The sequence below is a fragment of the Embleya sp. NPDC127516 genome, assembly GCF_044765325.1.
Classification (GTDB): domain Bacteria; phylum Actinomycetota; class Actinomycetes; order Streptomycetales; family Streptomycetaceae; genus Embleya.
Genome location: NZ_JBIWJT010000012.1, coordinates 285,308 through 341,607 on the forward strand (window position 1 = coordinate 285,308; position 56,300 = coordinate 341,607).

52 protein-coding genes and 1 pseudogene (2 of these 53 running past the window's edge) are annotated in these 56,300 nt (G+C 69.8%); 25 read left to right on the plus strand and 28 right to left on the minus strand.

All coding sequences use genetic code 11. The features are described 5' to 3' along the window. On the minus strand, window positions 1-11 hold the 5' end (the start) of the coding sequence (locus ACIRL2_RS24755) for a Rieske (2Fe-2S) protein (RefSeq protein WP_402234567.1). 382 nt of this gene lie to the left of the window's left edge; 11 of the gene's 393 nt are visible here — the first part of the coding sequence; the start codon lies at window positions 9-11; its stop codon lies beyond the left edge, outside the window. A 221-nt stretch (window positions 12-232) separates the two neighbouring features. Here ACIRL2_RS24755 and ACIRL2_RS24760 point away from each other — a divergent pair, with 221 nt between their 5' ends. After that, window positions 233-1,795, plus strand: a complete 1,563-nt coding sequence (locus ACIRL2_RS24760; RefSeq protein ID WP_402234569.1) for a class I adenylate-forming enzyme family protein — start codon at window positions 233-235, stop codon at window positions 1,793-1,795. A gap of 224 nt (window positions 1,796-2,019) precedes the next feature. Here the strand turns inward: ACIRL2_RS24760 and ACIRL2_RS24765 are convergent, their stop codons facing one another. After that, window positions 2,020-2,634, minus strand: coding sequence for a cysteine hydrolase (locus tag ACIRL2_RS24765; protein ID WP_395866922.1), 615 nt, complete (start codon window positions 2,632-2,634; stop codon window positions 2,020-2,022). A gap of 99 nt (window positions 2,635-2,733) precedes the next feature. On the opposite strand from ACIRL2_RS24765, the gene ACIRL2_RS24770 reads away from it, so the two are divergent. From ACIRL2_RS24770 to ACIRL2_RS24785, 4 genes are all read left to right on the plus strand, one after another. Further along, the gene (locus ACIRL2_RS24770) at window positions 2,734-3,999 is read left to right on the plus strand and encodes an amidohydrolase family protein (RefSeq protein WP_402234571.1); all 1,266 of its coding nucleotides are present in this window, start codon (window positions 2,734-2,736) and stop codon (window positions 3,997-3,999) included. Window positions 4,000-4,191: 192 nt separating this feature from the next. Continuing rightward, window positions 4,192-5,100, plus strand: a complete 909-nt coding sequence (locus ACIRL2_RS24775; RefSeq protein ID WP_395866925.1) for an SDR family oxidoreductase — start codon at window positions 4,192-4,194, stop codon at window positions 5,098-5,100. Window positions 5,101-5,351: 251 nt separating this feature from the next. Further along, window positions 5,352-6,539: an acyl-CoA dehydrogenase gene (locus ACIRL2_RS24780; protein ID WP_395866927.1), complete on the plus strand. Its 1,188-nt coding sequence runs from the start codon at window positions 5,352-5,354 to the stop codon at window positions 6,537-6,539. A gap of 171 nt (window positions 6,540-6,710) precedes the next feature. Beyond that, window positions 6,711-7,697 carry an acyl-CoA dehydrogenase family protein gene (locus ACIRL2_RS24785; protein ID WP_395866929.1) on the plus strand — a complete coding sequence of 329 codons (987 nt, stop codon included), beginning with the start codon at window positions 6,711-6,713 and terminating at the stop codon, window positions 7,695-7,697. Between the two features lie 390 nt (window positions 7,698-8,087). On the opposite strand, the gene ACIRL2_RS24790 is transcribed toward ACIRL2_RS24785, so the two are convergent. Further along, window positions 8,088-8,354 (minus strand): hypothetical protein, encoded by a 267-nt coding sequence (locus ACIRL2_RS24790; protein ID WP_395866931.1) that lies wholly within the window; start codon window positions 8,352-8,354, stop codon window positions 8,088-8,090. 831 nt (window positions 8,355-9,185) lie between these two features. On the opposite strand from ACIRL2_RS24790, the gene ACIRL2_RS24795 reads away from it, so the two are divergent. Further along, the gene (locus ACIRL2_RS24795) at window positions 9,186-9,965 is read left to right on the plus strand and encodes an SDR family NAD(P)-dependent oxidoreductase (RefSeq protein ID WP_395866933.1); all 780 of its coding nucleotides are present in this window, start codon (window positions 9,186-9,188) and stop codon (window positions 9,963-9,965) included. Between the two features lie 61 nt (window positions 9,966-10,026). Here ACIRL2_RS24795 and ACIRL2_RS24800 read toward each other — a convergent pair whose 3' ends face one another. Further along, entirely contained in the window at window positions 10,027-10,893 is an 867-nt protein-coding gene (locus ACIRL2_RS24800) for a GyrI-like domain-containing protein (protein ID WP_402234574.1), read from the minus strand. 143 nt (window positions 10,894-11,036) lie between these two features. Between ACIRL2_RS24800 and ACIRL2_RS24805 the strand changes: the two genes are divergently transcribed. After that, entirely contained in the window at window positions 11,037-11,849 is an 813-nt protein-coding gene (locus ACIRL2_RS24805; RefSeq protein ID WP_402234576.1) for a TIGR02452 family protein, read from the plus strand. 52 nt (window positions 11,850-11,901) lie between these two features. On the opposite strand, the gene ACIRL2_RS24810 is transcribed toward ACIRL2_RS24805, so the two are convergent. The 10 genes from ACIRL2_RS24810 to ACIRL2_RS24855 form a co-directional block, all read right to left on the minus strand. Further along, window positions 11,902-12,648, minus strand: coding sequence for a hypothetical protein (locus tag ACIRL2_RS24810; RefSeq protein WP_395866939.1), 747 nt, complete (start codon window positions 12,646-12,648; stop codon window positions 11,902-11,904). Further along, window positions 12,645-13,319, minus strand: a complete 675-nt coding sequence (locus tag ACIRL2_RS24815; RefSeq protein WP_402234577.1) for a hypothetical protein — start codon at window positions 13,317-13,319, stop codon at window positions 12,645-12,647. Before ACIRL2_RS24815 ends, ACIRL2_RS24810 begins: the two co-directional genes overlap by 4 nt. A gap of 246 nt (window positions 13,320-13,565) precedes the next feature. Next, window positions 13,566-14,705, minus strand: a complete 1,140-nt coding sequence (locus ACIRL2_RS24820; RefSeq protein WP_395866943.1) for an acyl-CoA dehydrogenase family protein — start codon at window positions 14,703-14,705, stop codon at window positions 13,566-13,568. A 12-nt stretch (window positions 14,706-14,717) separates the two neighbouring features. Continuing rightward, window positions 14,718-15,191: a hypothetical protein gene (locus tag ACIRL2_RS24825; protein ID WP_402234578.1), complete on the minus strand. Its 474-nt coding sequence runs from the start codon at window positions 15,189-15,191 to the stop codon at window positions 14,718-14,720. Then, complete coding sequence (locus ACIRL2_RS24830; protein ID WP_395866947.1) at window positions 15,188-15,715, minus strand: MaoC family dehydratase N-terminal domain-containing protein; 528 nt, start codon at window positions 15,713-15,715, stop codon at window positions 15,188-15,190. Before ACIRL2_RS24830 ends, ACIRL2_RS24825 begins: the two co-directional genes overlap by 4 nt. Further along, entirely contained in the window at window positions 15,712-16,878 is a 1,167-nt protein-coding gene (locus ACIRL2_RS24835) for a CaiB/BaiF CoA transferase family protein (RefSeq protein WP_402234580.1), read from the minus strand. Before ACIRL2_RS24835 ends, ACIRL2_RS24830 begins: the two co-directional genes overlap by 4 nt. Before the next feature lie 13 nt (window positions 16,879-16,891). Further along, window positions 16,892-18,073 (minus strand): acyl-CoA dehydrogenase family protein, encoded by a 1,182-nt coding sequence (locus ACIRL2_RS24840; protein ID WP_395866951.1) that lies wholly within the window; start codon window positions 18,071-18,073, stop codon window positions 16,892-16,894. A gap of 649 nt (window positions 18,074-18,722) precedes the next feature. Beyond that, entirely contained in the window at window positions 18,723-19,508 is a 786-nt protein-coding gene (locus tag ACIRL2_RS24845) for an SDR family oxidoreductase (protein WP_402234582.1), read from the minus strand. Continuing rightward, window positions 19,505-20,689, minus strand: a complete 1,185-nt coding sequence (locus tag ACIRL2_RS24850) for an acyl-CoA dehydrogenase family protein (RefSeq protein ID WP_402234584.1) — start codon at window positions 20,687-20,689, stop codon at window positions 19,505-19,507. Before ACIRL2_RS24850 ends, ACIRL2_RS24845 begins: the two co-directional genes overlap by 4 nt. A 97-nt stretch (window positions 20,690-20,786) precedes the next feature. Beyond that, window positions 20,787-21,713, minus strand: a complete 927-nt coding sequence (locus ACIRL2_RS24855) for an SDR family oxidoreductase (RefSeq protein WP_402234585.1) — start codon at window positions 21,711-21,713, stop codon at window positions 20,787-20,789. A gap of 346 nt (window positions 21,714-22,059) precedes the next feature. Between ACIRL2_RS24855 and ACIRL2_RS24860 the strand changes: the two genes are divergently transcribed. From ACIRL2_RS24860 to ACIRL2_RS24875, 4 genes are all read left to right on the plus strand, one after another. Further along, window positions 22,060-22,986, plus strand: a complete 927-nt coding sequence (locus ACIRL2_RS24860; protein ID WP_395866958.1) for a cyclase family protein — start codon at window positions 22,060-22,062, stop codon at window positions 22,984-22,986. Between the two features lie 530 nt (window positions 22,987-23,516). Beyond that, on the plus strand, window positions 23,517-23,849 hold the full coding sequence (locus ACIRL2_RS24865; RefSeq protein ID WP_402234587.1) for a helix-turn-helix transcriptional regulator: 333 nt from the start codon (window positions 23,517-23,519) through the stop codon (window positions 23,847-23,849). A 136-nt stretch (window positions 23,850-23,985) separates the two neighbouring features. Beyond that, complete coding sequence (locus tag ACIRL2_RS24870) at window positions 23,986-24,384, plus strand: hypothetical protein (protein ID WP_395866962.1); 399 nt, start codon at window positions 23,986-23,988, stop codon at window positions 24,382-24,384. A 242-nt stretch (window positions 24,385-24,626) separates the two neighbouring features. Continuing rightward, on the plus strand, window positions 24,627-25,694 hold the full coding sequence (locus ACIRL2_RS24875) for a Zn-dependent alcohol dehydrogenase (protein WP_402234589.1): 1,068 nt from the start codon (window positions 24,627-24,629) through the stop codon (window positions 25,692-25,694). Window positions 25,695-25,730: 36 nt separating this feature from the next. Here the strand turns inward: ACIRL2_RS24875 and ACIRL2_RS24880 are convergent, their stop codons facing one another. From ACIRL2_RS24880 to ACIRL2_RS24900, 5 genes and pseudogenes are all read right to left on the minus strand, one after another. Then, window positions 25,731-26,921, minus strand: a complete 1,191-nt coding sequence (locus tag ACIRL2_RS24880; protein ID WP_395866966.1) for a methyltransferase domain-containing protein — start codon at window positions 26,919-26,921, stop codon at window positions 25,731-25,733. Between the two features lie 281 nt (window positions 26,922-27,202). Then, window positions 27,203-27,391: pseudogene (locus tag ACIRL2_RS24885) on the minus strand (hypothetical protein); the annotation flags it as partial. A 92-nt stretch (window positions 27,392-27,483) separates the two neighbouring features. Further along, window positions 27,484-27,675: a hypothetical protein gene (locus ACIRL2_RS24890; protein ID WP_395866968.1), complete on the minus strand. Its 192-nt coding sequence runs from the start codon at window positions 27,673-27,675 to the stop codon at window positions 27,484-27,486. A gap of 70 nt (window positions 27,676-27,745) precedes the next feature. Beyond that, entirely contained in the window at window positions 27,746-27,937 is a 192-nt protein-coding gene (locus ACIRL2_RS24895; RefSeq protein WP_395866970.1) for a hypothetical protein, read from the minus strand. 11 nt (window positions 27,938-27,948) lie between these two features. After that, entirely contained in the window at window positions 27,949-28,800 is an 852-nt protein-coding gene (locus ACIRL2_RS24900; protein WP_395866972.1) for a helix-turn-helix domain-containing protein, read from the minus strand. 284 nt (window positions 28,801-29,084) lie between these two features. Here ACIRL2_RS24900 and ACIRL2_RS24905 point away from each other — a divergent pair, with 284 nt between their 5' ends. From ACIRL2_RS24905 to ACIRL2_RS24915, 3 genes are all read left to right on the plus strand, one after another. After that, entirely contained in the window at window positions 29,085-29,543 is a 459-nt protein-coding gene (locus ACIRL2_RS24905) for an ATP-binding protein (protein WP_402234591.1), read from the plus strand. Window positions 29,544-29,970: 427 nt separating this feature from the next. Beyond that, complete coding sequence (locus tag ACIRL2_RS24910) at window positions 29,971-30,396, plus strand: DUF485 domain-containing protein (RefSeq protein ID WP_395866976.1); 426 nt, start codon at window positions 29,971-29,973, stop codon at window positions 30,394-30,396. Window positions 30,397-30,449: 53 nt separating this feature from the next. Beyond that, complete coding sequence (locus ACIRL2_RS24915) at window positions 30,450-32,111, plus strand: cation acetate symporter (protein WP_395867038.1); 1,662 nt, start codon at window positions 30,450-30,452, stop codon at window positions 32,109-32,111. Window positions 32,112-32,168: 57 nt separating this feature from the next. Here the strand turns inward: ACIRL2_RS24915 and ACIRL2_RS24920 are convergent, their stop codons facing one another. The 4 genes from ACIRL2_RS24920 to ACIRL2_RS24935 all read right to left on the minus strand — a co-directional run bounded on the left by ACIRL2_RS24920 (window position 32,169) and on the right by ACIRL2_RS24935 (window position 37,981). Next, complete coding sequence (locus ACIRL2_RS24920) at window positions 32,169-32,723, minus strand: flavin reductase family protein (RefSeq protein ID WP_395866978.1); 555 nt, start codon at window positions 32,721-32,723, stop codon at window positions 32,169-32,171. A gap of 224 nt (window positions 32,724-32,947) precedes the next feature. Further along, entirely contained in the window at window positions 32,948-33,817 is an 870-nt protein-coding gene (locus ACIRL2_RS24925; RefSeq protein WP_402234593.1) for an enoyl-CoA hydratase/isomerase family protein, read from the minus strand. 240 nt (window positions 33,818-34,057) lie between these two features. Then, window positions 34,058-36,253 carry an acetate--CoA ligase family protein gene (locus ACIRL2_RS24930; RefSeq protein ID WP_402234619.1) on the minus strand — a complete coding sequence of 732 codons (2,196 nt, stop codon included), beginning with the start codon at window positions 36,251-36,253 and terminating at the stop codon, window positions 34,058-34,060. 210 nt (window positions 36,254-36,463) lie between these two features. Continuing rightward, complete coding sequence (locus ACIRL2_RS24935; protein ID WP_395866982.1) at window positions 36,464-37,981, minus strand: class I adenylate-forming enzyme family protein; 1,518 nt, start codon at window positions 37,979-37,981, stop codon at window positions 36,464-36,466. A gap of 216 nt (window positions 37,982-38,197) precedes the next feature. On the opposite strand from ACIRL2_RS24935, the gene ACIRL2_RS24940 reads away from it, so the two are divergent. After that, the gene (locus ACIRL2_RS24940) at window positions 38,198-39,376 is read left to right on the plus strand and encodes an acyl-CoA dehydrogenase family protein (RefSeq protein ID WP_402234595.1); all 1,179 of its coding nucleotides are present in this window, start codon (window positions 38,198-38,200) and stop codon (window positions 39,374-39,376) included. 155 nt (window positions 39,377-39,531) lie between these two features. Here the strand turns inward: ACIRL2_RS24940 and ACIRL2_RS24945 are convergent, their stop codons facing one another. Then, window positions 39,532-40,182, minus strand: a complete 651-nt coding sequence (locus tag ACIRL2_RS24945; protein ID WP_395866986.1) for a TetR/AcrR family transcriptional regulator — start codon at window positions 40,180-40,182, stop codon at window positions 39,532-39,534. A 4-nt stretch (window positions 40,183-40,186) separates the two neighbouring features. After that, on the minus strand, window positions 40,187-40,990 hold the full coding sequence (locus ACIRL2_RS24950) for an SDR family oxidoreductase (protein WP_395866987.1): 804 nt from the start codon (window positions 40,988-40,990) through the stop codon (window positions 40,187-40,189). Window positions 40,991-41,206: 216 nt separating this feature from the next. Here ACIRL2_RS24950 and ACIRL2_RS24955 point away from each other — a divergent pair, with 216 nt between their 5' ends. The 5 genes from ACIRL2_RS24955 (at window position 41,207) to ACIRL2_RS24975 (ending at window position 47,278) form a co-directional block, all read left to right on the plus strand. Next, window positions 41,207-41,965 (plus strand): enoyl-CoA hydratase family protein, encoded by a 759-nt coding sequence (locus ACIRL2_RS24955; protein ID WP_355533169.1) that lies wholly within the window; start codon window positions 41,207-41,209, stop codon window positions 41,963-41,965. Between the two features lie 190 nt (window positions 41,966-42,155). Beyond that, a complete protein-coding gene (locus ACIRL2_RS24960; RefSeq protein ID WP_402234597.1) occupies window positions 42,156-43,025 on the plus strand; it encodes a CoA transferase subunit A in 870 nt (289 codons plus the stop codon). Continuing rightward, window positions 43,022-43,795: a CoA-transferase subunit beta gene (locus ACIRL2_RS24965; protein ID WP_395866991.1), complete on the plus strand. Its 774-nt coding sequence runs from the start codon at window positions 43,022-43,024 to the stop codon at window positions 43,793-43,795. The genes ACIRL2_RS24960 and ACIRL2_RS24965 overlap by 4 nt, the downstream gene beginning before the upstream one ends. Continuing rightward, window positions 43,792-44,883 (plus strand): NAD(P)H-dependent flavin oxidoreductase, encoded by a 1,092-nt coding sequence (locus ACIRL2_RS24970; RefSeq protein ID WP_395866993.1) that lies wholly within the window; start codon window positions 43,792-43,794, stop codon window positions 44,881-44,883. The genes ACIRL2_RS24965 and ACIRL2_RS24970 overlap by 4 nt, the downstream gene beginning before the upstream one ends. A gap of 193 nt (window positions 44,884-45,076) precedes the next feature. Beyond that, entirely contained in the window at window positions 45,077-47,278 is a 2,202-nt protein-coding gene (locus tag ACIRL2_RS24975) for an MMPL family transporter (protein ID WP_402234598.1), read from the plus strand. 101 nt (window positions 47,279-47,379) lie between these two features. Here the strand turns inward: ACIRL2_RS24975 and ACIRL2_RS24980 are convergent, their stop codons facing one another. Further along, window positions 47,380-48,546 carry an acetyl-CoA C-acetyltransferase gene (locus ACIRL2_RS24980; protein ID WP_395866997.1) on the minus strand — a complete coding sequence of 389 codons (1,167 nt, stop codon included), beginning with the start codon at window positions 48,544-48,546 and terminating at the stop codon, window positions 47,380-47,382. A gap of 215 nt (window positions 48,547-48,761) precedes the next feature. Here ACIRL2_RS24980 and ACIRL2_RS24985 point away from each other — a divergent pair, with 215 nt between their 5' ends. After that, window positions 48,762-49,904: an acyl-CoA dehydrogenase family protein gene (locus tag ACIRL2_RS24985; RefSeq protein ID WP_395866999.1), complete on the plus strand. Its 1,143-nt coding sequence runs from the start codon at window positions 48,762-48,764 to the stop codon at window positions 49,902-49,904. A 13-nt stretch (window positions 49,905-49,917) separates the two neighbouring features. Then, window positions 49,918-50,946: an acyl-CoA dehydrogenase family protein gene (locus ACIRL2_RS24990; protein WP_395867000.1), complete on the plus strand. Its 1,029-nt coding sequence runs from the start codon at window positions 49,918-49,920 to the stop codon at window positions 50,944-50,946. A 152-nt stretch (window positions 50,947-51,098) separates the two neighbouring features. On the opposite strand, the gene ACIRL2_RS24995 is transcribed toward ACIRL2_RS24990, so the two are convergent. Beyond that, entirely contained in the window at window positions 51,099-51,875 is a 777-nt protein-coding gene (locus tag ACIRL2_RS24995; RefSeq protein WP_395867002.1) for an enoyl-CoA hydratase/isomerase family protein, read from the minus strand. Window positions 51,876-52,010: 135 nt separating this feature from the next. Here ACIRL2_RS24995 and ACIRL2_RS25000 point away from each other — a divergent pair, with 135 nt between their 5' ends. Further along, window positions 52,011-53,642 (plus strand): FadD3 family acyl-CoA ligase, encoded by a 1,632-nt coding sequence (locus ACIRL2_RS25000; RefSeq protein WP_402234600.1) that lies wholly within the window; start codon window positions 52,011-52,013, stop codon window positions 53,640-53,642. A gap of 302 nt (window positions 53,643-53,944) precedes the next feature. Here ACIRL2_RS25000 and ACIRL2_RS25005 read toward each other — a convergent pair whose 3' ends face one another. After that, complete coding sequence (locus ACIRL2_RS25005) at window positions 53,945-54,784, minus strand: enoyl-CoA hydratase/isomerase family protein (protein WP_402234602.1); 840 nt, start codon at window positions 54,782-54,784, stop codon at window positions 53,945-53,947. A 117-nt stretch (window positions 54,785-54,901) separates the two neighbouring features. Between ACIRL2_RS25005 and ACIRL2_RS25010 the strand changes: the two genes are divergently transcribed. Beyond that, complete coding sequence (locus ACIRL2_RS25010) at window positions 54,902-55,849, plus strand: TIGR03619 family F420-dependent LLM class oxidoreductase (protein WP_395867007.1); 948 nt, start codon at window positions 54,902-54,904, stop codon at window positions 55,847-55,849. Between the two features lie 86 nt (window positions 55,850-55,935). Beyond that, window positions 55,936-56,300: the start of a glucose 1-dehydrogenase gene (locus tag ACIRL2_RS25015; RefSeq protein WP_402234604.1), read on the plus strand. The gene runs 424 nt beyond the window's last position; only the first 365 of its 789 coding nucleotides appear in the window; the start codon lies at window positions 55,936-55,938; the stop codon falls past the right edge of the window.

Sequence of the window (56,300 nt, forward strand, 5' to 3'; positions counted from 1 at the left end):
AAGGGTGACATTTTGCCCCCGGGGTAGGCGGTACCGCCCCAGGCTAGGCAGTCCCGGGTCGGTTGGCCAGTACTCGATCAAGCTTGCGAACGATCCGGTTGTGATGCGCGTGACCACGCGAAGTCTTTCTTCCCGCAAAGCTTCTGACGTACCGTCAGGTCAGCACCCGGGCGCTGGCCCCGCCATGCCCGGGCTCCGTACCCCCGGCCCCGGCTTCCCGCGCGGAGGACACGTGTCTGACCCGATCTACGACGCCACCACTCTCTGGGAGCTGGTGGAGCGCCGCGCGGCGGCGACTCCCGATGTGCCCATGTTGCTCGACCCGGAGGACCGTACGGTCACCTTCGGTGAGTTCAAGGCGTGGGCGGAGCGCGTGGCCGCGGGCTATCACGCGCTCGGTGTCACCGCCGGTACCCGCGTGACCTGGCAGTTGACCACGCGGATCGAGTCCATCGTGGTCTCCTTCGCGCTGGCTCGACTGGGCGCGGTGCAGAACCCGATCATCCCGTTCTACCGGGAGAAGGAGGTCGGCTTCTGTCTGCGGCAGACCGGCGCCGAGTTCTTCCTGTGTCCGCGTAGCTGGAAGGGCTTCGACTTCCTGGCGATGGGCGAGTCGCTCGCGAAGGACATGGCGCAGCCGCCGACCGTGTTGGTGGCGTACGACGAGCTGCCCGAGGGCGACCCGGCCGGGCTCCCGGCCGCGCCGACCGACGGGGACGAGGTGCGCTGGCTCTACTACACCTCCGGCACCACCTCCGACCCGAAGGGTGTGCAGCACAGCGACTCCACGCTGCTCGCGGGCGGCAAGGGCCTGGCCGTCGCGCTCGACATGTCGCGGTCCGACGTCGGCTCGATCGCCTTCCCGTACGCGCACATCGCGGGCCCGGACTACATCGTCACGGTGCTCGCCTCCGGTTTCCCGGCCGTGATCGTGGAGAACTTCGACCCGGCCGGCGTGGTGCCCGTGTACAAGCGGCTCGGCGTCACCATGGTCGGCGGCTCGACCGCGTTCTACGTCGCGTTCCTGAACGAACAGCGCAAGCAGCCCGGCGAGAAGATCATCCCGACGCTGCGGATCGTCTCGGGCGGTGGTGCGCCCAAGCCTCCGGAGCTGGTCGCCGAGGTTCGCGACGAGATGCGGGCGATCCTGTGCCACGGATACGGGATGACCGAGGTCCCGATGATCGCCCAGGGCGGCCCGCACGACTCCGAGGACCAGCGTTCGTACACCGAGGGCAAGCCTGTCACCGGTATTCAGGTGCGGATCGCCCGGGCCGACGGGACCGTCGCGGAGACCGGCGAGGAGGGCGAGGTCCGGCTGCGCGGGCCGATGGTGTTCAAGGGGTACACCGACCCCGCGCTGACCGCCGACGCGTTCGACGAGGACGGTTTCTTCCGTACCGGCGACCTGGGCAGGCTGCGGGCCGACGGACACCTCTCGCTCACCGGTCGGCTCAAGGACGTGATCATCCGGAAGGGTGAGAACATCTCGGCCCGCGAGATCGAGGATCTGCTCTTCGCCCATCCGAAGGTCGCCGACGCGGCGGTGATCGGCCTGGTCGATCGCGAGCGCGGCGAGCGGGTGTGCGCCGTGGTCGAGCGGCAACCGGGTGAGGCCGACCTGGAGTTCGCCGAGATGGTCGGATACCTGCGCGAGGCCGGGTTGATGACGCAGAAGATCCCGGAGCAGTTGGAACTGGTCGACGCGTTGCCCCGGAACGAGACGCTGCGCAAGGTGTTGAAGTTCAAGCTTCGTGAGGAGTACGACAAGAAGCCCTGGACGCCCGATCGCTGACGGCCGGTCAGCCGTAGCCGCCCGGAGCGATTCTTCGATCGGGCGCTCTTCGATCGGGCGCTCTTCGATCGGGTCTGCTCCGGATCGGGCCCCACCCCCGGATCGGGCCTCCCCGGATCGGTGTTCGCCCGATCGGGTGCTCCCCGAATCGGGTGTTTCTCGGATCAGGCGTTCCGCGCTTCGCCTGATGCCCCGTCACCGACACGGTGACGGGGCATCAGGTTTCAGTTCCAGGCGGCCAGTACGGCGTCCACCGTGGTGATCGTGGCGATCGCGTTGAAGGTGTTCGCGAGCACCGCCTCGGCGTATTCGGGGGGAAATCCGGCCACCGCCTCGCGCGGGATGACGAACTGGAATCCGGCGTTGACCGCGTCCATCGCGAAGTTGAGCATCCCGACGTTGAGCGAGACGCCGACGCCCACGATCGTGCGTACGCCCATGTTCCGCAGTACCGCGGCCAATCCGGTGTCGGCCATCGGGCCGAGCCCGTGATAGCGGGAAAGCACCAGGTCGGAGGGCTCGACGGTGATTCCGTCGGCCACGTCCGCGGCGGGTGAACCCGGTTCCAACAGGATCGGTGCCTTGGCCGCGGCGCCGAACATCCGGGCGTTGGTGTTGGCGCCCAGACCGTCCGGCCGGCGGACCGCGAGGCAGTGCACGACCGGGAGTTCGGCCCTGCGGGCGGCCTTCGCGAGTCGGTCGACGGCCGGAATCAGCTCCCCGGTGTGGGCGGTCAGCGCGGGGAATACCGCGTGTGCGCCGATCACTCCGTTCTGGCATTCCTGGGTGATCAACGCGGTGTGCCCGGGGGCGATCAGTTCTTCGAGGCGCAGGGCCATCCGTGATTCTCCTGACGTTGAGTCAGCTTGTGGTTCCCTCCGCCCAGAGATTACGCTAAATCTGACGGTCCATCAGATTTCAGTGAGCGGGAGGGGCCGATGAGCACCAACCAGCCCGGACAGGCTGCCACGCGGTCCGGAAACTCCTTCGGTGAACTGCCGAAGATCATCAGCGTGGATGACCATGTCATCGAGCCGGCACATCTGTTCGAGCGCTGGTTGCCGAAGAAGTACCACGAGCGTGGCCCCAAGCCGGTCACCACCGGCATCGGCACGCTGGAGTACACCGGGGCGAGCTACAAGATCACCACCGACCCCGACGGCCCGCCGGCCGACTGGTGGTTCTACGAGGACCTGCGCTTCCCGTACAAGCGCAACATCGCCGCCGTCGGCTTCAGTCGCGACGAGATGACCCTGGAGGGCATCACGCGCGCCGAGATGCGCCCCGGGTTGTACGACCCGGCCGAGCGGCTCAAGGACATGGACGTCAACCATGTCGAAGCCTCGCTGTGCTTCCCGACCTTCCCGCGTTTTTGCGGCCAGACCTTCTCGGAGGCCGCGGACAAGGAGGTCGCGCTCGCGTGCGTGCGCGCCTACAACGACTGGATGGTCGAGGAGTGGTGCGGCGACTCCGGGGGTCGGCTGATCCCGCTGATCATCATCCCGCTGTGGGACGTGCGGCTCGCGGTCGAGGAGGTCGAGCGCAACCGGGCGCGCGGCGTCACCGCCGTGTGCTTCTCCGAGATCCCGGCGTTCCTGGGCCTGCCCAGCATCCACACCGGCTACTGGGACCCGTTCTTCCAGGTCTGCGCGGACCTGGGCGTGACGATCAACATGCACATCGGCTCGTCCTCGACGATGCCCGCCGCCTCGCCGGACGCGCCCGCGGCCGTGCAGGCGTCGCTGAGCTTCAACAACGCGATGGCCTCGATGGCCGACTTCATCTTCGCGGGCATCCCGGCCCGGTTCCCCAAGATCAAGCTGGCCTACTCCGAGGGTCAGATGGGCTGGATCCCGTACGCGCTGGAGCGGATGGACGACGTCTGGTTGGAGCACCGCGCGTGGGCCGTCACCGGTGAGGTGCTGCCCGAAGCGCCGTCGTACTACTTCCGGCGGAACATGTTCGCGTGCTTCTTCCGGGACCGGCACGGGGTGAACTCGCTCGACGTGATCGGCGAGGACAACGTCACGTTCGAGACCGACTATCCGCACGTCGACTCCACGTGGCCGCACACCAAGAAGATCGCCGAGGAGCACCTCGCCGGGCTGAGCGAGGAGACGGTCTACAAGATCATCCGGGGCAACGCGATCCGGATGCTCGACCTCGACTTCGACAAGGAGCGGGTGGCCGCGACCGCGGTCTGAGTCGGGTTCGCGCCGGGATTCCTCGGGATCTCGTCGGTTTTCGGCGGGCTCGGGTTTTCGGCGGGCCCGGTCGGGCTCGGTCGGGTTTTGGGTTCAGCGGCAAGGGGCGGCTCGTCGAATTCTCGGCGGGCCGCTTCCGAGGTATTCCGACTCGCGTCGGCACACGTCGTCAGTACACCGGAGGGGCCTGGAATGAGTGGGATCTGCGAGGGACGCGTCGTCATCGTCACCGGTGCCGGCGGCGGCATCGGGCGCGAGCACGCGCTGGCGTTCGCCCGTGAGGGCGCGCACGTGGTGGTCAACGACATCGGCGCCTCGCGCCAGGGCGACGGCCGTTCGCTCGGACCGGCCCAGCAGGTCGTGGCCGACATCGAGGCGCTGGGCGGCAAGGCGGTGATCAACGCGGACGACGTCGCGGACTGGGCGGGCGCGGAGCGCCTGGTACAGACCGCCATCGACGCGTTCGGCCGGCTGGACGTCGTGGTCAACAACGCGGGCTTCCTGCGCGACCGGATGCTGGTCTCGCTCGGCGAGGACGAGTTCGACGCGGTGGTACGGGTGCACCTCAAGGGCCACTTCGCGGTGATGCGGCACGCCGGCGCGTACTGGCGTGCGCGGGCCAAGGCGGGCGACACGATCGACGCGCGGCTGATCAACACCACGTCCGGCGCGGGCCTGATGGGCTCGGTCGGGCAGGGCAACTACGCCGCGGCCAAGGCCGGCATCACGTGCCTGACCCAGATCGCGGCGGTGGAGATGGGCCGGTACGGGGTGACCGCCAACGCGATCGCGCCCGCCGCGCGGACCCGGATGACCGAGGAAGCGATGCCGGACATGGTGCGCAAGCCCGAGGACGGCAGCTTCGATTTCTACGACCCGGCGAACATCTCGCCGCTGGTGGTCTGGCTCGGCTCGGCGCAGTCGCGCGAGGTGACCGGTCGGGTGTTCGAGGTCGAGGGCGACAAGGTCTCGGTCGCGACCGGCTGGCAGCACGGTCCCGAGGCGAGCGCGGGTCGGCGCTGGGAGCCGGCCGAGCTCGGTCCGGTGGTGGCGAAGTTGATCGACGAGGCGCCGACGCCGACGCCTGTGTATGGGGCGTGAGTTTGGGGTTGGGGCTCGGGGCCTGGGCTGAGGACTTGGGGTTCGGGCTCAGGGGCTCGGGTTCGGGGGCTTGGGTTGGGAGCTCGTCCTCGGGGGCTTGGGTTGGGAGCCCGGGTTCGGGCTCGGGGGGCTTGGGCCGAGGGGCTCGGGGCTCAGGGGTTGGGCTCGGGGGCTTGGGCTGGGCCTGGGGTCTTCGCTTTTTTGTTTTCCGGTCTTGGGGCCGGCCCGACTGTTCGTGACAGGGAGTCGAGATGGACCTCCGGTATACCGAGGCCGAGGAGAGATTTCGCGCGGAACTGCGCGCGTGGCTCGATCGGGCCATCCCGCTGCTGCCCGCCAAGCCCGATCGCAACGACTGGCCGGGGCGGCGGGCGTATGACACCGCCTGGCAGCGGCTGTTGTTCGAGGCCGGCTACGCGGGCCTGCACTGGTCGGTCGAGGCGGGCGGCAAGGGTGCCACGCCGACCGAACACCTGATCTTCCTGGAGGAGACCGAGCGGGCGGGCGCGCCGTACGTGGGCGCCAACTTCGTCGGCCTGCTGCACGCCGGACCGACCATCGACGCGGCCGGCACCGAGGAACAGCGTCGCCGCTACCTCCCGGGGATCCTGCGCGGCGACGACGTGTGGTGCCAGGGCTTCTCCGAACCGGGCGCGGGCAGCGACCTGGCGTCGCTGCGTACCCGGGCCGTCCGGGACGGCGACGACTACGTCGTCAACGGCTCGAAGATCTGGACCTCGCACGCCGAAGTGGCCGACTACTGCGAGATGTTGGTACGTACCGACCCGGACGCGCCGAAGCACAAGGGGATCACCTGGCTGATCGTGCCGATGGACACGCCGGGCATCACCATCCGTCCGCTGGAGACGGTGATGGGCACGTCGGAGTTCGCCGAGGTGTTCTTCGACGACGTACGCGTGCCGGTGGCCAACCGGGTCGGCGAGGAGAACGACGGCTGGCGGGTCACCATGGTCACCCTGTCGTTCGAGCGCGGTACCGCGTTCGTCAGCGAAGTGGTGGCCTGCCAGCGCCTGTTGCGCGAACTCGCGGCACTGGCCAAGAAGGTGACGCGACGTCAGGCAAGTGCTTGGGACGATCTCGCGTTGCGGCGCGAACTGGGGCACCTGACGGCGGAGTTCGAAGCGCTGTGGGCGTTGACCAAGTGGAACGTGTCCGAGGCGCAGCGCTCCGGCGTGCCCGGGGTCGGCGGTTCGGTGTTCAAGCTGCGGTTCTCCGAGACGAAGCAGAAGGTGTACGACCTGGCGCATCGGCTGCTGGGTCGGGCGGCCCTGGCCGTGGACGACGTCGCGGGGCTGCCCGGCGGCACGCTGATGGACGAGCGGCTGTCGTCGCTGTCGTACACGATCGCGGCGGGTACGTCGCAGATTCAGCGCAACATCGTGGGCGAGCGCATCCTCGGCCTGCCGAAGGAACGGTGATCGGGCGTGGGTTGCCGGCTGGGCGTCGAGGGGCGACCGGACGGGGATTTCCGGCCGAGCGTGGAGGGGCGACCGGGCGTGGGTTGCCGGCTGCGCAATGGGGTGGATTTCCGGCTGGGCACGGAACGGTCGGGCATGGACTTTCGGCTGAGCAAGGAACGGTGATCGGACATGGATTTCCAGCTGAGTGAGGACCAGCGTGATCTGCGGTCCGGGGTGCGGGAGTTCTGCGAGGGTCGGTTCGACCGGGAGCGCATGCGGAAGCTGGTCGACACCGCGCCGGTGCCCGGGATGGTGGACCGCGCGCTGTGGCGGGAACTTGCCGAGACCGGCTTCTTCTCGCTGCGGATCGCGGAGGAGGCGGGCGGCGTCGGGCTGGGGGTGGCCGAGGCCGCGCTGGTGTACGAGGAGGCGGGTCGGGTGTTGTTGCCCGGGCCGTTGGTGGCCACGCATCTGGCGGCCTCGCTGCCCGGGGACCTGGGGACGGACGCGGCCTCGGGGGATGCGGTGGTCGGTTTGATCGAGGGCGACTCGTGGCCCTTGCTGGTCGAGCATCTGGACGCGTTGGACTGTTTGTTGGTGCTCACCGATGAGGGCATTCGGCTGGTCGACCCGAAGCATGTGCGCGGTGAGCGGGTCGCGCATCCGGTGGATCCGTTCACGCCGGTGACCTCGGTGGACGAGCTGCCGGTGGGCGAGTTGGTGGCCGATGCTCTCGTTGCTGAGCAGTGGCGCCGAATCGGAGCGGTGCTCACGGCGGCGCTTCAGCTCGGGATCGCGGGGCGGCTCACCGAGTTGGCCACGCAGTATGCCAAGGAGCGGGAGCAGTTCGGGCGGGTGATCGGCAGCTTCCAGGCGGTCAAGCACCTGTGCGCGGACATGCTGGTGCGGACCGAGATCGCGCGGGCCGCGGTGTATGCGGCGGCCGTGACGCTGGATGATCCGGCGGTGGGCGATCCGGAGGTCGCGGTACTCACGGCGAAGGTGATGGGGGACGACGCGGCGACGCGGAATGGGAAGGACGCCACGCAGGTGTATGGCGGGATGGGGTTCACCTGGGAGGTGGACGTGCACCTGTATCTGAAGCGGGCGTGGGTGCATGCGACGCAATTCGGTGGGGCGGAGGAGAACGAAGAGGCGTTGGCGGGGATGCTCTAGCCGGTGGGCGCGGGGTGGGATTTGGGGTTGGTTGGCCTCATGCGCGGGTCGGGCAGGGTTGGCCTCAAGCGCCGGCCGGGCTGATGTTGGCTGGGCGGTGTTGGTTGGTTGGGTGGGGTCGCCTTGTGTGTCGGGTGGGGCGGGGGACTTCAGTTTTGGCGCATTGGCCCGGATTTCGGAGGAGTGGCAGCGCGCGGTGCGGTCGTGGTCGCGCGGTCGGAGTCGACCGGTGGGCGCCGGTACGCGCCATCCGGCCCCGTTGCCCCGGGGCCGGCGCCCCCAGGAAGCCGGGTCGACTCAGCCGAAGGGTGTGGCTCTCGAGTTCGTCGGCCGAAGGCGGATCCGGTCGGGATGTGAGCCCGCCCACCGTCGGGGCCCGGGCCCGGTGCGTCAGCCGGTTCCGCGTATGGCCGAGACGACCTGTTCGACCTGCTTTCGGACCAGCGCCTCGTCGGGGTGTTGCGGTGTGGCACCGTTGAGATTGACCCGCACCACCCGAATCACGGTGCTGCCGACGCGTACCAGGACGATCGAGTGCACCCAAGCCTGTCCGTTGTCGACTCGCGTCACGAATTCGGCGGCCAAGGTTTCGTCACCGAGCTTGTCCCACCGGATTTCCCGGGTCGTGAACTGCCCGGAGAGCTCGTCCGTCGTCAACCGCCGATCCCCACATCGCGGAATCAGCTCTCGGGTTACGGGGATGAGCCTTTTGGCGTCATCGACCGACAGGGACGTCAAGCCGGCGCCGAGAAGCGCGTACGCCTTGCCCCCGGGTGCCGGATCCCGAGCCGTGATCGACGCCGCCGCCAGGACGGGGTAGGCACCGGATATCGGATTGGCCATTCTCGTCAGTCGATCACAGTCGGCCGAGTTCGATTCCGTTTGCGAGTCGTCGCCACCTCGGTCGGTGTCGACGATCGATTCCCAGCCCTCGGGCATGTCGGTCTTCTTGAGGAGCGCGCGCTTGAGTTCGGCCGTCGTCAGTGGGGAGGCGGCGCCGGGTGCTCTTGGGGATGTGTTCGAAGGCGCGGACGAGGCCGGGGGCGTTGTGGACGACTTGTTCGTGGAGGAAGCCCTCGCGAGTTCCTCGGCCGGTCCCCCGCATGCCGTTGCCGTCGACAACAGGGCGATCACGAGCAGACCCGTCGGACGACGCGGGCGAACACGTACCAAGGTGGGAGACCTCCGCGAGAAGTGGCAGGGGGTGGGCAGGCCGGTTCAGTATGGCAGTGGCGTTTCCGGCCGTCGGCACCCCCGTGACCTGGGGAATCGCCGTATGGGTCACTCCTGTTCGGGGGCGGTGCCAGTGCTGGGGGCGGTGCTGGGGCCGGATTCGGGGTCGAGGTCGGGGCAGGCTGTGGAATTGGCGTGTCGTCGGTCCATCGGTTCGGGTGTTTTGGCTGGTCAGGGGTGGGATCCATTGACAGTTTCCCGGACTGGGGATATTCCTGACAGGTCGTCAGATTCGCGTGCAGCAGGGAGCCAGTCATGGAGCGCGACTTCGGGAAGCGGGCCGGCGCGGTCGTGGTGGTCGGTGCCGGAGGCGGGATCGGTGCGGCGATCTGTCGGATGTTCGCCGAGCGCGGGGCGGACCTGGCCGTCACCTATCGCAACGGCGCCGCAGGGACCGAGGCCGTCGCCGAGGAGGCCCGCGTCGAGCACGGTCGACGGGCCCGCGCGTGGCAGGTCGATCTCACCGACGCGGACGCCGTGGCGCGCTTCGTGGCGGAGGCGGCGGCGGAGTTCGGCGGCGTGCACACGGTGGTGTACGCGGCCGGCCCACACGTACCGATGTTGCACCTGAGTCGGGTCACGCCGGCGCAGTATCGCGAACAACTCGACGGCGACGCCGCCGCGTTCTTCAACCTGGTCCATCCCTCGCTGCCGTACCTGCGCGCCGCCGGCAATGGCAGCCTGGTCGCGGTCACCACCGCCGCCACGAGCCGATTCCCGGTCCGGGACGGCCTGTCGTCGTGCACCAAGAGCGCGGTCGAGGCGATCGTGCGCGGCATCGCCGCCGAGGAGGGCCGGTTCGGGGTGCGCGCGAACAGTGTCGGCCCCGGGATGCTCACCGACGGCATGGCGGCGCGGCTGATCGACAGCGGCGACCTCGACGAGCGCGCGTTGGACGTCGCGCGCGCCAACATCCCGCTGCGGCGGTTCGGCGCGGCCCGGGACATCGCCGAGGCGGTCTGCTTCCTGGCCTCCGACCGGGCCGGCTTCATCAGCGGCCAGAAGCTGGATGTGGACGGCGGCTATGGTGTCTGACGCGTCGTCATGAAGGGCCGAGTCGTGGACTCTGATCCGGACACAACCGACGGAACTCGGGTCAGGCCGCGGCGGGCTCCACGGGGATCCATAGGGTCGCGTCGGCACGGGTGCCGTCGGAGGAGGGTTGGACGCGGAGGATTTCCGGACCCGGCCTGGTGCGGTACGGGTTGGACGGGAACCAATCGGTGAACACTTCGCGCCACAGGAACTGGAGCGATTCCGGGAATTGGCCCGAGTGTTCGAAGACCGCCCACATCCCGGCCGGCACGGCGAGGGCGTCCAGGTCGGCCGGCGCCTGAGCGTGCGTCACCACGCCGTGGTAGTAGTCGAGTTCGGTTCCCTCGGCGCGGTCGGGCGCGAGGTCGTCGGTGACCGCGACGAGTCCTTCCGGCTCCTGGTCGGACAGATCCTTGATCCGCCGGGTCGTCTCCTGGTCGATGCCTCGGACGAACTCGGCGATCGCCGGGTTCACCCCGACATGGACGAGTGGGACGCGGGCCTTCCTGCCGACCACCTGAAACGCGTCCTTGTGGACGATGCGGTATCGCATGCTGCTGCTCCCCTCGATGACGAGACGGAAGGACATCCGCTGCTGCGAGCTCAACACCGCACCGGTACGGCGGGCCTCGCCGGGACCCACACCGTGCATCGCGCGGAACGCCCGGGCGAACGCCTCGCCCGAGGAGTAGCCGTGGCGTACCGCGACCTCCAGCAGCGTTCGCTCGCCGGAGAGCACCTCGGCGCCCGCCAGCGTGAGCCGGCGGCGCCGGATGTACTCCGACAGCGGCATCCCGGCCAACGCGGAGAACATCCGTCGGAAGTGGTACTCCGACGTCGTCGCGATGCGTGCCGCCTCGGCGACGTCGATCTCCCGGTCGAGCCGCGACTCGATGTGATCCAGGGCCTGATTCAGGCGCTCCAGCACTGTGGACTCCTTCCCTTGCACCGACCACGGTAGGAAGCCTCGCGTATGCCGGACCCGACATCCTGTGCCCGGTTCGGTCGGGTAGGCGGGAGCGGAGCGGTGGCGAGGGCGTGGGGTGGCGAAGGGTGGGGGTTCGGTAAGTGGTGCGTGCGGCGTTGCGGGAAAGGTGGCGGGAGACGCGGGCGGCCTTGGATCAGGGCTGGTACGCGTATGGCGGGGGTCGGGTGGATCTAGCGGCCGGGCTCGATGAGATGGGTCGGGGGATTCGGCTCTTCGGACCCCAGGAGCTTCGTGGCCTGGGCTTTCCCCGGGGCTCGGGGGACACCCGAATCGAGGTGGTGCGGGAGACCACGCTGGAGGCCGTGGAAAGGCTGGGCGGGAGCGGACCGGTCGCGGCGCTGAACTTCGCGTCGGCGCGGAATCCGGGTGGGGGAGTCGAACGTGGGGCGCAGGCGCAGGAGGAGAGCCTGGCCCGGTCGAGTGGCCTGTACGACGCGTTGATCCGGTGTCCCGAGTTCTACGAGGCGCACCGGAACGATCGCGACCCGTTCTACAGCGATCGGGTCGTGCATACGCCGGGGGTTCCGGTGTTTCGCCGGGACGATGGGTCGTGGTTGCCCGTGCCCTTGCGGGTGGCCTTTCTGACGTCGGCCGCGCCGAATCGGGGGGCGATCGAACGGGATCGGCCCAGCGCGGTCGGCAGGACCGCGGGCGTGCTGGCGAACCGGGCACGCGGTGTGCTCGCCGTCGCGGCCCATCACGGTGAATCCCGTCTCGTGCTGGGTGCGTGGGGGTGCGGCGTGTTCGGCAACGAACCGGCGGAGGTCGCGGCGGCGTTCGCGGGGCACCTGCGCGGCGGGTTCGCGGGGGTCTTCGAACGGGTCGTGTTCGCGATCCCGGATCGGGACGACTCCACCCGCCGGGTGTTCGAGCGGGTGCTGGGCGACTCCCGGTAGAGGTGCATGGGGGCGGAAGGGGGCGTTGGGCGGACCGGTTGGGCCGCCCTCGTCATCCCAGTTGGGTGTAGCGGGTGAGGGCTGCGCGGAAGGCGGTCGGGTGTACGGCGAGGGGGTCGGTGTAGGGGTTTCGCAGTTGGAGGACGAGCAGGATTCCGAAGGCGACGATCGTGCCCACGAAGGCCAGGGCGATGACGTGGCGGCGGTCTGCGGTCGGGACGACGAGCGCCGGGAAGACGATGGCGAAGATACCGGCGACGATCATGGCCACCGGTAGCACGATCGGTGTGGTGGAGGCCGGGTCGGCGAGGCGAACGTGGCGCTTGACGTACAGGTCTGCCACGGCCGCCTGGGTGTCGACGGCCCGATCGTGCGCCGTCTCCGAGACTGTGCCGACGCGGGCCGCGATCCGGTCGAGTTGGCGCCATGCGAGCGGGGTTTCGTGCTTGTCGGCCATCGCCGACCATTCCTTGTCGATCACCGTGCGGGTGTAGTCGCGTAGCCCGGTGCGCACGAAGTCCCGGTCCTGCGGCGGAAGTTGGCCGGCAGCCGCGTAGGTCTTGGTCAGCACGCGGGCCTCGTCGCTCGCGTGTTGGCGGACCGTGGACTGGAGTTCCCATGCTCCGACGATCTGGAAGCTGGTCAGCAGGACGAAGGAGGACAGGACGGCTCCGCCGCAGAAGGACAGCAGCTGGCCGTCGAAGCCGCTGTCCTTGGCACGTTCGGTGCGGCTCATCAGGATGACGGCCGTCGCGGCGATGCCGGCGCCGAGAAGGGCGCCGAGGATCCAGATGATCACGTCCGTACTCCTCGTCGGGCCGGGCTCGGAAGCAGCGCCGCCAGCGCGGCGGGGATGATCGACACGACCAGGACCGGCGTGATCCCGTCGGTGAATCCCGGGGGTGACGCCTCGTCCTCGGGCGGCACGGTGGTGGTGCGCAACGGCCGCCGGGTGGAGGGTGGTTCGGCGACGGGCGCGGTGATGCCCGGTGGTTCGGGCAGTGCGTCCACAGCGGAGGAGGCGTACGGGCGACGCATGGGCGCGGCGGGCGGCGGTCGGGTCCCGGAGGGTGCCTGCCCGGTGGTGGCCGGGGGCGCGGGTGATGCCGGCTTGCGGGTGGGCGGTAGGGCCGGCTCGGTCGCCGGCGGGCGGTGCGACGAGGTGGCGGAGGGTGTCGTGGTGGGCCGGGCCGAGCAGCCGCATCCGGGACGCACGGTCACCGAGACGTCGTCGCCGATCCGGACGGCGGTCAGCACGCCGGGTTGATACACGACGTGTACGCGGCCGGCGTGCACCTCCGTACGTGGGCTCACGGGTCCGGACGGTCGGCCTGTGGCGGCGGGGTCGGGGCGGGTCTGCACGTTCACGGTGATGCGTTCGTCGGCGAACGCATCACCGGCGGCGGCCAGGACCGGCAGGCATCCGCACGCCACCAGCAGACACCGCGCCGCGAACCGAGAGTTGCCCATGGCGCCAGGGTGACGACGATGAGCCCACGCACTCGGATGAATACCCCGAAACCCCACTTTCGGGTGACTGGCGGCGGGAAGCCGAGCCGTCGCCCAAGGCGACGACTCCTCCGGGGCGGACGCGCGATCGCCCGCCCCGGAGCCGACCGGTCCACGGTTGCCTCGATCCACTCACACCCCACACACCACGAAGGCGGACCCGACCGGAGTCGGAGCCGCCTTCGTGGTGTGTGGCGTGTGTCGGGGTCAGCCCTTGTCGAGGACGTCCGCCGCGATCAGGTCTTCCAGGTAGCGGTCGTCCCACCAGTTGAGTTGGAGGGACTTGGCCCGGCGGAAGTAGAGCTGTACGTCGCATTCCAGGGTGAAGCCCATGCCGCCGTGTACGTGTACCGCCAGGTCGGTGACCTCGCGGTAGGTGCGGGCGGCGAAGAGCTTGGCCATCGGGGCCAGGCGCGCGGTGTCGCGACCCTTGTCCCGGGACCAGGCGGCCTCCCAGACCAGGGTCTCGGCGCCGTCCACGGCGGTCGAGGCGTCGGCCAGGTTGTGCGCGATGGCCTGGAACGCGCCGAGCGGCTTGTCGAACTGCTTGCGGTGCTTGGCGTATTCGACGGTGATCTCCAGGGCGCGCTTGGCGCCGCCGACGGCCTGGGCCGCGAGCAGGATCAGGCCGTCGTGCAGCACGTCCGACCAGACCGGCCAGCCGGCTCCGACCGCGCCGACCAACTCGCCGCGCGCGTCCGTCAGGTCGACCCGGTACTGGGTGTCCGAGGCGATCGTGGTCTGCTGGGTCAGGGTGACCCCGGCCGCCTTCGGGTCGACCAGGAACAGCGATACGCCCTGGGCGGGGTCGCCCGGGGTGCCCGCGGTGCCGGTCCGGGCGAGCACGAGCAGCACGTCGGCCGACGACGCGTACGCGACGTGCCGCTTCGTACCGGACAACACGTGGCCGTCGCCGTCCGCGCGGGCCGCCAGCGCCACGCCCTTGCCGCCGTAGCCGCGGTCCGGCTCCAGCCACGCGACGCTCGCGATGGTGGTGCCGGCCGCGATGCCCGGCAGGTACTTCTGCCGCTGCTCGTCGGAACCGGCCGCGGCGAGCACGCCGCCGACCAGGACCGAGCTGACGAAGTGCGGAGTCGGCGCCAGCGAACGCCCGAACTCCTCGTAGACCACGGCCGCGTCGAGCGTGGTCATCTCCGACCCGCCCCACTTCTCGGGCAGCGTCAGGCCGGTCAGGCCGGACTCGCCGAGCTTCTTCCAGAAGTCCTTGGGGTAGCCGACCGGGTCGTTCTCCAACTCGCGAACGACGGAGAGGTCGGCGTGACGGGCCGTCAGGCCGCGCACGGTCTCCCGGAGGATGTCCTGTTCCTGGGTGAAATCGAGGTCCATCGCGCGTCTCCTCTAGGGCTTCCAGCGCTCGCCGCGCCGGTCCCACGGGTTGTCGTCGGGGGTGGTGGGCAACGCCATTCGCGCGGTGGCCGTGGTGCGGGGCGCGCCGTCCACGGTCAGCGAGATCTCGGCGCGGACCCAACCGCAGCCGGCCTCGTCCACCGAGACGTCGTCCACCGTGCCGGTGAGCAGCATGTGGTCGCCGGGGAAGACCGGCTTGGTCATCCGGAACACCATCCGGCCGATCCGGCCCTTGGGGCCGGTCCAGTCGTTGAGGTAGCGCTCGAACCAGGCGGCCTGGTTCGGGGTGTTCAGGAAGATGTCCTGCACGCCCTGGCGCTCCACCGCGAACTTGTAGTCGTGGTGCATCGGCCGCCAGTCGCGGCTGGCCAGCGCGCCCAGGATGACCGTGGTCGCGGTGACGTCGACGCCGAACGTGGGCAGCGCGTCGCCCTTGGCCAACTGGTCCAGGGTCAGGTCGCTCATCCGGTGGCCTCCCGCCGGTAGCCGTAGCCGGTGTAGGACTCGGTGCCGAGCAGGGCGCCGTCCTGGTTGTGGTACTCGACGTCGATCACCCAGAAGCGGCCGATCCCGAGCTTGGTGCGCTTCTCCGGGCTGACCGAGCGGAGCACCTGATGCGACGTCACGATGTCGCCCAGGCGCACCGGTTCGTAGAAGACGTTGGTGTTGTCGGTCATGATCGCCTCGGGCAGTTCGAAGCGGATCTTGAGGTCGAAGTGCACCTGGAGGGAGAGTTGCTCGCCCTCCGCGCCGGGCGCCCAGTAGTGCGGGCGGGCCCACGCGGACAGCAGGCTCAGCGGGGCGATCGGGCCCCCGGTCAACTCCTTGGCGACCGCCTCGTCCCAGAACAGCGGGTTGCCGTTCTGCACGGACGCGCACGAGGTCCAGATGTAGCCGCGCTCGGCGGGGAAGTCACCCCGCTTCTCGTACTGGACCTTGCCGATGAGCGCCGCCACGTCCTCGGGCAGCGCGGTGTCTTGTGCCGTCATGCGACCACTCCTGAAGCGCGAAGCTCGGCGATGCGGTCCGGGCTGAGCCCGGCCGAGGCGAGCAGCTCGTCGGTGTCGGTGATCCCCGATTCCCGGACCGGGTACGGGTCCGCGGGTGCCTGCTGGCCGGCCAGCACCGGGCCCACCTGGCGGAACTCGCCCTGGACCGGGTGCTTGGCGGTGGTGAACGCGTCGCGCGCCAGGTACTGCGGGTCCTCCAGCAGTTCCGGTACGGACAGCACCGCCGACACACAGGTGTCGGCGGGGGCCAGCTCGGCCACCCAGTCGTCCCGGTCGCGAGTGGCGAAGGCCGCCGCCAGATCGGCCCGGATCGCGTCCTGCGCGTCGTCGTCGAGCTGGCGCGGGGCCCACTTGTCCAGCCCGGTCAGCCGGCACAGGTTCGCCCAGAAGCGACCCTCGATCGCGGCCACCGCGAGCCACTTGCCGTCTCGCGCGCGGTAGGTGTCGTAGCACGCGTAGCGGCCGGTCAGGATGCCGTGCCTGGGCTCGGGTTCGACGCCGGTGGCCAGGTACTCGTCCACGCCCAGCGCCATCAGCGCGAGCATGCCGTCGGCCACCGAGACGTCCAGCCGGGCGCCCTCGCCGGTGCGCTGCCGGCGGAACAGCGCGCCCATGATCGCGATCACCGCGTGCATGCCACCGCCCGCGCTGTCCGCCACGGTCGCGCCCGGGATCGGCGGACCGCCGTCCGCGCCGGGCCCGGACATGTGCAGGAAGCCGCCCACACCCAGGTAGTTCAGGTCGTGCCCGGCCTGTTGCGCGTGCGGGCCGGCCTGACCGAAGCCGGACGTCGAGCAGTAGACGATCCGCGGGTTGCGCGCCGCGGCCGCGTCCGGGCCGATGCCCAGGCGGTCCACCACACCCGGGCGGAAGCTCTCGATCACCACGTCGGCGCCCTCGACCAGGGTCAGGAACGCCTCACGACCCTCGGGCGCCTTCATGTCGACCAGCACGCGCTTCATCCGCCGATGCGCGCTGTACGAGTAGTAGGGCGGCGCGATCTGCACGCCGCTCTTGGCCGGGACCGGGCCGACCTTGATCACCTCGGCCCCGTAGTCCGCCAACCAGCGCGAGGCGCGGGCAGCGGGGCCCACGCTCGCGAGATCCAACACCGTGACGCCTTCCAGGAACTCTCCGGACATGACCGCGGCCCCGTCAGAAGTTCTTGGGAAGGCCGAGACCGCGGCGGGCGATGATGTTCTTCTGCACCTCGGAGGTGCCGCCGCCGATGGTGTCGAGCACGGTGTAGCGGTAGGTCGAGTCGGCGCGACCGGTCATCGGCGCGTCCTCGGTGCCCACCCGCAACTGGGTGCCCGGCGAGGCGATGTCCATCGACGCGTTCGCGAGCCGCTTGGACAGCTCGGTGGCGTACAGCTTGTAGCCGGACGCCTCGACCGTGGGCGGTTTTCCGCCACCGGCCGCGGCGGCGACCACGCGCAGTCCGAGCAGGCGCGCGACGGCGGCCTCGGTGACCAGCGTGGCCAACTGCTTGCGCACGATCGGGTCCTCGCGCAGCGGCTCGTCGTCGCGGGTGGCCTCCTTGACGTACTCGGTGAGCACGTTCAGGCGCTGCTGGATCGGAGCGAACGAGAACATCGTGAAGCGTTCCAGGTCGAGCGCCTGGGAGATGTACTGGAAGCCTTTGTTCAGCTCGCCGACCACATACTCGTCGGAGACCCACACGTCGTCGAAGAAGACGTCGTTGGTGCGCTCGTCGCCCATCGTCCAGATGCCCCGGACGGTGATGCCCGGGTGGTCCATCGGCACCAGGAACAGTGTGATGCCGTGGTGCTTGGGCGCGTCGGGGTCGGTGCGCGCGCCGACCCAGTACCACTCGGCGAAGTGCGCCGAGGTGGTCCAGGTCTTCTGGCCGTTGAGCCGCCAGCCCGCGCCGTCGCGGACCGCGCGCAGCTTCATCGAGGCGGCGTCGGAGCCCGCCTCGGGCTCGCTGTAGCCGACCGCGAACTCGACCTCGTTGTTGAGGATCTTCGGCAGGAACTCGGCCTTGAGCTTGTCGCTGCCGTGCGCCAGCAGGGTTTTGCCGATGATGCCGACGCCCTTGCCGATCTGCGGTCCGCCGCGCCCGGCGAGGGCTTCGTTGAGCAGGTATTCGTAGACCCCGTCGCCGTCCTGGCCACCCCATTCCTCGGGCCAGGTGATGCCGAGCCAGCCTTGGTCGGCCATCTTGCGCATGTACGCGCGGCGTGCGGGGGTGTCGACGACCTGGGCCATGTTCTCCCGGGTGACATCGAACACTTCAGGGTCGGGATTGGCGTCGAGAAACCGCTCGACCGTCTCGCTGAACGCGGTCTGGTCGGGGGAGAAGTCGAAGTCCACGGGTCGCCTTTCGGGGCGCGCCCATGCCGGCAGCCTCACCTGTGTACGTGCAGGTGAGGCAGCCGGCACAGAACCTGACGGATAGTCAGATCAAAGTAACACCGGCCCCGGTTCATTTCGAGTGGCGGTCGGCAATAGATGTGTGGGCCCCGTCTCGCTCCCGCGTGCGCGCCGGGCACGGCCGGGGCGCGACCGACGAACCGGTTCTGGACAAGTCCGGAAAAGTTACGGCGCGTCCGCGATCGACCACCTATCGTGGGTGGACATGAGCGGAAAAGCTTGCCCGCAATGTGGTCGTGATCACCCGTGGTGTGGGTTCGAGTGGTCGGCACGCGAGCCGGACGACGCGGACCGCCCGGACCCCGATGGCGGCGATGCCGAAGGGCCGCCGTACCGAGTCAGTGAACTGCTCCCCGACATCATCGACTTCCTGGCGCGCGGCAGCCGCGGGCCGGAGTGGGCCGGCGCGCGCGAAAGCCCGGGTCGGTCCCTGCGGGGACTGATACCCGGGCCCAGGCGCCGTTCTTGACGACACGTCAGAGGCGGGGCGGCCGGCGCGCGGCGCGATGGGTCGCCGCGCGCGACCAGGCGACGTGCCGTCGGGTGCGTTGCGGTGACGTGCCGTCAGGCCCGCCGGAGTGACGTGCCGTCAGGCGCGTTGTGAGCTGACCGAGACGACCTCGCCGGTCATGTACGACGAGTAGTCCGACGCGAGGAAGACCATCACGTTCGCGACCTCCCACGGCTCGGCCGCGCGTCCGAACGCCTCGCGCGAGGACAGCTCGTCGAGCAGTTCCTCGGACGAGGCCTTGGCCAGGAACGCGTGCATCGCGATGCTCGGCGCGACCGCGTTGACCCGTACGCCGAACTCGGCCGCCTCCACGGCGGAGCAGCGGGTCAGCGCCATCACACCGGCCTTGGCCGCGGCGTAGTGCGCCTGACCCTTCTGCGCACGCCAGCCGAGCACGGAGGCGTTGTTGACGATCACACCCTTGCCGCGCGGCTGCATGTGCCGCAGCGCCGCCCGGGTGCAGCGGAACGTGCCGTTCAGCGTCACGTTCATCACCAGGTCCCACTGCGCGTCGGTCATGTCGACGAGGTTGGCCTCGCCGCCGAGCCCGGCGTTGTTGATCAGCACGTCTATGCCGCCGAGTTCGCGCGCGGCCGTGTCGATCAGGTGCTGCACCTCGTCCTCGACCGTGACGTCGCACGGGACGGCGAGCGGGCGGGATCCGATCAGCTTGGCGAGTTCGTCCGCGGCCTCGCCGAGGCGGCGCTCGTGCTTGTCGCTGATCGCGATCACGGCGCCCTCCTCCGCGGCGCGCTTGGCCGCGGCGAAGCCGATCCCGGTGCCGGCCGCGGCGGTGATCAGGACGGTCTTGCCGGCCAACAGGCCGTGGCCCTCGACATAGGCGGGGGCGGGGGTGGGGCTCACTTGGCGTCTCCTCGCGGTTCACGGGGCATGCCGAGGACACGCTCGGCGATGATGTTGCGCTGCACCTCGTTCGACCCGCCGTAGATGGTGTCGGACTTGGTGAACAGGAACAGGCGTTGCGCGGCGGACAGTTCGTACGGGGCCCCGGCGGCCAGGGTGGCCTCGGCGCCGGCCACGTCCATCGCGAGCGCGCCGAGCCGCTGATGCCACCCCGCCCACACCAGCTTGGCCACCGAGGCCGCGCCGGGATCGGGCGAGCCGAGCGTGCGCAGCGCGTTGCAGCGCAGCACCTTGAGGTCGATCCAGCTCTGCAGCAGTCGGTCGCGCAGTACCGGGTCCTCGATCGCGCCGTTGGCCTTCGCCTCGGCGACCACCTTGTCCAGCTCGATCTCGAAGCCGATCTGCTGGGCCAGCGTGGAGACCCCGCGCTCGAACGCGAGCAGGCCCATCGCCACGCCCCAGCCCGCGCCGACCTCGCCGACCACGTGCTCGGCCCGCGCGCGGGCCTTGTCGAAGAACACCTCGTTGAACTCGCTGGTGCCGGTCAACTGGACGATCGGGCGGATCTCGATGCCCGGCTGGTCCATCGGCGCGAGCAGGAACGTGATGCCCTTGTGCCGCTGCGACGCGGGATCGGTGCGGGCCAGCACGAAGCACCAGTTCGCCTCGTGCGCGAGCGAGGTCCACACCTTCTGGCCGGTGATCAGCCAGTCGCCGGACTCGGGGTCGACGGTCGCGGTGGTGCGCAGGTTGGCCAGGTCGGAGCCGGCGCCCGGCTCCGAGTAGCCCTGGCACCACAACTCCTCACCGCGCGCGATGGCGGGCAGGAAGCGGGCCTTCTGCTCCTCGGTGCCGAACGCGAGCACGGTGGGGCCGAGCAGGTTCTCGCCCATGTGGTTGACCCGGCCGGGCGCCTGGGCGCGGGCGTACTCCTCGCCGAAGATCACCTGCTGCATCAAGGACGCCTCGCGGCCCCCGTATCGCCTGGGCCAGTCCAGGCCGATCCAGCCGCCCTCGCCCAGGCGCAGCTCCCAGGCGCGGCGGATCTCGAAGTGCTCGTGCTCGCTGCCGGGACCGCCGGTACCGACGGCCGCGGCGAACTCACCGGAGAGGTTCTCCCGGAGCCACTCGCGGACCTCGGCCCGGAACTCCTCGTCCTCGGCGCTGTACCGGAAATCCACAGCCTGTCCAATCTCGCGGGGGGTGCACGGACGGCGGCGCGCGGGGTTCGCCGTTCGCGACTTCGAACCCCGCGCGCACCGCCTGCCGAGGGCTGGGTCAGTTGCCGGCGGCGGCAGCTGCCTCGGCGGCCTTCTTCTTGGCCGCGGCGGCCGCGTACTCCTTGAGCTGCGCGAGTACCGGCATCGGGTCCTGGCCGATCTGGGTGGGCAGCTTCTCGGCGATCTCCTCGGCCGTCCAGCGGTCGGCCGCGTACATCGTCTTGATCTCGTGCGGCTGGTCCCACAGCGCGATCTTGGGGCCGGCGGTCGTGTACACCTGACCGGTGATGTTCTTGGCGTGGTCGGAGAGCAGGAAGACCACCAGCTCCGCGACGTCCTCGGGGTCACCGATCTCCTTGAGCGTCTGCGGGACACCCTCGGACATCCGGGTCCGGGCCACCGGCGCGACGCAGTTGGCGTTGACGCCGTACTTGTTCAGGCCCAGCGCGGCGGAGCGCACGAACGAGACGATGCCGCCCTTGGCCGCGGCGTAGTTCGCCTGGGCGACCGAGCCGAGCGCGTACACGCCGGAGGTGAAGCCGACGATCGAGCCGAAGCCCTGGGTCTTCATCACCTTGGACGCGGCCTGCACGACGGTGAAGGTGCCCTTGAGGTGGGTGGCGATGACGCTGTCCCACTCGTCCTCGGTCATGTTGAACAACATGCGCTCGCGCAGGTTGCCCGCGACGGTGACGACGCCGTCGATCCGGCCCCACTTCTCGACGCCGGCGTTCACGATCCGGGCGCCGCCCTCCATCGTGGCCACGGAGTCGGCGACCGCGACGGCCTCGCCGCCGAGCGCCTCGATCTCCTTCACCACGGCGTTGGCGACCTCGCTGGTCGGCGCGCTGCCGTCCATCGCGACGCCGTAGTCGTTCACGACCACCTTGGCGCCGTGCGCGGCGGCGGCGAGTGCGACGGCCCGGCCGATGCCCCGGCCGGCGCCGGTGACCGCGATTACCTTGCCCGTGAGGAAGTCACCCATGTGTTGTCCGCTCCTAGTCGGTGGCCTCGCCAGTAGGCCCCGGAAGTCGAGGGCCGAGGCCCAGGTGGGGTCGGTCGTGGCGCGCTGCGCGGCCGCCGCGGTCTGGACCGCTTCGACCGCCCGCACAGGTCCGGCAGCCTTGCGGACGCAAGGTGCGCAGCCTGTGAGAACGCCCTCCCGACATTATCTGACGATCCGTTAGTTTTCCTGGATAGAGTGCCGCAGCACACAGCACGACGCAGCACCACACACGCACTTGACAGCGCGGTCGTCGGATTCCGAGAGTGCGCCTGTCGGTATTCGTGCCCATCGGCACGTGTCACCACCGCCTGGAGGAGGCTCCCCTATGTCGCTGCCCCCCGAGTTTCATGAACTCGCCGCTCGTGTGAACAACTGGGGCCGATGGGGCCGGGAGGACGAGATCGGGACGATCAACCTGATCACGGACGACGTGGTCAAGGCCGCGGCGGGTTGTGTGCGCACCGGCAAGCGCTTCTCGCTGGCCGTGGAACTGCGCGAGGACGGCATCCAGAACGGGATGATCCCGGGCCGGGACAACCCCAAGCGCACCACGTTCCTGGTCAACCACGAGGTCTTCGGCCCCGGCACGGTGGCCACCAGCGACGACTCGGTGGTGATGGGCATCCAGGCGGGTACGCACTGGGACGGGCTGACCCACGCGACCTACGACGACCGGCTCTACAACGGCCACTCGGCCAAGGAGACGGTCACGGCGGAGGAGGGCGCGCGCAAGCTCGGCATCCACAACGTCAAGACGCTGGTCTCGCGCGGCGTGCTGCTCGACGTGGCGCGGGCCAAGGGTCTGGACATCCTGCCGCCGGAGTACGCGGTGACCCCCGCCGACCTGGAGGCGGCCGAGGAGTTCGGCAACGTGCGGGTCCGGGCGGGTGACATCGTGCTGGTGCGCACGGGGCAGATCCGGCAGTACTTCGCGGGCGAGAAGGACATGTACTTCTACGGCCCGGGCCTGTCCGTGCGCACGCCCGAGTGGTTCCACGCGCGCGACGTGGCGGCGGTGGCCAACGACACCGTGACCTTCGAGGTCTTCCCGCCGGAGATCGAGGATTGCTTCATGGCGGTGCACGCGCTGCACCTGGTGGAGATGGGCATGCTCCAGGGGCAGAACTGGAACCTGGAGGAGCTGTCCGAGGACTGCGCGGCGGACGGCGTGTACGAGTTCTTCCTGGAGGCCTCGCCGGAACCCTTCGTGGGCGGCGTCGGCACGCCGGTGAACCCGGTGGCGATCAAGTAGGACGGGATGATTCGACCGGCTTCGGCTGTCCCCGGGTCGCCGAGTTGCCGGGTCGGCTGGTCCGGTGCCGGCCGGACCGGGGTCGGCCGGGTCGGCGCGGACCTCGAACACGCGTAGACCGGACGGCGTGCGGGCCCCGGACAGGATCGACCTGTCCCGGGGCCCGCATGCGTTCCGGGCACCGCGACGAGGCCCGGAACGATGGCGGTCCCACTTCGTCGAGGAAACCCAGGGCACGTCCCGGGCGCCTCGTCGTCCCCTCGCGAACGACCGCCACACTCAGGGTGATCAGTGTCGGACGAGGCGTCAATATCCTGTGGGCACCGATTTCCCTTCCCCGATCACGATTCGTCCGCGCACCCGCCTGTGCGCCCCATCGGCACCATGCGCCCCACCGGGCTCGGGTGCAGCGCGCCACCCGCGGGACTCGACAGCTCTCTGGCCCGCGCACCATCCGAGGCCGCCGCGTCCCGGATGCCCGGCCATACACTTGTGTATGGGGATGATCCTTGCGCGAAGGGACAATCCTGATGAGCCATACGCGCTGGAAGCTCACCCGGGACTGGCGGCTTGTGGCCGGCGGCACCGAATCGCCCGAGGCCCAGGCCATTCATGTGGAGATCCACATGGCCTCGGTTCTCGGCTTGGCGGTTTATGAGCGGCGTACCGCACTGGGCATCTCGCAGAGCGAACTCGGCAAGCGGGCGGAGATGACGCAGCCGGAGATCTTCAAGATCGAACTCGGCGGCACGATACCGACCCTCCCGCTGCTCGCCCGCCTGGCGAAGGCGCTCGACGCGTCGTTGAACATCGCCCTGGACGGGGACACCTCGACCGTCGTCTTCACGCCGCACACCGCTTGAGGCGGACGAGCCGACTCGGGCGGGTCTGTGGTGGCCGACGGGTTCCGCCTTTCCGGCGCGGTGAAGCCGTGGATCCTGGGTCTCGTGGACATTCCGAGCGGGGGCGGCACGTGACGGGGGCCGACGAGTTCTCGGGGTGCGGGTGCTGACCTGTCGTCACCAGGCGGGCGTCGGGCCGGAGTTGCTGTTACGGGCGTATCGGGACTTCCGCGGTTGCGGGCGGAGTCGGCTGATCTACCGCGCGGGTTTCCCGACCCACGGGCTCGCACGGTTCGCGGGCGATCCGGATCCGGGCATGCGCGAGCTTGTGCTGCGCGATCCGGACGCGCCGGCGGATGTGGTGCTCGGGCTGCTTGCCGATCCGGAGCGGTGTGTGCGAACCGCGCTCGCCAGGCATCCGGCAGTGCCGGTGGAACGGCTGCTCGCGCTCTTGGACGATGCCGAACTCGGGCCTTACGCGGCGCGCAATCCCGCTCTCCCGGTCGAGGCCATGCACCGGATCCTGGACGCGGCGGGGGCGCCGCGCGGTGTGTGAAGTGGCCGCTGTGGCACGGGTGATGAACCGTACGTCGATGCGACACGTGTGTGATCGACGGGCTGCTCAGAGGTGGTGTCGCGGTGTGACGAGAGGACTGTCACAACCGGCTGACTGCTCATCAGTTCCGGGCTAGAGTGCCGCGCGGGTACGCGTGCGCGCTTGAAGCTCCGGAGCCGGTCCGGCCGGTAAGCCGTCGAGCGCCCCGGCTCGTCAGCCCATTTCCGATGGAGGAGGAACCGGTGAAGGGCGTTCTTTTCGACGGCAAGGAAGCCTCGATCGTCGACGACCTCGAGGTGCGCGCACCCGGGGCCAACGAGGTCCTGGTGAAGATCGGTGCGGCCGGTCTGTGCCACAGCGACATCTCGGTGATCAACGGCACCATCCCCTTCCCGCCCCCGGTCGTGCTCGGGCACGAGGGCGCGGGCGTCGTGGAGGCGGTCGGCGAGTTGGTCACGCACGTCAAGCCCGGCGACCACGTGGCGCTGTCCACGCTGGCCTCGTGCGGCGCGTGCCGTGAGTGCGACCGGGGTCGGCCGACCATGTGTGCCAAGAGCTTCGGCCAGCTCAACCAGCCGTTCACGCGCGGCGGCAAGCCGGTCTACAACTTCGCGGGTCTGTCGGTGTTCGCCGAGCAGATCGTGGTCAAGGGTGTCCAGGCGGTCAAGATCCCCAAGGACATCCCGCTCGCGTCCGCCGCGCTGATCGGCTGCGGCGTGCTGACCGGCGTGGGGGCGGTGCTGAACCGGGCGAAGGTGCAGCCCGGCGACACCGTCGCGGTGATCGGCACGGGCGGCATCGGCCTGAACGTGATCCAGGGCGCGAAGCTCGCGGGCGCGGTACGGATCGTGGCCGTGGACGCGAACCCGGCGAAGGAGGCGGTGGCGCGCGAGTTCGGCGCGACCGACTTCGTGGACGCGCGCGCGGTCGAGGACTCGGTCAAGGCGGTCCAGGAGCTGGTTCCGGGCGGTGTGGACCACGCGTTCGAGTGCGTCGGGCACGTCGGGGTGATCCGCAACGCGATCGACATGCTCGGGCGAGCCGGCCAGGCGATCATCCTGGGCGTCGCGCCGTCGGACGCCGAGGCGTCCTTCCACGTGTCCTCGATGTTCCTGGACAAGTCGATCATGGGCTGCCGCTACGGCTCCTCGCGCCCGCAGTACGACATCGCGCGCTACGCGGACCTGTACAAGACCGGCGCCCTGCGCCTCGACGAACTGGTCACCCAGACCTACGCCCTGGACGACTTCCACCACGCGGTCGAGGACGCCGAGGCGGGCAAGGTCGCCCGAGGCGTCTTCGTCTTCTGACGCTCGTCGGTCCGGCTTTCCGGCGCGGCGCGCTTCTCAACCGAGAGGCGTACCGCGCCGTTTCCGACTTGGGGAAGACGGGCGGATGGGCAGTTCCCGCGCGGGCGTCTCGTACCAGGGGCGTTGCTCCACACGGCCGTTTCGGTCCACGGCGACGGTGAGGCCGAATCGGTCGGCTTCCGGTTGGCCGGCGGCGGTCCACCAGGCGTGCGCCGCTTCAACCTCGGTCCACAGATTGCGCGGTCCGGCCTGGTGGACGACCGGAGGGCCGTCCTCGGGGAATACCGCCTCGGCGAGGGATGGTTCGCCGCTGTCGTCCCAGCCGTAGAGGTACAGGCGGCGGTCATCCCAGATATCGGGCATGCAGTCGGGGACCATGAGGCCGGTGACGAACTCGGCGGCTCGGTGTGTGGCGCCGGCGACGTCGGCGATCGCCAGGGCCGGGGTGGAGGCGCGGGCGGTGCGTTTCCAGGTGGCCGGCCAGTCGACGTCCGGGAACTCGGCGCGCTGGGAGCGCAGTTTCATGAACGACAGCCCGCCCCGGAACGGGCCGCCGGCCTGGTTGCCGGTGACGGTCAGGTGGACGACCTGGTCATGGGGGTTGTAGTCGGTGCCCCAGGGCATCACGAGGACGGCGCCGGGCGCGGCCTGCTCGATCCACGCGGCCGGGATGTTGCGGACGCCTGCGGTGACGTGGACACGATCGTACGGCGCGTGTGGGATGTGGCCGAGCGCTCCGTCGCCGGTGACGACGGTGACATTCGTGGCGTAGCCGGTCCGGTCGATCGCGGCTCGGGCTTGGGCGGCGAGGTCGGGGTCGACTTCGACGGTGGTGACGTCGGCGCCACGTGCGGCCAGGAGCGCGGCCGTCCAGCCGGTCCCGGTGCCGATTTCGAGCACGCGCATGCCGTCGGCCAGGTCGAGCGTGGCGAGTTCGAGGGCGACGACGGTCGGCGCGGATGCGGACGAGGTGGCGAGTTCACCGGGTTCGTCGCGGGTGTGGGCGCCGTCGTCCCACTGGGTCACGAGCGGGATGTCGTCCTCGACGGCGGCGAGCCAGGCATCCGGGTCGCGGTCGCGGTCGATGGCTCGTTCGAAGCTGCCGTTGCGAAAGGGCCAGACACGAGTCGGGACGAAGTCCGCGCGCCGGACGGTGACGAACGCCCTTTCCCAGCCGGGCGGCATGGTCCCGGCCAAGACGAGGCGTTCGGCGATCGGCGCCGTCATTTGCTGTCTTTGCGATGATCGCCGCCGCCGGGCTGCGGGGGGCTGTCCGGGGTGGGGTTCGAGGGCTTACGGTCCTTGGGGTTGATGGGTCGCTCGTCGTCTGCCGGTGGACCGCCGTGGGTTCCCATGCCGGTTCCTCTCGCGGTGACGACGTTCCCGTCCGGGGTCGTCGCGGTGAGTGTGGCTTCTCGCAACGTACGGGCGACACGCACGGGCGTCAATCACGTTCAGCTATCAACATGCGACCCAACGTCATCGCATGACTCCCAGGCGCGCCTGGTGAGCAGGTGGTCGGCCTTGCCGGCTTTGATGTCGCGGATGAGGGTGCGGAGGGCGTCCATGGTGTCGGTGACGTATTCGTCTTCGTGTCCGGCGACGGCGATGTAGCCGTTGCCGTCCGCGTCGGTGCCGAGCCGGAAGCAGTTTCCGGAGTCCTGGCAGAAGGGTTCGTCCCAGGTGATGTCAGGCATGGGCGTTCCTGAAGTGACGGTGTGCGCGAACGGGTTGGCGTCGCGAGGTCGCGACAGCTGCCGTGATGGGTGATACCCGTCTGCCCGGTGGGTTACAGCAGGTGGTCGGCTTTGCCGGCTTTGATGTCGCGGATGAGGGTGCGGAGGGCGTCCATGGTGTCGGTGACGTACTCGTCCTCGTGTCCGGCGACGGCGATGTAGGCGTTCCCTTCGACGTCGGTGCCCAGGCGGAAGCAGTTGTTGCCCTCACCGCAGAATGGGGCTTCCCATGCGATGTCCTGCATCGAAACTCCTTCAGAGTTGGCGAGCGATGGTGTGGGCGACCTCTCGTGACTCACTGGCGGACGCCTGGGCCTAGAGCAGGTGGTCGGCCTTGCCCGCCTTGATGTCTCGGATGAGGGTGCGGAGGGCTTCGAGGGAGTCCTTGACGCAAGCGTCTTCATGTCCCGCGACCGCGATGTATCCGTTGCCGTTCGCGTCTGTACCGAGGCGAAAGCACGAGTTGCCCTCGGCGCAGAAGGGGTCTTCCCAAGTGATGGCGTGCATAGGAGTTTTCCTCACAGGTGGCGGGCGATTCGGTGGATGAAATCGCAGGACTGATCGGTGGGCAGGGCCAGGTCTTCCATCCAGTTCAGTTGTGCTCGGTACTTTGCCAACTGGTTCTCGGCCCACATGAACGCAGGCCCGTGCGAGCTGTCGACCTGAACGGTGTCGAGTAGCGGCACCGGACCCTCGGCGTAGAGGACGCTTTGACCCGCGCCGGGAAAGGCTCCTGCTTCGTAGGGGAGGACCAGCAGTGTGACGTTCGGTCGCTCGGACATGCCGATCAGGTGTTCCAGTTGGGCCCGCGCGACTGCTCTGCCGCCGAACTGCATCCGAAGTGCTGCTTCGTGGATGACGGCTCGGTACGTGGGCGGATCGTCTTGGACGAGGACCTTTTGCCGTTCTGCGCGATGGGCGAGTCGGAGCCCGACTTCGTGGTCCGGGAGCGTGGGCACGGCTACCCGGAAGACCGCGAGGGCGTGGTCTGACGTCTGGAGCAGTCCGGGGATGTGCACGGTGTTCGCCACTCGCATCCCGATCACGGAAGCTTCCAACTCGGCGATGTCCAGGAGACCTTGGGGCAATGTCCCCCGGTAGCGGTTCCACCAACCCTTGATGTCCGGCTGTGCCATGTCGATCAACGCCTCGATGTACCGCTCGTCGGTGCACTCGCAGCTGCATACCAACGTGCGCAGCCGGTCGGTACTGATCGAACGCGAGCCCGACTCCATGTTGGAGATCTTGCCCCGGTCCACGCCCAGCAGCCCTGCCGCGTACTCGGCGGACATGCCTGCCGAGGTTCGGATCCGCCGCAGTTCACTCCCCAAGCGCCTTTGTCGTTCGGTAAGCACCGTCCTGGGGGTCATGCCGGTTCCTTTCGCCCGCCGTCAAAGGCAGTCTGCCGCCCAACCGTGCGCACGCACCAAGAGGCGGCTCAGTAGTCCCGATCGCATGGCAAATTTGCCCCGCCATGTTCTACGCTCGGTATCGCATCACCTACGCAAAGCGATGCCGGAAGTGCGCCGCGCGAGCATGCCCGCCTGTTTCGGGACGGGTGTGTTCGCGATCGGGGAGGTAGGCCACCGGCGCCGCAGCGCGACGCGTTCACCGCGTAAGCGCCCATCCAGCCCGTGCTGCCCAGGAGTTGCCCATGCCCGGATCCCTCTGCCCCGCCGGTGAACCGGCGCCCGCCATCCCCACCGCCCCCGCGATCCCGGTCATCCCGTCGCACTGGAGCTTTCCCGCCGATCCCACCTCCGTGCGGCGCGCCCGGCGTGCCGTGATGGGCGCCGTGCCGCGCGGTTGTCGCCCCGAACTCGCCGACGAGCTCGTGTTGGTGACGTCCGAGCTCGTCACCAACGCGCTGCTGTACGGCACTTGTCCGGCCGATGGGTGCCCGATCGAACTCGTGCTCTGGCCCGCCGACGGCTACTGCTGGCTCGCCGTCTCCGACCCCGGCGCGGCCCTGCCCGCACTCGCCTCGCCCGGACCGAAGGAATGCGGAGGGCGCGGGCTCCTCCTGGTGAGCGCGCTCACCGCCGCCTGGGCCGTGGTGCCGCGCCGCGGGTGTGGCAAGTCGGTGGTGGTGGGGCTGAGACTCGCCTGCTGAGCGGGGCTTCGAGGGGCGACCGTAGCGCCGAAGTCGCCCTTCCCGAGCGCGAATCGACAACATTTCGATCTTGATAACGGATTCGGAGCGAGGTGCCAGCCCGGCTCGAAGTGTCGGTGATCGGGTTGTTTCGGATGTGGCGATGGCTGGTCGCCCCGGACCAACTCGGGCGAACTTGACGGTGGTTCGGTCGGTCGCGGTGAACTCGCGGGCAATTTCGGTCAATTCCGTGGGCGGTAGGAATTCGTGAGTTATCCGCGTAACCAGTCAGTCCCGCTTTCAGTTGATCGGATAGGTTCCGCGCGTCCTGGCGGCGCCTCTAAACTCGCTCCGCTGCGGCCCCAGGTCCCACGGACCGCGGTCAGGTACCCGATCGGCGCCTCGGGCCACGCGCGGGGTGTCCGCTGGAGAGGAGCCCTACCGCCCCATGCCGACTCCGCACGATGACACGCACGATCGTCCCCCCGAGTCCGATCCGGCGACCGAGAAGAGGGCGGCATCGGCCGCCGGCAAGGCGTCCGTTCCGGGCCAGCGCACCCCGTACGTGGACGACCGCACCGGATATCTGGAAATGGAGCAGGATCCGAGATTCGGGGCGCTCAAGAAGCGCCAGCGGTCCTTCATCTTCCCGGTCACCGCCGCGTTCCTCGCGTGGTTCCTGTTGTACGTGGTCATGTCCGCCTACGCGCGTGACTTCATGGCCAAGGAACCGATCGACCACATCAATGTCGCTCTCGTGTTCGGCCTGCTCCAGTTCGTCTCGACGTTCCTGATCGCCTGGGCCTATTCGCGATTCGCGCGCACCCGACTCGACCCCGTCGCCACCGAACTGCGAGAGGAACTCGAAGCGTGAATCTTTCTCTCGAACTCGCCGCGGAGTCCAGCAACCGAGGCTGGACCTTCGCGATGTTCGCCGTGCTGGTCGCGGTCACGCTCGGCATCACCTTCTGGGCGAGTCGCCGGAACCGTACGGCGGCCGACTTCTACGCCGGTGGCCGCTCGTTCACCTCGCTCCAGAACGGACTGGCGATCGGCGGCGACTACATGTCGGCCGCGTCCTTCCTCGGCATCGCGGGCATCCTGGCGCTGTCCGGCTACGACGGTTTCCTGTATTCGATCGGTTTCCTGGTCGCGTGGTTGGTGGCGCTGCTCCTGGTCGCCGAGCCGATGCGCAACTCCGGCCGGTACACGATGGCGGACGTACTCGCCAACCGCATGCGCGAACGCCCGGTCCGGATGGCCGCCAGCGTGTCCACGATCGTCGTGTCGATCTTCTACCTGCTGGCCCAGATGGTCGGCGCGGCGTCGGTGGTCTCGCTCCTGCTCGACGTCAAGAGCGACGCCGCGCAGATCTCGGTCATCGCCGCGGTGGGCGCGCTGATGATCGTCTACGTCACCGTCGGCGGCATGAAGGGCACCTCCTGGGTGCAGATCGTCAAGGCCCTGCTGCTCATGGTGGGCGCGTTCGTGATGTGCGTCTGGGTGTTGGCGAAGTTCGACTTCAATGTCGCCGACCTGCTCGGCACGGCGGCGAGCAAGTCCGGTTCGGGTGAGTCGTTCCTGCAGCCGGGGCTCAAGTACGGTGCCACGGACGGCTGGTCGAAGATCGACCTGATCTCGCTCGGACTCGCGCTGGTGCTCGGTACGGCCGGCCTGCCGCACATCCTGGTGCGCTTCTACACCGTGCCCAACGCGCGCGTGGCGCGCCGCTCGGTGACCTGGGCGATCGGCATCATCGGGGTGTTCTACCTGATGACGCTGATCCTGGGCTTCGGCGCGGCCGCCCTGATCGGCAGCAAGGAGATCAAGAAGGCCGACCCGAGCGGCAATACGGCCGCGACCCGGCTGGCCGAGGAACTGGGCGGTGGCGCGGGTACCACCGGCGGCGCGCTGATGCTCGCCTTCATCGCCGCGGTGGCGTTCGCGACCATCCTCGCCGTGGTGGCCGGCCTGACGCTGGCCTCGTCCTCGTCGTTCGCGCACGACCTGTACGCGAATGTGTTCCGCAAGGGCCGTACCACCGACGCCGAGGAGGTCAAGGTCGCGCGGATCGCGGCCTTCGTGATCGGTACGGCGGCGATCGTGCTGTCGGTGTTCGCCCGCGAGTTGAACGTGGCGTTCCTGGTCGCGCTCGCGTTCGCCATCGCGGCGTCCGCCAACCTGCCCGCGATCGTGTTCTCGCTGTTCTGGAAGAACTTCAACACGCGCGGCGCGGTGTTCGGCATCTACGGCGGCCTGGTCACCTCGGTCCTGGTGGTGGCGCTGTCGCCGATCTGCTGGGGTGGGGCGTCCGACACCAAGCCGGCGATCAAGCAGCTCACCGCGAAGCAGGCGGCCGACTGCGACGTCTCGAAGGATCGCAAGGACGTGGGCAACGCGACGGCGTTGTTCAGCTGTACGACCCCGGCGCCGATTCCGCTGGAGAACCCGGGGATCATCTCCATCCCGGTCGGCTTCGCGTGTGCCGCGATCGGCGCGATGTCCGCGCGGCGCCGTCGCGATGACGACGACGACCGCAAGTTCGCCGAACTCGAGGTCAGGGCGCTGACCGGAGCCGGCGCGCACTGAGCGGGTACGCGTGTACCGATCCGGATCCGCGGCCCGGCGCCCGGGTCCGGATCGGGGCTACCCGTTGTTGCTGGGGTGGCCGAACCGGCCCTTGTAGAACAGCAGCGGGGCGCACTCCATCCGCGGCGCGTCCAGGGCCTGGACCCGGCCGATCACGATCTCGTGGTCGCCGCCGTCGACCACGCTCTCCAGCGTGCAGTCGATCCACGCGAGCACGTCGTCCAGCTTCGGCGAGCCGGTCGGCGCGGGGCTGTGCGCGACGCCGGCGAACTTGTCCGCGCCGCTGACCGCGAAGCCGCGGCAGAGCTGCTCCTGGTCCTCGGCGAGCACGTTCACGCAGAACCGGCCGCCCGGTCGGATCCGCGGCCACGTGGTGGAGGTCTTCGCCACGAAGAAGGTCACCAGCGGCGGGTCCAGCGAGAGCGACGCGAACGACTGGCAGGCGAAGCCGACCGGGGTGTCGCCGTCGAGCGCGGTGATCACCGTGACGCCGCTGGCGAAGTGGCCGAGGACGTGCCGGAAGGTGGCGGCCTCGACGATGCCCTCACCCTCCGGCAGGGCGATGGCCGCGGGATCCGCCGGCTTCGTGCTCGCTGCGTCGATCTGGCCCATGGTGGACTTCCTCGCAGGTGTCTTGGGGCGTCGGGTCTGTGACGCTACGTCACGCGATTTCCTTGCGTCAATCAAAGGAGAGGGGGTCCTTCGTCACATCTGACGACTCGTCAGTTGCCTTGTGGCGTAAGGCACAAGGCTCGAACAACGACCGAACGGCGGGCGCTCGGCGGGCCGCCGCGGGCCCCACAGCGGGGCCCGCCGTCCGACCGTCGGGAGCGCGGCTACCAGCCGTAGTACTCCGGCTTGCGGCGCTCCATCAGCGACGCGACCCCCTCGTTGGCGTCACGCGAGGTCATGTTCAGCTCGACGATCCGCGCCTCCTCGTCGAAGGCCGCCACGCGGTCGCTCTCCAGCGAACGGTTGACCAGCTGCTTGGTGAACGCGTACGCCCGGGTCGGTCCGGTGGCCAGCCGCTCGGCCCATTCCTTGGCCACGGCCTGAAGCTCGTCGGCGGCGACCACCTTGTTCACCACGCCGATCCGGAGCGCCTCGGCGGCGGGCAGGTCGTCGCCGAAGAACATCAGCTCCTTGGCCTTCTGCGGGCCGACCAGGCGCGGCAGCAGGTACGCGCTGCCGCCGTCCGGCACCAGGCCGCGACGGGTGAAGATCTGGATGAAGCGGGCGGTGTCGGCGGCGATCACCAGGTCGCACGCGAGCGCCAGGCTCATTCCGTAGCCGGCGGTGGTGCCGTTGACCGCCGCGATCACCGGCTTCTCGCAGTCCAGGACGGCGTTGGTCAGCCGCTGTACGCCGGTCTTCATCATCCGGGTGGCATAGCCGGTGGGGCGGGCGGGGGGCTTGGGGGCGTCGTCGGGTTCGGCGCCCTCGGCGCCCTCGGCGGCCGCCGCGAGCAGGGACTTGGTGCCTGGGGAGCTGCGCAGGTCCATGCCGGTACAGAAGTGCTTGGGGCCCGCGGCGGTGAGGACCACTGCCCGGACCGTCTCGGTCGCGGATGCCTCGGCGAGGAGGTCGATCAGGAGTTCGCGTTGGGCCCAGGTGAGGGAGTTGCTGGCGGCAGGGCGGTTGAGGGTGAGCCAGAGGACGCCCTCGCTGACGCGGTGCAAGAGGTCCTGGTCGGTGTCGGTGGTCATGTGTGCGTTGGCTCCTTGGTGGTTTTTTGGCCTCAAGCGCCGGCCGGGCTGGAGGGTTTTCGTCCGGCGTTGAGCGTTGGTCGGATCGGGTCGGGGGGGCAAACCCCGCCGGGGGGTCCAACCCGCACCGGGGTTTGGGCGGCCCCCCCGCGGGGGGGGGGGGATCCGCGGCGCCGGGGGTTATCGCCCCCGACCCTCGGGCGCGGGGGCGCCGCGTCGCAAAGCCCGGCCCGCAGGGTCCTAGCGGGCCACCGCGAGGGCGTCCAAGGCGACCGTGCCGCCGCCCCTGGGCATCACCATCAGCGGGTTGATGTCCAACTCGGCGAGTTCGCCGCCCAGTTCGAGCGCCATGCGCTGTACCCGCATGACCACGTCGACGAGTGCGTCCAGATCGGCGGGGGGCTGGCCGCGCATGCCCTGGAGACACTTGAGGCCGCGTAGTTCACCGAGCATGCGCTTGACCTCGTAGGCGCCGAAGGGCGGCACGCCGATCGCGATGTCGTCGAAGACCTCGACGAAGATGCCGCCCAGCCCGACCGAGACGGTCGGGCCGAACAGGTCGTCGTGCGAGATGCCGACGACCATCTCGACACCCCGGTCGACCTGCTGGCAGACCAGGACGCCTTCGAGGCGGCCCGTGCCCGCCTCCTTGGCCGCGTCGGTGATCTCGCGGTACGCGTCCCGCACCTGGCTCGCCGAGCGCAGGCTCAGCTTGACCAGGCCCAGGTCGCTCTTGTGCGGCAACTGCGGGCCGCACGCCTTCATCACCACGGGGTAGCCGATCAGCCCGGCCGCGCGCACCGCGGCGGCGGCCGAGGTGACGAGCTGTTCGCGCGGCACCCGGATCCCGTACGTGCGCAACAACTGCTTCGCCGAGTGCTCGGACAGCGGCTTGCCGGACGACAGCAGCCGCTTGGCCTTCGCGGCGGCCGGCGACGCGGTGCGCGGGACGTCCTCGAACGGCGACGAGTACTGGGTGCGGAAGCGGTGGTAGTCGAAGTAGGCGCGCAACGCCCGCACACAGTTGCCGAAGGTGCGGAAGACCACCACCTTGTTCGACTTGAGCAGGATCTCGCGGTAGGCGTCCTCGTCGGCCACCGGCGAACCCCAGACCACGCAGACCACCTTGTCGGTCGCCTCCGCCGCGTCCACGAGGTCCTGTGCGAGGCGGTCGCTCATCGGCGGGAACGCGCCGGTGATCGGACACACCAGCACGCCGATCGAGGGGTCGGCCAGGATCGTGTCGATGATCTTGCGGCCACGCTCGTCGCCCGCCGGGTGCCCGCCGTTGTCCACGGGGTTGGACACGGTCAGGTACGGCGGGATCCACGCGTGCAGCCGTTCCTGCGTGGAGCGGTCCAGCCGAGGCACCGACAGGCCCTCGGCGGCGGCGAGGTCGGCCATGTGCGCGCCGGTGCCGCCGGAGATCGAGTACACGCAGACCCCCTGCGCGAGCGGGGTCCGGGTGCGCGCGAAGAGTTGGGACGTGTCGATCAACTCGTCGAGGCCGTCGACCCGGGTGACCCCGTACTGCCGGAACACCGCCGAGGCGGTGCGGTCGCCGCCGGTCAGCTTGCCGGTGTGCGACTGGGCCATCCGCGCGCCGGTCTCGGTCCGTCCGACCTTGACCACCACCACCGGTACGCCCTGACGGGCCGCGTGGTCGGCCGCCAGCGCGAAGGTGCGGCCGTCCTTGAACCCCTCGACGTACGCGGCGATCACGCCTACCTCCTCCTGGTCGGAGAAGTGCCGGATGAAGTCCGCGATCTCCAGGTCGGCCTCGTTGCCGACCGGGGCCCAGTGGGACACCCGGATGCCGATGTCCTGCGCCGCGAAGACCGGTCGGCCCTGGTGGCCGCTCTGGGTGATCAGCGCGATCGAGGGACCCTCCAGGTCGGTGCGGAACTCCTCGAACGCGTTGAGGTTGGTGTTCGGCCCCAACAGGCGCAGCGAGCCGCCCGAGGTGAGCTGGGCGAGCCTGGCCTGCGCCTCGGCCCCGGCGGCACCCGCCTCGGCGAAGCCGGACGCGAACACGACCGCGAATCCCACGCCGGCGCCCGCCAGTTGCTCGAGTACCTCGGCCGGGTCGCCGACCAAAACGACGGCCAGATCGACCGGTTCGGGGACGGCCGAGATGTCCGCGTGGCACGGTCGGCCGGCGATGCGCTCGTGCTTTGGGTTCACCGGGAACAATCGTGCGCCCACCCGGTCGGCCCACGCGGTCAGTTGCGCGGTGATCCGGGCACCGGGCCGGCCCTCGGTGTCCGAGGCGCCGATCACCGCCACCGTGTGTGGTCGGAAGAAGCGGTCCAGGTCTGCGGGGCGGAGCGCGAGTGGTCGGCCGGTCACGTCGAGTTCGGCCGACGGATCCGCGTTCACGGTGACGCTGGTTCGAGTGTGCCCCGGGAAGTGGTGTCCTCTGCTGTCGTGAAGCATCATCGCGCCCGTCCCTTTTTCGATCTTTCGTCGCCGCCAGATCCGATCGACACTGGAATCGAGCTGACGGTTAGTCAGTTAGCTTGCTGATGGGACGTCAGGGCTGTCCACTGTCTCACCGGCCCGGTCCCGACGCATCTGTCCGATCACCTGGACATTTGCTGACTTGGTCAAACATGTTGCGGATATCTGCTGGTCATCGCGCGGTTACTAAACGTCCCCGAAGGACTTCTCGCGTTCCGTCAGGGATCTGCGGTCCACTTTGTCCATCCCGGTCAGTGGCAGTGCCGGCACGATGCGGATCGCCTCGGGGAGCTTGTGGGCGGACAATCGTGAGGCCGCGAACTCTCGCAACGCGGCCAGTGACGGCTCGGATGCGGCACGTGACACCACGACCGCGACGCCGATCTCGCCCATCACCCGACTGGGCCGCGGCACCACCGCCACGGAGGCCACGTCGGGATGGTCGAGCAGTACCGCCTCCACCTCCTGCGGATACACGTTGTATCCGCCGCGGATGTACATCTCGGTCATCCGCCCGGTGATCCGCAGGCAGCCGGCCTCGTCGATCCGGCCGAGATCGCCGGTCCGCAGCCGACCGTCGCCGTCGAGGGCGGCGGCGCTCGCCCGCGGGTCGCGCCAGTAGCCCGCCATCACGGCGGGCGAGCGCAGGCAGATCTGTCCCTCCTCGCCGGCCGGCAGGACGGTGCCGGTCCGCGGGTCGCGGATCTCCAACTCGGTGCCCGGTCGGGGGCGGCCGACCGTGAACAACGCCTCGGAGTCGGGGGCGTCGAACGCGGTGAGCGTGCCGAGCCCGCCGGATTCGGTGGACGAGTAGCGAATCGAGTAGCCCGCCCCGAACCGGGTCCGGGCCTCGTGCACGAGCGGGGCGGGGGACGGCCCGCCGCCGACGATCAGACCGCGTACGTGGGTGAGGTCGTAGCGGTCGAACTCGGGACGGCCGAGCAGGAGGGAGACCTGCGCGGCCACGCCGCCGAGGTAGGGGATCTTTTCCCTGGCGACCAGGCGCAACGCGTCCTGGGCCCGCCAGCGGCCGAGCAGGTGCAGGGTCGCGCCCATCTTGAGGTAGCCGGCCAACTTGGTCATGAAGCCGACGTGCGGCAGGCCGGTGGCGACCAGTTGCGGGCCGCCCTCGCCCCAGCGGTCGCCGGTGTCCATCGCGGTGATCGCGGCGATCTGGCGGGAGGTGAACAGCGCGCCCTTGGGCGTGCCCGTGGTGCCCGAGGTGAACACGACCGTCTCGGGCAGGTCCGGCTCCCGGTCCCCGGTCACCGGCGGCGCGGGCGGGATCTCGTCGAGCCGAAGGTCGGCCCAGACACCGTGCGCGTCGGCCGCCGGTACGCAGCGGACGAGTTCGGGGCCGGCCGGGACGCCCTCGGCCAGGTCCTCGGTGACCAGCACCAGGTCCGGCGCGGCCCGCTCCAGGATCGCGGCGCGCTCGGCGGGGGTGTAGCGCGGTCCCACCCCGGTGGTGATCGCGCCGAGTCGGGCCAGCGCCGTGTAGGCGACCACGTACTCGAGCCCGGACGGGAGCACGAGCGCGACCAGGTGACCCGGCCGCACGCCGCGCCGGGCCAGTCCGGCGGCGACCTGGTCGGTCACCGCGTCCAGCCCCGCGTAGGTGAACCCGCTTCCGCCGTGCACGAGGGCCCGCCGCTCGGGAAAGCGTCGGGCGGCCTCGTGAAGCACCTGGGCGAGAACGGTCACAACGGGTCCCTTCGGCCTGCGCGCGAAGTAGTCGGCGTGGGGATGGTGTATGCCACACAACACGACACGCCCGGGGTAACGCGACGTTTCAGAGGTGTGACGAAAGCAATGTTCTAAAGGTATGACGGTGTGTCAGATACTGGTGCTCGCGGGCTGCCGGATCGTCAATGGAGCCGACCGGAACTCGGGCCGGGCAACCGTCCCGACCCGCACGACATGAGTGCCAAGGAGTTGCGGTACGTGGACGTCGAGTTCAGCGATGAGCAGCAGGAGATCCGCAGAGCACTCCGGGACGTGTTCGACAAGCACAGCGACTCGCCCGCGGTGCGGGCCGTGATGGCCACCGAGACGGGCTACGACGCCACGGTGTGGCGGCGCGTGTGCGAACAGACCGGGTTGGCCGGTCTCGCGATTCCGGAGGAGTACGGCGGGGTCGGCTTCGGCTTCACCGAGTTGGTGGTGGCCCTGGAGGAGATGGGCCGCTCGCTTTTCCCCTCACCGTTCCTGGCGTCGTCGGTGCTGACGGCGTACGCACTCACGCACGCGGGCGACGAGGCCGCGCGGGCGGAGTACCTGCCGGGGATCGCGGCGGGCGTCACGCTCGGCGCGCTGGCGCTGGCCGAGCCGGGGCGGCGGGATGTACGCGCGGTGGAGACGGTCGCGCGGGCGGACGGTGACGGGTGGCGCCTGGACGGCGTCAAGACGCACGTGATCGACGGGCTGATCGCGGATCTGATCGTGGTGGTGGCACGGGTCGAGGGCGGGGGCGCTCCGAACCAGGGCGGCGACCTCGCGCTGTTCACCGTGGACAGGGACGCCGCGGGGCTGACCCGGGCGGCGCTGCCGACCCTGGACCAGACCCGCAAGCAGGCCCGGCTGACCTTCGTGGACACCCCCGCCCGGCTGCTGGGCACTCCCGGGGCCGACGCGGCGCTGGAGCGGGTGCTGGCGCTCGCCGAGATCGCGGTGGCGGCCGAGGCGGTCGGTGGCGCCGCGCGCTGCCTGGAGGCGACCGTCGAGTACACCAAGGGGCGCGTGCAGTTCGGCCGGCCGATCGGCTCGTTCCAGGCGATCAAGCACCGCTGCGCGGACCTGTACGTCGAGGTGGAGACGGCCCGTTCGGCGCTGTACTACGCGGCGTGGGCGGCCTGCGAGGCGGAGGCGGCGGGGCTCGCGTCGCCCGGCGAACTGTCGGTGATGGCACCGCTGGCGATGACGACGGCGACCGCCGCGTACCGGCATGTCGCCGAGGAGATGATCCAACTGCACGGCGGCGTCGGCTTCACCTGGGAGTACGACTGCCACCTGTACCTGAAGCGGGCCATCACGTCCGCGCACCTGTTCGGTGACCGGGGCGCGCAGCGGGAGCGGATCGCGGAACTCGCGGGAATCTAGGCGCGGGCCGGCCTGCGGCCTGGTGTCCGCAAACGCCGGACGGGCTTGACATGTGTACCCGAACGCCGGACGGGCTGATAATCAGCCCGTCCGGCGTTTGAGGGCAACACGGCCGAAGGCCGGGGCGTTCGTCGGGCTCCCGCTCGCCGACAGGCTTAACGCGTCGGGGGCTTCTTCCCCGTGACGCCCATGTAGACCAGCGTGGACAGCGCCGGACGGACGTCCTTCATCTTGATGTTCCAGGATTCGAAGCCCTTCTGGTGCCCGGCCACCGCCGCGAGCATCGCGACGAGGGTGCCCGCCATGGCGTTCGGGTGCACGTCGTCGCCGACCTTGCCCTTGGCCTGCATGTTCTCGATGGCCTCGGTCAGCGAACCGGTGACCGCCGTCAGGATCTTCTGGCGCACCTTGTAGAAGCGCTTGTCGCCCTCGGCCGAGGCCAGGTCGACGACGCGAAGGATCGGCTCGTAGTCCCGCCAGAAGTCGAGGAATCCGTCGGCCAGGGCCTCGGCGGCGGCGAAGCCGCCCTTGCCGGCCCAGTTCTGGTCCTCGGCGAGAGTCTTCAGACGCTGGCCGTCCTTGGCCATGTCGTTCGCGATCTCGAGGATCGCACTCTCGACGTCCTGAAAGTACTGGTAGAAGGTGGCGGGAGAGGTGCCTGCCATACGGGCGACGTCGATGACCTTGACGTCCCGGTACGGAGACGTGTCGAGCATCTCGCGGAGGCAGTCGAGCAGCTTTTGCCGCGTCGCCTGTCCGCGTCGCCCGGCGACGCGGCCGTCGACGGTGCGAACTTGTCCTGTCATGCCGTCAGTTTACGGGCGCATGATCGGTTTCGCTGTCCGCCGCACGGAGGAAAGCGGGCATTTCCCCGCCGCCGTGCATGAGCAGTTCGGCTCCGCTGACGTACCGTGACATCGGCGACGCGAGGAACAGACAAACGTCCGCGACGTCCGACGGATCCGCCATCCGACCGAGCGGAATCGTGTCCGCGACGCGCTGCACGCCCGCCTCGTCCCCGTAGTGCAGGTGGGCCTGTTCGGTCCGGACCAGGCCCACGATCACCGAGTTGATTCGGATCTTGGGAGCCCACTCGACGGCGAGCGAGCGGGTGAGCGAATTCATCCCGGCCTTCGCCGCGCCGTAGGCCGCGGTGCCCGGTGAAGGACGCACGCCGCTCACGCTGGAGATGTTCACGATCACCCCGCCGGTTTCTTGACGGTGCATCAAGCGGTGGGCTGCTTGGGCGAAATAGAGCGGACCGAGCAGATTCAGCTCGATGATCGCCTTGGAGAACCGGGGCGACGCGGTGGCCGCGTCGGTCTGCGGCGCGCCACCCGCGTTGTTCACCAGCACATCCAGTCGACCGAAGCGCTCCTCGACGAACTGCACTGCGGCGAAGGCCGTGTCGGGGTCGCGCACGTCGGCGGGGGTGTACGCGGCGGTGCGTCCGCCGGAGCCGGGCAGGGTCTCCGGTTCGCGTCGCGAGCAGACCACGACGTCGGCGCCGGCGGCCAGGAAGCGCTCGCTGATGCCCCGTCCGATCCCCTTGCCGCCACCGGTGACGAGAACGACGCGTCCGCTCATGTCGAGCGGGTTGGGGGAGGACGTCATGGCCTGCTCCTGACGGGCTGCGGTGTCGTGGGCGCCACGCTCGGTCCGTCTGGCGTGGGTCGCTCGGGGTCAACTATGGTGGCAGAAATCTGACGATCAGTCAGATCGGGTGGTGATGTGCCTCTCACGACCGGACGGCCGCGTCGGCCGCACCCGCCGGTACACGGGTACGTGATCAGCCGATCCGACACACGCGGCCGAATGGATCTGGTTGCCATGGCTATCCGTTACGAGGTGCGTGAGGGCATCGCCGAGGTGGTGCTGGACGCACCCCCCGTCAACGCGCTCACCGTCGCCGGCTGGTTCGAGCTCGCGGACCGACTCCGCGACGCGAGCCGCGACCCGCAGGTCCGGGCCGTGGTGCTCCGGGCCGAAGGGCGCGGCTTCAACGCCGGCGTCGACATCAAGGAAATGTCGAACACCGAGGGCTTCGACGCGCTGGTCGCGGCCAACAAGGGCTGCTTCGACGCGTTCGCGGCCGTGTACGACTGCGAGGTGCCCGTGATCGCGGCGGTGCACGGCTTCTGCGTGGGCGGCGGGATCGGGCTGGTCGGCAACGCGGACATCATCGTCGCGTCGCACGACGCGTTCTTCGGCCTGCCCGAGGTGGACCGGGGCGCGCTCGGCGCGGCCACCCACCTGGCCCGTCTGGTCCCGCAGCACCGGATGCGACAGATGGTGTACACGTCCGAGAACGCCCCCGCGGCGGAACTGCACGCGTACGGCTCGATCTACAAGCTGGTCGACCGGGACAAGCTGGTCGAGACCGCGTTCGAGGTGGCTCGGGCCATCGCCGCGAAGAGCCCGACCGTCATCCGCGCCGCGAAGGCGTCGCTGAACGGCATCGACCCGGTCGACGTCAAGCGCTCGTACCGCTACGAGCAGGGCTTCACGTTCGAACTGAACCTGACCGGTGTGTCGGACGAACTGCGCGACGCCTTCACCGAGGGTCGCGAAGCCGATACCTCCAAGTGACCGCCACGAGCCCTTGCCGGGGGTCCGGGGGTCGTCCCCCGGGCGAGCACAGTACCGAGGGTCGCGAAGCCGATACCCCCAAGTGACCGCCACGAGCCCTTGCCGGGGGTCCGGGGGTCGTCCCCCGGGTGAGCACGGTACCGAGGGTCGCGAAGCGGACACCTCGAAGTAGATACGGGAGCAACCATCCATGGCTGACAAGCGCATGACGCCCGATCAGGTCGTCGCACAGCTCTCCGACGGGATGACCGTCGGCATCGGCGGCTGGGGCTCGCGGCGCAAGCCGATGGCCCTGGTCCGGGCCATCCTGCGGTCCGACCTCAAGGACCTGACCGTCGTCTCCTACGGCGGTCCCGACGTGGGCCTGCTGGCCCGCGCGGGCAAGGCGAGCAAGCTCGTCTACGCGTTCGTGTCGCTCGACTCGATCCCGCTGGAGCCCAACTTCCGCCACGTCCGGGAGAACGGCCTGGTCGAAGCGGTCGAATACGACGAGGGCATGTTCCTCACCGGCCTGCGCGCCGCTGCCCAGCGGCTGCCGTTCCTGCCCACCCGGGCGGGCCTGGGCTCGGACATCCTGAAGGTCTCGCCGCACCTGAGGACGATCGAATCGCCGTACGGCGACGAGACGTTGGTCGCGATGCCCGCGCTGAACCTGGACGTCGCGCTGATCCACGCGAACGTCGCCGACGAGCGCGGCAACGCCGCGCTGACCGGCCCCGACCAGTTCATGGACGACCTGTTCTGCCTCGCGGCCGACAAGGCGTACGTCTCGGCCGAGCGCGTGGTGCCCAGCGAGGAGCTGCTCAAGGCGGCCGGCTGTGTGCACACGCTGACCGTGCACCGCTACATGACGCACGGTGTGGTCGAGGCGCCGAACGGCGCGCACTTCACCGAGTGTCCGCCGGAGTACGGCCGGGACGAGGCGTTCCAGAAGGCCTACGTCACCGCTGCCGCCGACCCGGAGGCGTGGGCCGCGTTCGAGCGGCGATTCCTCGAGGTGGAGAACGAAGCGGCATATCAGGCCGCCGTCGCGGAGTTCAAGAAGGAGTCGGCCAAGTGAGCACCGAGACCCTGACCGAGGCCACCCGGGCCGACGTGTGCGTCGCGGCCGTCGCGGACTGCTTCCGCGGCGACGGCGAGATCATCGGCAGCCCGATGGGCGCCGTGCCCACGATCGGCGCCCGGTTGGCCCGCGCGACGTTCGAGCCGGACCTGATGCTCTCCAACGGCGAGTCGTACTTCTTCGAGGGCGACGCCCGACTGGGCGCCACGCCGGACGAGTTCGCCGTCGTCGGCTGGATTCCCTACCGCCAGGTGCTGGACGTGCTCGCCTCGGGTCGGCGGCACGTGATGATGGGCCCGGTGCAGATCGACCGGCACGGAAACGCCAACATCTCCGCGATCGGCGACTGGGCCAAGCCCAAGCGCCAGGTGCTCGGGTCGCGCGGCGGGCCGGGCAACACGATCAACCACACCACCAGCTACTGGATCCCCAAGCACTCGGCGCGCGTGCTCACGCCGAAGGTGGACATGGTCTCCTGCGTCGGCTACGACCGGGCCGCCGAGGTGGGCTCCGCCGGGCGCTTCCACGAGGTCCGACGGGTCGTCACGAACCTGTGCGTGCTCGACTTCGAGACCGACGCGAAGGTCATGCGGCTGCGCTCGGTGCACCCCGGCGTCAGCGTCGATGAGGTCGTCGAGGCGACCGGCTTCGAGTTGGTGATCCCGAGCGAGGTGCCCACCTCGCGGGTGCCCACGAACGAGGAACTGCGGATCGTGCGAGACGTGCTCGACCCGCGCGGGATGCGGACGCGCGAGGTGCCGGCGTGAGCGCCGCGGCCGGCCCGCACCCGGCGTTGCGCAACGCGTTCACCGAGAAGTTCGGCGTCGACTTCCCCATCGTGCAGACCGGCATGGGGTACGTGTCCTACCCGCAACTGGTCGCGGCCACCGCCGAGGCGGGCGGGTTGGGCATCCTGGCGTCGGCCACGATGACCTACGAGGAACTGGTCGCGGCGATCGCGGCGGTCAAGAAGAGCACCGCGAAGTCGTTCGCGGTCAACCTGCGCGCGGACGCGCCGGACGCGGCCGAGCGGATCGACCTGATGGGCCGTGAGGGCGTCAAGGTCGCCTCGTTCGCACAGGCCCCGAAGAAGGACCTGATCAAGCGGGCGCACGATCTGGGCATGCTGGTGGTGCCCTCGATCGGCGCCAAGCGGCACGCGCAGAAGGTCGCCGAATGGGGCGTCGACGGCGTGATCGTGCAGGGCGGCGAGGGCGGCGGGCACACCGGCTCGATCCCGACCACGCTGCTGCTGCCGCAGGTCACCGACGTCCTGCGGGGCAGCGACGTCACCGTGATCGCGGCGGGCGGCTTCTTCGACGGGCGCGGCCTGGTCGCCGCCCTGGCGTACGGCGCGGACGCGATCGCGATGGGCACCCGCTTCCTGCTCACCTCGGACAGCCCGGTGGGGCACGCGGTCAAGGACGTCTACCTGGCCACCGACGTCAACGGCACGATCGTGTCCAAGGAGGTCGACGGCGTCCCGCACCGGGTGCTGGCGACCGACTTCGTCAAGCGGCTCGAACAGCGCTCGGTGCTCGCCCGCTATCCGCGCTCGATCGCCAACGCGGTGCGCTTCCAAAAGCTCAGCGGGACCAGGCTCACCGACATGGTCCGCGAGGGCCTGGCGATGAAGAAGTCGCAAGGGCTGAGCTGGCCGCAGGTGTTGATGGCGGCGAACACGCCGATGTTGCTCAAGGCCGCGATGGTGGACGGCCGTCCGGACCTGGGCGTGATGGCCTCGGGCCAGGTGGTCGGCGTGATCGAGGACCTGCCCTCGTGCGCCGAACTGATCACCCGGATCGTCGAGCAGGCGAGCGGGATCCTGCACGACCTGGAGTCCACCCGGGTCTGACCGCCCTCCCGCGAACGCCGGCATCGCCCCACCCGGGCGGTGCCGGCGTCGTATTCGCACGGTGTCCGCGCCCACCCGGGGGTGGGTCTGGACCCACCCCGGATCGGGGCCCCGGCGCAGTGTTCCGCGAGCGTCCCGCCGACAGACTCGAACTGTCAGCGGGACACGCAGTGGAACACGAGGGGACCTGACAATGGCCAAGCAGCCGGCGACCGTTCGCGTCGCACGATGGAGCGCCACCCACCCGTGGCGGGCGATCACCATGTGGATCGCATTCGTCGCCATCTGCCTGGTCGTCGGGGGCATGGCGGGTACCGAGAAGACCACCGACGCGGACATGGGCAACGGCCAGTCCGGCCGGGCCGACGAGATCTCCCGGCAGTACGGCCTCGACGCCGCCGCGAGCGAGAATGTGCTGATCACCGCGAAGAACGGCACGCTGGACCGGGCCGCGGCCGACAAGGTCGCCGCCGAGGTCACCGCGAAGCTGCGGGCGCTGCCCGAGGTCGCCGACGTCGCCGCGCCGATCCCGGCCGAGAACGGGCGCGCGCTGCTGGTCCCGCTCACCATGAAGGGGTCGGCGGACAAGGCCCAGGACCACATCGACCCGTTGCTCAAGGCGACCGCGAGCGTCCAGAAGGCGCACCCGGACCTGCGGGTCGAGGAGATCGGCGACGCGTCGATCGGCAAGGGCATCCAGGACCAGATCGGCAAGGACCTCGGCCAGGCCGAACTGTTCAGCCTGCCGGTGACGCTGGTCATCCTGATGGTCGCGTTCGGCGCGATGATCGCCGCCGCGGTGCCGGTGCTGCTGGCCATCTCCGCGGTCGGCGCCTCGATCGGCCTGTACGGCCTCGCCTCCTCGGTCTTCCCCGACTCGGGCACCGTCTCCAGCGTGATCATGATGATGGGCATGGCGGTCGGCGTCGACTACTCGCTCTTCTACGTCAAGCGTGAGCGCGAGGAGCGGGCCAAGGGCCGCGGCCGGATCGACGCGATCGAGATCGCCGCCGCCACCTCCGGGCACGCCGTGGTGGTCTCCGCGATCGCGGTGGCCGTCTCGATGGCCGGCATGTACATCGCCGACGACGCGGTCTTCTCCAGCCTGGCCACCGGCGGGATCATCGTGGTCGCGGTCGCCATGATCGGTTCGCTCACCGTGCTGCCCGCGCTGCTGGCCAAGCTGGGCAACCGGATCGACCGGCCGCGGATCCCGATCCTGTGGCGGCTGACCGCCCGTGAGGACCGCGAGCCGCGCGTGTGGAAGGCGCTGCTGCGTCCCGCGCTGAACCACCCCGCCATCACCCTCGCGGTGTCGGTGATCGCCCTGGGCGCGCTGGCCCTGCCGGCCTTCGGGATGAAGCTGCAGAACACCTCCAGCGACGACTTCCCGCGCTCGATGGCCACGATGCAGACCTACGACCGGATGACCGAGGCGTACCCGAGCAAGCACAGCCCGTACAACCTGGTCGCGCTGGCTCCGGTCGGCAAGGAGAAGGAGACCCGCGCCGCGCTGGACCGGGCGGTCGCGCAGACCCGGAACAACCCGCTGTTCACCCAGGACCCGGTCGAGGTGCTGGTCTCGAAGGACGGGCGCGCGTTCAAGGTGGACGTGACCGTGCCGCACATCTCCAGCTCGACGCAGGCCAAGGCGGCGCTGAAGCAACTGCGCGAGAGCGTGCTGCCGAACACCGTCGGCAAGGTTTCCGGCGCGGAGTTCGCGGTCTCCGGCGAGACGGCCGCGAACAAGGACTTCGCCGACCACGTGCAGGACAAGCTGCCGTTGGTGATCGCGTTCGTGCTGCTGCTGACCTTCGTGATGATGTCGGTGACGTTCCGCTCGGTGGTCGTGGCGCTCACCGCGATCGGGATCAACCTGCTCTCCGCGCTGGCCTCGTTCGGCTTCCTGGTCGTGGTCTTCCAGCACACCTGGGCCGAGGGGATCCTGGACTTCAACTCCAGCGGCGCGATCATCTCCTGGCTGCCGTTGTTCCTGTTCGTGGTGCTCTTCGGCCTGTCGATGGACTACCACGTCTTCGTGGTCAGCCGGATCCGTGAGGCGGCCATGCAGGGCATGTCCACCAAGGCCGCGGTCGAGAGGGGCATCACCAGCTCGGCCGGCGTGATCACCAGCGCGGCGATCGTGATGGTCTCGGTGTTCGTGGTCTTCGGCACGCTGAGCATGCTGGACATGAAGCAGATGGGCATCGGCCTGGCCGCCGCGGTCCTGATCGACGCGATCGTGGTCCGCATCGTGATCCTGCCCTCGCTGATGACCCTGCTGGGCCGGGCCAACTGGTGGCCCAGCCGCATCCCCCGGGTCCATGCCCCGCAGCACGCGGCGCCGCAGCACCCGGCCGAGTACGAGCCGCACCCGTACCAGCGGCAGATCTGATCCGGCGCGACCCCACGAACGCCGAAGGGCGCGAGCACCGAATCCGGTGCTCGCGCCCTTCGGCGTTTCGCGTTTCGCGTGTCGCGCGAGCCGACGCCGGGTCAGCCCAGGCGTTCGATGATCATGGCGTTGGCCTGGCCGCCGCCCTCGCACATGGTCTGCAGGCCGTAGCGGCCGCCGGTGCGCTCCAGGTGGTGCAGGAGCGTGGTCATCAGGCGGGCGCCGGTGGCGCCGAGCGGGTGGCCCAGGGCGATGGCGCCGCCGTTGGGGTTGACCTTCTCGTGCGGGGCCTTGATGTCCTTCATCCAGGACAGCACGACCGGGGCGAACGCCTCGTTGATCTCGACCGCGTCGATGTCGTCGATGCCCAGGCCGGACTTGGCGAACGCGTACTCGGTGGCCGGGATGGGCGCGGAGAGCATCTCGATCGGGGACGCGCCGCGCACGCTCATGTGGTGGACCCGGGCGCGCGGGGTGAGACCGTACCGCTTCAGCGCGCCCTCGGAGACGATCAGCAGTGCCGCCGCACCGTCGGAGATCTGCGACGCGACGGCGGCGGTCATCCGGCCGCCCTCCATCAGCACCTTCAGCTCCGCCATCTTCTCCAAGGTGGTGCCCCGGCGCGGCGGCTCGTCGACCGAGACCAGCGTGCCGTCCACGTCGATCGGCGCGATCTCGCGCTCGAAGAAGCCGCTGTCGATCGCGTGCAGGGCGCGCTCGTGCGACGCGAGCGCGAAGCGCTCCATTTCCTCGCGAGAGATGTCCCACCGCTTCGCGATCAGCTCGGCGCCGTAAAACTGGTCCACCGGCTCGTCGCCGTAGCGCGCCACCCAGCCCTTGGAACCGGAGAACGGGTCCGAGAAGCCGAGCGGCACGGCCGAGGTCATCGCCGAGCCGATCGGGATCTGGTTCATGTTCTGCACGCCACCGGCGATCACCACGTCCTGCGTCCCGGACATCACACCCTGGGCCGCGAAGTGGATCGCCTGCTGCGAGGAGCCGCACTGCCGGTCGATGGTGACCCCGGGCACCGCCTCGCTGTAGCCCGCCGCGAGCCACGCGGTGCGCGCGATGTCGCCCGCCTGCGGGCCGATCGTGTCGACACAGCCGAACACCACGTCCTCGACCACGTCCGGGTCGATCCCGCTGCGCTCGACCAGCGCCTTGATCGCGTGCGCGCCCAGGTCGGCCGGGTGCACCCCGGCCAGGCTGCCCTTCTTGCGGCCGACCGGCGTACGGACCGCGTCGACGATGTATGCCTCGGCCACTGGGGCCCCCTTGATCCTCGTGTGTTCGGCCGGCGATTCGCGCTCGCACTCCGGTGGGCCGAAAAGCCCGCCCGCGTGTCCGATCGCACGCCGCTTACGGTGTCGCCACACCGCGTGCAACAGCTAACCTGACGACCCGTCAGTTATGCTACCCGTGTCCGACCGGGTTTCGACCTGTGTGTCCTCGGTCTCACACCCGTCGAGGGAGTCGCCCAGTGGATCTCGAATTCACCGAGCAGGAGCAGGAGTTCCGCCGGGAGGTGCGCGCATGGCTGGCCGCCAACGTGCCCGCCGAGCCACTGCCGTCGATGGACACGCGGGAGGGCTTCACGGCCCACCAGGCGTGGGAGCGCAAGCTCTTCGACGCGCGCTGGGCGGTGGTGTCCTGGCCGAAGGAGTACGGCGGGCGCGAGGCCGGCCTGACCGAATGGCTGATCTTCGAGGAGGAGTACTACCGCGCGGGCGCCCCCGGCCGGGTCAGCCAGAACGGCATCTTCCTGTTCGCGCCGACCGTCTTCGAGTTCGGCAGCAAGGAGCAGCAGGACCGCTACCTGCCGAAGATGGCCTCCGGTGAGGAGATCTGGGTCCAGGGCTGGTCCGAGCCGGAGGCCGGCTCCGACCTGGCCAACGTGCGCTCGCGCGCCGACCGGGACGACGAGCGCGGCGGGTGGCTGCTGAACGGGCAGAAGATCTGGAGCTCGCGGGGCACCTACGGACACCGCCTGTTCGGCCTGTTCCGCACCGATCCCGACGCGCAGCGCCACCGCGGCCTGACCTACTTCATGGTCGACCTCGCCGCCGAGGGCGTGACCGTGCGGCCGATCCCGCAACTGGACGGGGAGCCCGGCTTCGCCGAGGTCTTCCTGGACAACGTCTTCGTGCCCGACGCCGACGTGCTCGGCGGGGTGAACGAGGGCTGGAAGATCATGATCGCCACCACCGGCAGCGAGCGCGGGCTCAACCTGCGCAGCCCGGGCCGCTTCGTGGCACCGGCGAACCGGCTGCTGGACCTGTACCGGCGGGACCCGCGCCCGGCCGAGCGGGACGCGGTGGTGCGCGCGTGGATGGACGCCGAGGCGTACCGGCTGTTCACCTTCGGCACCGTCACCAAGCTTCAGGCGGGCGGCGCGATCGGCGCGGACTCCTCGATCAACAAGGTCTTCTGGTCCGAGATGGACGTCGAGCTGCACGCGACCGCGCTGCGCCTGCTCGGCGAGGCGGGCGAACTGGACGACGGCGACGGCGGCTGGTTGGACGGCTTCCTGTTCGCGCTCGGCGGGCCGATCTACGCCGGCACCAACGAGATCCAGCGGAACACGATCGCCGAACGCATCCTCGGCCTGCCCCGAGCGAAGTAGAAGGATTCCGACGATGCGCCTCGCATACACCGAAGACCAGGAACTGTTCCGCGACACGGTCCGCGAATTCCTCGCCGACCGGTGCACCACCGCACACGTACGCGCCGCGTGGGACGCCGACAGCGCGATCTCCGAGCGCTGGGCCGAACTCGCCAAGGTCGGCGTGACCGGCATCGTGGTCCCCGAGGAGTACGACGGCCTGGGCATGGGCGACGAGGAACTCGCCGCCGTGCTGGTCGAGACCGGCTACGCGGCGCTACCCGAACCGCTGCTCGAATCGGCGGTCGCGGTCGGCCTGCTCGCCGAGTTCGCCCCCGACGCCGGATGGTTGGCGAAGATCGCCGCGGGGCAGGCCACCGCGTCGGTGCTGCTGCCGGGGCAGCGGCTCGCGGTCGAGGCGGCGGCGGCCGACCTGCTGGTGATCGGGCTGGACAACGGCGAGCTGCACGTGGTCGAGCCGGGCGACTGCGAACTCACCGCACAACGCTCGGTCGACCGCAGCCGCAAGCTCCACACCGTCGGTTTCCGGCCGACCGACCAGACTCTGGTGGCCTCCGATGCCCACCGGGCGCTGGCCCGTGCGGCGAACCGCGGTGCGCTCGGCGCGGCGGCACAACTGCTCGGCCTGACCCGACGGATGCTGGACATGACGGTGGACTACGCCAAGCAGCGGGTCCAGCGCGGCGTGCTGATCGGCACCCACCAGTCGGTCCAGCACCACCTGGCCAACGTGCTGATCAGGCTGGAGTTCGCCCGCCCGGTGGTGCTGCGCGCGGCCTACTCGCTCGCTCGCGACCTGCCCTCGGCGGACCGCGACGTGTCGATGGCGAAGATCTACGCGAGCGAGGCGGCCGACCTCGCGGCCCGCAACTGCCTCCAGGTGCACGGCGCGATCGGCTACACCGAGGAGCACGACCTCCAGCTCTTCATGAAGCGCGCGTGGGCCCTGTGCAGCGCGTGGGGCGACACGGGCGCACACCGCGACCGGGTCGCGACGGACCTGCTGGGGGCGTCACCGGCCCCGACCACGCCCACCTTCTGAGCCGCACGACCTTCCGACCCGCGGCCTTCCGGCCCCGGCCTTTCGAGCACCCCGGCCCTTCGAGCCCCACAGCCCGACGACGCAACAGGGCGGCCGTCGTCCGGCCGAGCCCCCGATCCGCGCGAGCGGGTCGGGGGGGCCTCGGCACGCCCTCAGCGGATCCGGTACTCCTTGCTCCGGGTCTGGAACAGGCCGGCCTGCTCGGACCAGTCCAGGTTGCCCAGTTCGATCATGTGCGGGGCCATGGTGAGCGCCTGTGCGCGGGTCAGGTCGCGGGCGGCCCAGATCGAGCGGACCGAGCCCTGTACGCCGTGCGGCGGGTAGGAGGCGATCGTCTCGGCGGCCCAGCGCGCGGTGTCCAAGAGCTCGGCGGCGGGCACCACCTGCGACACCAGCCCGGTCTCATAGGCGCGTTTGGCGCTCATCCGCTCCGCGTTGCCCAGCAGGGTGAGCCGCATGACCTCGCCCAGCGGCATGCGCTGGGCCAGGTGCATGGACTCGAATCCGGAGACCATGCCGTACGTGGTGTGCGGGTCGAAGAAGGTCGCCTCCTCCGCCGCGATCACGAACTCGCACTCGCCGAGCAGGTAGAACGCGCCGCCGCAGGCCATCCCGTTGACCGCGATGATGACCGGCTTCCACAGGTCGGAGAACTTCGGCCCGATCCTGAGCATCGGGTCGTCCATCATGTACGGCGACGACGGCTGTGGGATGTCCACGCCCCGGTCGATGCCGGTACAGAACGCCTTGTCGCCCGCGCCGGTGAGCACCACGCAGCGCACGTCGTCGTCGTGGCGCAGCTCACGCCACACGGTGTGCAGCTCGTCGATCATCGTGACGTCGAACGCGTTGTGCCGGTCCGGGCGGTTCAACGTCACCCATGCGACGCCGTTCTCCTGCTCGTAGCCCAGCGTCTCGAACTTGCGCATGCCTCAGCCCTCAATCATCGGTGACCACCACGTCGCGGTGGTCTGCGTCTCGATCGCCGTGATGCCGCTTCCCTCGCCGCCATGATCTGACGTACCGTCAGGTTCAATCAACCTCTGGCCTCACCGGGAGCGATCATGCAAGGGGACCTTGAGTGGGGGAGCATCCCTGCCCTCGTGGACAGCGCGGCGGACCGCTTCGGTGACCGTGAGGCCGTGGTGGACGGCAATGTACGGGTCGACTACGTCGAACTGCGGGACCGCGTCCGGCGTGCCGCGGCGGCGGTCGTCGCGGCTGGCGTGGACAAGGGCGACCGGGTCGGCATCTGGGCGCCGAACTCGCTGGACTGGATCGTGTCCGCGCTCGGCGCGTTGACCGCGGGCGCGGTCGTGGTGCCGATGAACACCCGGTACAAGGGTGCCGAGGCCAAGTTCGTGCTGGCCAAGACGCACGCCAAGCTGCTGTTCGTCTCGGGCACCTTCCTCGGCTCGTCCTACGTCGGGATGCTCCGTCAGGCGGCCGGCGGCGCGGCCGAGGGCCGGGCCTTCGCGGACCTGCCCGAGCTGAGCCGGGTGGTCGTGCTCGCGGACACCGCGCCGGACGACTGCGTCGCGTGGGCGGACTTCCTGGCCGGCGGCGAGCGGATCACCGCCGCCGAGGTGGACGCCCGCAAGGCGAGCGTCGGCGCGGACGACATCGGCGACATCATCTTCACCTCCGGCACCACCGGGCAGCCCAAGGGTGTGATGACCACCCAGGCGCAGACGCTGCGCGTGTTCGACACGTGGGCGTCGGTGGTCGGTGTCACCGAGGGCGACCGGTATCTCATCGTCAGCCCGTTCTTCCACACCTTCGGGTACAAGGCCGGGATCATCGCGAGCCTGATCAAGGGCGCCACGATGCTCCCGCAGGCGGTCTTCGACCTGGACGCCACGATGGCGGTGATCCAGCAGGAGAAGGTCACCGTGCTGCCGGGCGCGCCGACGATCTACACGTCGCTCCTGGACGCGGTGGCGCGCGAGGGGACGGGCAAGTACGACCTGTCCTCGCTGCGTCTGGCGGTCACCGGCGCGGCGGCGGTGCCGCTGTCCCTGGTCACCCGGATGGCCGGGGAACTGGGCTTCGACTCGGTGCTCACCGCGTACGGGCTGACCGAGTCGTGCGGTACGGCCACCATGTGCCGGCAGGGCGACTCGGCCGAGGTCATCTCGTCCACGTCCGGGCGGGCCATCCCCGGGGTCGAGGTGGTCACCGTGGACGCGGACGGGAAGCCGACCGCCGTCGGCGAGTCCGGCGAGGTGTGGGTGCGCGGTTACAACGTGATGAAGGGCTACTTCGAGGACCCGGAGGAGACCGCCAAGGCGATCGACGCGGACGGCTGGCTGCACACGGGCGACGTGGGCGTGCTGGACGAGCACGGCAACCTGCGGATCACCGACCGGATCAAGGACATGTTCATCGTCGGCGGCTTCAACGCCTACCCGGCGGAGATCGAGTCGGTGCTCGCGGGGCATCCGGCGATCTCGGAGGCCGCGGTGGTGGGCGTTCCGGACGCGCGGATGGGTGAGGTGGGCAAGGCGTACCTGCTGCTGCGGCCGGGGGCGGAGGTCACGGCCGAGGAGGTCATCGCGTTCTGCCGGCAGGAGATGGCGAACTACAAGGTGCCTCGGGCGGTCGAGTTCGTCACCGAGTTGCCGCGGAATCCGGGCGGGAAGGTGTTGAAGTTCGAGCTTCGGGCGCGGGCTGCGGAGGAGGCGGTTCGCCGCTGACGCGGGGGTGGGGGTTTGGCCTCGTGCCGGCCGGCTGCTTGGCCTCATGCGCCGGCCGGGCTGGGGTGACCTGGCCTTCGGCCTAGGTGGCCTCAAGCGCCGGCCGGGCTGGGGTGACCTGGCCTCCGGCCTAGGTGGCCTCAAGCGCCGGCCGGGCTGTTTGGCCTCATGCGCCGGCCGGGCTACTTGGCCTCATGCGCCGGCCGGGCTGATTGGGTCGGCTGAGTTGATCGGGTCGGGGCGGCTGTGCTGTGTTGGGTGGGTTGCTTGGGGTTGGGGGCGTTCGGGGTTTTTGGGTGGGTTTATTTGCCTTCGAATTCGGCTGGTTTGCGGGCTGCCTTGGCTGCGTAACCGGCTACCGAGTCTTCGGAGACCAGGGTCAGGGCCGCGGACATGGCCGTGAGGCCCAGGGCCGCGTCGAGGTTGGCGTCGGCGAAGGTGTCGATGCTGCGTTTGATGCCCTGGACGGCCAATGGGGCGTTGGCGGCTATCTCTTCGGCCAGGGTGCGGGCGGTGTGGTCCAGGTCCGCCACCGGGACCACCTCCTGGACCAGGTTCAGGCGTTCGGCCAGGGCGGCGTCGATGCGGCGGCCGGTCAGGGACAGGAGTTTGGCCCAGCCGGCGCCCGCCTCGCGGGCGATGCGGATGTCGCCGCCCGCGTCCACCGCGACACCGATCTGCGCCTCGGGCAGCGCGAACCGGGCGTCGTCGGCCGCGATCCGGATGTCCGCCATCAGCGCGAGTTCGAAGCCGAAGCCCAGGCAGTAGCCCTGGACGGCGGCGATCACCGGCTGCGGCAGCCGGGCGAAGGTGCGGAAGCGCTCGTGCACCCAGCGCAGGCCCTCGTAGTAGTTGCGGGTGCGTTCCGCGCCGGAGCGGCCGGTGATCGCACCGCCGGGCGCGGTCACGTCGATGCCCGCGCAGAACGCGCGCCCCTCGGCTCGGAGCAACACCACGCGGACCCGTTCGTCGAAGCGGATCCGGTCGGCCATGATGCCCAACTGTCGGGTCGCCTCCCAGCTCCACGCGTTGAGCTTGTCCGGTCGACACAACGTGAGCACCGCGATGCCGGTGTCCTCCTCGACGTCGAGCCGCATCCGCACCTCGGCCTCGTCGATGCTCGGGTCGGTGGTGTTGATCACGGTCCGGTTCCTCCAGGAGCGGTACTTCGGCCTTGTCTGACGACCCGTTAGATCGGAGTATGTGACACGCGTTCGCCACAGTCCAACGATCTCCCTCGATCCCTCGGAGGCATTTTCATGGCCGCGATCCTGCCCCCGGGCACCCTGCACGTCGGCATGCAGCTGCCCATCCAGTCGCAGAGCAAGCTGTACGCGGAGGCATGGGAGGAGACCTCGGGGCCGGACGAGCTGGGTGAGATCGCACAGGCCTGCGATCGGGCCGGCTTCGCGTACATCGCGGTCTGCGACCACACCGCGATCCCGCGCAGCCACGCCGGTGCGATGGGCACCGAGTGGTGGGACACGATGACCACGCTCGGCTGGCTCGCGGGCATCACCGAGCGGATCCGGCTGATCAGTCACGTGTCGGTTCTCGCCTACCGGCATCCGATGATGTCCGCCAAGGCGTTCGCGACGCTGGACCGGATCTCCAAGGGTCGCGCGATCGTCGGCGCCGGCGCCGGTCACGTCGAGGCCGAGTTCGAGATGCTCGGGGTGGACTTCAAGACCCGGGGCAAGGCGCTCAACGAGGCACTGGAACTGCTCGACCTCGCGCTGCGGGACGAGTACGTGACCTTCTCGGGCGAGCGCTGGCAGGTCAGCGACATGGGCGCGCTGCCGCGTCCGGTGCAGACCCCGCGTCCGCCGATCTGGATCGGCGGCTCGGCCGGCGCCGCGCTCAAGCGGGTCGCCAAGTACGGCGACGGCTGGCTGCCGCAGGGCAGCCCGCGCGCGACGTACCCCGATCAGCTGGCCGAACTTCGGCGCTACCAGGAGGAGTTCGGCCGCGCGGACGAGCGACTGGACATCGGTGCGATCACCGAGCTCCTCTACGTGGGCGAAGCCGGCTGGGATGTCGGCGCGAACACCCTCACCGGCAGCCCGGACAAGCTCGCCGAGTCGCTGCGCTGGTACGGCGAGCAGGGCGCGAACCAGATCCAGGTGCGCTTCCGCAGCCGGGACCTGGCCGAGTTGCTCGACCAGATCGCCCGGTTCGCCGCCGAGGTCGCGCCGCACCTGTCCTGACCCCGCGTGCCGGCCTCGTCCCGCCGGCCCGACGCGCAGATGCTCTGACGTTCCATCAGTCTCGGTTCTCCGAAAGGAAGTTCGGTATGGGCAAGCTGGACGGCAGGGTGGTCCTGATCACCGGTGCGGCGCGCGGGCAGGGCGTGGTGGAGGCCCGCCTGTTCGCGGCCGAGGGCGCGCGGGTCGTACTCGCCGACATCCTCGACGAAGCGGGCGAGGCGGCGGCGAAGGGGATCGGCGACGCGGCCCGCTACGTACACCTGGACGTGTCGGACGAGGACGACTGGCAGCGCGCGGTGCACACCGCGGTCGACACGTTCGGCAGGCTCGACGGGCTGGTCAACAACGCCGGGATCCTGGCCTTCGACCCGATCGAGGAGATGTCCCGGGCGGCATACCTGCGGATCGTCGAGGTGAACCAGCTCGGCACGTTCCTGGGCATGAAGACCGC

Bases quoted from the DNA above. Each gene is read 5' to 3' on its own strand.
- ACIRL2_RS24765 (WP_395866922.1), bottom strand. From the start codon at position 2,634: ATGGCCCTGCGCCTCGAAGAACTGATCGCCCCCGGGCACACCGCGTTG.
- ACIRL2_RS24770 (WP_402234571.1), top strand. From the start codon at position 2,734: ATGAGCACCAACCAGCCCGGACAGGCTGCCACGCGGTCCGGAAACTCC.
- ACIRL2_RS24775 (WP_395866925.1), top strand. From the start codon at position 4,192: ATGAGTGGGATCTGCGAGGGACGCGTCGTCATCGTCACCGGTGCCGGC.
- ACIRL2_RS24780 (WP_395866927.1), top strand. From the start codon at position 5,352: ATGGACCTCCGGTATACCGAGGCCGAGGAGAGATTTCGCGCGGAACTG.
- ACIRL2_RS24785 (WP_395866929.1), top strand. From the start codon at position 6,711: ATGGATTTCCAGCTGAGTGAGGACCAGCGTGATCTGCGGTCCGGGGTG.
- ACIRL2_RS24795 (WP_395866933.1), top strand. From the start codon at position 9,186: ATGGAGCGCGACTTCGGGAAGCGGGCCGGCGCGGTCGTGGTGGTCGGT.
- ACIRL2_RS24815 (WP_402234577.1), bottom strand. From the start codon at position 13,319: ATGGGCAACTCTCGGTTCGCGGCGCGGTGTCTGCTGGTGGCGTGCGGA.
- ACIRL2_RS24820 (WP_395866943.1), bottom strand. From the start codon at position 14,705: ATGGACCTCGATTTCACCCAGGAACAGGACATCCTCCGGGAGACCGTG.
- ACIRL2_RS24825 (WP_402234578.1), bottom strand. From the start codon at position 15,191: ATGAGCGACCTGACCCTGGACCAGTTGGCCAAGGGCGACGCGCTGCCC.
- ACIRL2_RS24830 (WP_395866947.1), bottom strand. From the start codon at position 15,715: ATGACGGCACAAGACACCGCGCTGCCCGAGGACGTGGCGGCGCTCATC.
- ACIRL2_RS24835 (WP_402234580.1), bottom strand. From the start codon at position 16,878: ATGTCCGGAGAGTTCCTGGAAGGCGTCACGGTGTTGGATCTCGCGAGC.
- ACIRL2_RS24855 (WP_402234585.1), bottom strand. From the start codon at position 21,713: ATGGGTGACTTCCTCACGGGCAAGGTAATCGCGGTCACCGGCGCCGGC.
- ACIRL2_RS24860 (WP_395866958.1), top strand. From the start codon at position 22,060: ATGTCGCTGCCCCCCGAGTTTCATGAACTCGCCGCTCGTGTGAACAAC.
- ACIRL2_RS24865 (WP_402234587.1), top strand. From the start codon at position 23,517: ATGAGCCATACGCGCTGGAAGCTCACCCGGGACTGGCGGCTTGTGGCC.
- ACIRL2_RS24880 (WP_395866966.1), bottom strand. From the start codon at position 26,921: ATGACGGCGCCGATCGCCGAACGCCTCGTCTTGGCCGGGACCATGCCG.
- ACIRL2_RS24890 (WP_395866968.1), bottom strand. From the start codon at position 27,675: ATGCAGGACATCGCATGGGAAGCCCCATTCTGCGGTGAGGGCAACAAC.
- ACIRL2_RS24895 (WP_395866970.1), bottom strand. From the start codon at position 27,937: ATGCACGCCATCACTTGGGAAGACCCCTTCTGCGCCGAGGGCAACTCG.
- ACIRL2_RS24900 (WP_395866972.1), bottom strand. From the start codon at position 28,800: ATGACCCCCAGGACGGTGCTTACCGAACGACAAAGGCGCTTGGGGAGT.
- ACIRL2_RS24905 (WP_402234591.1), top strand. From the start codon at position 29,085: ATGCCCGGATCCCTCTGCCCCGCCGGTGAACCGGCGCCCGCCATCCCC.
- ACIRL2_RS24910 (WP_395866976.1), top strand. From the start codon at position 29,971: ATGCCGACTCCGCACGATGACACGCACGATCGTCCCCCCGAGTCCGAT.
- ACIRL2_RS24915 (WP_395867038.1), top strand. From the start codon at position 30,450: ATGTTCGCCGTGCTGGTCGCGGTCACGCTCGGCATCACCTTCTGGGCG.
- ACIRL2_RS24920 (WP_395866978.1), bottom strand. From the start codon at position 32,723: ATGGGCCAGATCGACGCAGCGAGCACGAAGCCGGCGGATCCCGCGGCC.
- ACIRL2_RS24925 (WP_402234593.1), bottom strand. From the start codon at position 33,817: ATGACCACCGACACCGACCAGGACCTCTTGCACCGCGTCAGCGAGGGC.
- ACIRL2_RS24930 (WP_402234619.1), bottom strand. From the start codon at position 36,253: ATGCTTCACGACAGCAGAGGACACCACTTCCCGGGGCACACTCGAACC.
- ACIRL2_RS24940 (WP_402234595.1), top strand. From the start codon at position 38,198: ATGAGTGCCAAGGAGTTGCGGTACGTGGACGTCGAGTTCAGCGATGAG.
- ACIRL2_RS24945 (WP_395866986.1), bottom strand. From the start codon at position 40,182: ATGACAGGACAAGTTCGCACCGTCGACGGCCGCGTCGCCGGGCGACGC.
- ACIRL2_RS24950 (WP_395866987.1), bottom strand. From the start codon at position 40,990: ATGACGTCCTCCCCCAACCCGCTCGACATGAGCGGACGCGTCGTTCTC.
- ACIRL2_RS24955 (WP_355533169.1), top strand. From the start codon at position 41,207: ATGGCTATCCGTTACGAGGTGCGTGAGGGCATCGCCGAGGTGGTGCTG.
- ACIRL2_RS24960 (WP_402234597.1), top strand. From the start codon at position 42,156: ATGGCTGACAAGCGCATGACGCCCGATCAGGTCGTCGCACAGCTCTCC.
- ACIRL2_RS24975 (WP_402234598.1), top strand. From the start codon at position 45,077: ATGGCCAAGCAGCCGGCGACCGTTCGCGTCGCACGATGGAGCGCCACC.
- ACIRL2_RS24990 (WP_395867000.1), top strand. From the start codon at position 49,918: ATGCGCCTCGCATACACCGAAGACCAGGAACTGTTCCGCGACACGGTC.
- ACIRL2_RS24995 (WP_395867002.1), bottom strand. From the start codon at position 51,875: ATGCGCAAGTTCGAGACGCTGGGCTACGAGCAGGAGAACGGCGTCGCA.
- ACIRL2_RS25000 (WP_402234600.1), top strand. From the start codon at position 52,011: ATGCAAGGGGACCTTGAGTGGGGGAGCATCCCTGCCCTCGTGGACAGC.
- ACIRL2_RS25010 (WP_395867007.1), top strand. From the start codon at position 54,902: ATGGCCGCGATCCTGCCCCCGGGCACCCTGCACGTCGGCATGCAGCTG.